This is a genomic window from Eubacterium sp. BIOML-A2 (assembly GCF_009680135.1).
Classification (GTDB): Bacteria; Bacillota; Clostridia; order Lachnospirales; family Lachnospiraceae; genus Faecalicatena; species Faecalicatena contortus_B.
This window is the reverse complement of record NZ_WKZK01000038.1, coordinates 1-45,264: the sequence shown is the minus strand read 5'-3', so window position 1 is coordinate 45,264 and position 45,264 is coordinate 1. Positions and strand designations below refer to the sequence as shown.

Sequence of the window (45,264 nt, the reverse complement as noted above, 5' to 3'; positions counted from 1 at the left end):
TTGGTTGCAAGCCATAAATACTTTATCACAAAGTGGTGTCCTCTTTTCATTTAATCCGAATAAAATTTTACGCTAGCTTTCCATAGTCACTAAAAAGGTTACTGTTCATCCTTATACCCACGGAAAAACTTTGCAAGGCCTTCCAGAGTCTTTAACAGAATCGGAATTTCATTTTCATCCAGGCTCTGAATGACGGCATCTGTCATCTGCGTGTGAAAATCCTTATGGTGGTAAAATGCTTTTCTGCCCTTCTCTGTGAGCCTGATATAGACTACACGCCTGTCGGATTCACTTCTTTCACGTACCACGTATTTTTTGTTCACAAGGCTGTTGACGGACGTCGTAAGAGACCCGGCTGTGATGCCGAGTTTCCTGGCTACCGCGGACATGGTGCTGTCTTCCCCAAGCCCGATGGCCTCTATGATATGCATGTCATTATTGCTGATATCTTTGTACTCATCTGTTATAATTGCCTCTTCCTCTAATTCCCAAATTTCATTAAACAAATGAACCAGTATATCATTGATGGTCTCGTGTGCATTCACAGATGCTGTGCTCCTTTCTCTGTATCGCATATTACTGAGCCGTATTCACTCAAAACAAAGAATCTATAACTTCTTTTACGGTTTCCATGCGGTTCTGCCTGTATGTTTCGGCGCCGCAGAACAATAATGCTTCCTCTGCGTCTCCTCTGGCCGCCCGTATAAGACTGTCCGTGATGCAGTACGGAATCTCCGCGGGATTGCACCTGGCCAGGCATCTGTGGCATGGAGTATGCTCAATCTTCTCCCCTAGCATAACACGTTTCATAAACGGATTCAAGATTGCGCGCCCCGGCATGCCCACAGGGCTTTTCACGATTACAATGTCTTCTTTGGATGCCTTGAGATATGCCTCTTTATAACGGATATCAGCATCACACTCCTGTGTCGTCACAAATCTGGATGCAACCTGAACTCCGTCCGCTCCCAAAGCCATGACGCGCCGTACATCTTCCGCATCAAATATCCCGCCGGCTGCAATGATCGGTATTTCCATATGGTATTCTTCTGCGAAGCCTCGGACTGTCTCTATGATTTTGGTGATCTCCTCTTCATACTTCTCGGGAGAATAAAAGTCCAGTTCCTCTTTCTTAAACCCAAGGTGGCCGCCTGCCTTCGGACCTTCAATTACAACAAGGTCAGCAGTCCTGTGGTATTTTCTGCTCCAGTATTTCAGAATCACTTTAGCAGACTTTTCTGTGGATACTATGGGCGCAATCTTTACGGGGCTTCCCGCAGTCAGAGCCGGCAGTTCTGTGGGCAGGCCTGCACCGGATATGATCAGATCCGCACCGGCTTCCACGGCGGCTGCGACATGCTGCTTATAGTCCCTAAGAGCTACCATGATATTATATCCGATCAGGCCGTCAGGCGAAATAGCCCTTGCCTTTTCCATTTCTTTCCGAATGGACCGCTGATTTGCACCTGACGGGTCCGCGTCAAAGTCCGGCTCCCGAAAGCCGATCTGGGCCGTCGAAATAATGCCCATTCCTCCCTCCTTCGCAACTGTCCCCGCCAGATTTCCCAGGCTGATTCCTACCCCCATACCGCCCTGTATCAGGGGCACCCTGGCCGTCTTTTCGCCAATTTTAAGTGGACTCATATTTACATGACCTCTCTTTTCATTTACATCTTTCTGAATCGTCTGTAGCGTTTTTCGGTCAGCTCATCCCCGGAAAAAGCTGTATACTTTTCCAGGAATTTCTTCATGTGCGGTTCCAGTACGGCGCAGACTTCTTCAAGCTTCTCCTGTGTATAATGTTCCGGCTCCGGTATGACCTGTTCGATGATCTGGAGCCGCAGCAGGTCATCCGCCGTCAGCCGCATGACTTCGGCGGCCTCGCTGGCGCGTTTGCTGTCCTTCCACAAAATGCTGGCAAATCCTTCCGGGGAGAGTATGGAGTATACGGAATTTTCCAGCATCCATACCTCGTCGGCAACTGCCATTGCGAGAGCTCCGCCGCTTCCGCCCTCACCGATTACCACGGACAGAACCGGAATTTTCAGCCCGGACATTTCAAACAGGTTTCTGGCAATTGCCTCTCCCTGCCCGCGTTCTTCGGCCTCCAGGCCGCAGAATGCGCCCGGGGTATCCACAAAGCAGATGACCGGACGGCCGAATTTCTCCGCTTGTTTCATCAGGCGCAGCGCTTTTCTGTAGCCGTCGGGGGACGGCATACCGAAGTTGCGTTCTATGTTTTCCCTGGTGTTTCTTCCTTTTGCCTGTGCGATCACGGTCACCGGGCTGCCCGCAAAATATGCAATCCCGCCTGTGATTGCCTTGTCGTCCTTGTAACACCTGTCTCCGTGTAATTCTATGAAGTGATCGAATAGATTTTCAATGTAATCAGAACCCACCGGACGGTCTTTCCTTCTGGATATCTGAACACGGTCCCAGGCACTGCGCGCTTTCTTGCCCCTGCCGACCTGGATTGTGTGTTCCTTTCTCACCTTCGCCAAGCGCTCTATACAAGCATCACCGCTGTGCAGACGAAGTATCTCCGCCAATTCTGGTTTCATGTTTTCACGCGCAACGATACGGTCTATGAAACCATGTTCCAGTAGAAATTCTGAACGCTGAAATCCTTTGGGCAGCTTTTCCCCGATGGTCTGTTCAATAACACGGGGGCCGGCAAATCCGATCAGTGCGTGGGGTTCTGCCAAAATGATATCACCCAGCATCGCAAAGCTGGCAGTTACACCGCCCGTAGTCGGATCCGTCAAAACAGATATATACAGCTGCCCCGCATCGCTGTGCCGTTTCAGAGCCGCCGATGTCTTAGCCATCTGCATCAGGGATACAATCCCCTCCTGCATTCTTGCGCCGCCGGAACAGGCAAAGATAATAACGGGAAGCTTTTCCTTTGTTGCACGCTCCACTGCACGGGCGATCTTCTCGCCCACTGCCTCACCCATGCTCGCCATGAGAAACCGGCCGTCACATACGCCGACCACGGCCGGCATGCCTTCTATTTTTACCTTCCCCGTAACAATAGCTTCTTCCAGCCTTGTTTTCTCCTGAAGTGCTTTTATCTTCTCCTCATACCCATTAAAGTTCAAAGGATTTTTCGTCGTCATTTCCCTGTCCCACTCTTCGAAGGATCCTTCATCCGCCAGCATCTCTATCCTTCTGTACGCGTGGACGCGGAAGTAGCCGCGGCACTTCGGACAGATATAGAAGCCCTGCTTAACATCCTCCGCAATAATAGCCGCGCCGCATTTATTACATTTTCTGAGAAGCCCCTCCGGGACTTCTGGCCTAGACTCGTTCAGAGAAATATAACTCTTTCTGCTCGTCTTCTTAAACATATTCTGTAACTTCATAAACAGCTCCTTCATGGGGGTCACTTCATAGGGGTCTGACCCCTTTGCGAACCTTTTTCTGACAATTCTGATAATCTTGATATGCCGCTTTACATTTTTTCTATAAATTCGATGTCTATATCACCAGACTCAAAATCTGGATGGTGTAATATTTCGTACTGATAGTCTACGTTTGTGTCGATCCCCTCGATGATGATCTCTCCCAGTGCGCTGCGCATCTTGCGGATCGCCTCTTTTCGGTTTCCTGCGTGTACGATCAGTTTTGCAAGCATGGAATCATAATATGGGGTCACCGTATATCCGCTGTATATGGCAGCGTCTATACGCACGCCTTTCCCTCCCGGGAGGTACATGTCCGTAATCGTTCCTGGTGACGGGCGGAAGTTCTTCTTCGGGTTTTCCGCGTTGATACGGCATTCTATGGCGTGCCCGGTTATTTTGACATCCTCCTGAGCATAGCGCAGCTTTTCGCCGTCTGCAATGCGGATCTGCTCTTTTATTAAATCAATTCCGGTTACCCACTCTGTTACCGGGTGTTCTACCTGGATCCTTGTGTTCATCTCCATAAAATAGAAGCTCCCGCTTTTTTCCAGCAGAAATTCTATTGTACCTGCATTCGTGTAGCCCGCTGCTTTTGCGGCTTTGGCTGCTGCATCCCCCATGTTTCTCCGCATTTCTTCGGTAAGAGCAATGGACGGGGATTCCTCTATCATTTTCTGGTGGTTCCTCTGTACGGAACAGTCGCGTTCACCAAGGTGGATGACGTTTCCATGTTTATCCGCAAGTATCTGGAACTCAATGTGCCGGGGATGCTGGACAAAATGCTCGATATACATGGTGCCGTCCCCAAAGGCCATCTGGGCTTCTTTCTGTGCCGTGTTGAAACTGTTCTCAAAATCTTCCGGGGTTTCCGCCACCCGCATGCCTTTTCCGCCGCCGCCAAGGGCCGCCTTGACTATGACAGGATAGCCAATCTGATCAGCCGCGGCAGCACCTGTTTTTGCATCGTAAATCGGTTCGGTGCTCCCCGGGATCACAGGTACACCGGCTGCTGTCATCGTATTTCTGGCTTCCTGTTTATTTCCCATTTTTTTAATCACTTTAGACTCTGGGCCGATAAATGTTATATTGCACTGCTCGCACAGTTCCGCAAATTTACTGTTTTCAGACAGGAAACCGAACCCCGGATGGATTGCGTCCGCACCGGATACAAGGGTCGCGCTTATGATACTCTCCATACTCAGATAACTCTGCGCAGAAGGAGCCGGACCAATGCAGACCGACTCATCCGCCAGCTGTGTATGCAGGGCTTCCCTGTCGGCTTCAGAATAGACTGCCACTGTCTCGATTCCCATTTCGCGGCAGGCACGGATAATGCGTACTGCAATTTCTCCCCGGTTTGCAATCAATACCTTTTCAATCATAACTTGCACATCTCCTTAATTTCCAACCATGAATGTCAACTCTGCCGTTACTACAACTTTACCATCCACAGAAGCAACTGCCTGGCCTACTCCCACGGGGCCCTTCTGCTTGATAATCGTAGTCTCCAGCTTCAGCTTATCCCCCGGATATACCATACCTTTGAATTTGCATTTCTGAATGCCTCCAAAGAATGCGATTTTACCTCTGTTTTCCTCTACGCTTAATATGGCAACGGCGCCTGCCTGTGCCAATGCCTCCAGCGTCAGAACGCCGGGCATAACCGGATGTTCCGGGAAGTGGCCCTTAAAAAAGTCCTCACGGTATGTCACGCATTTATACCCAACCGCATATTTGCCGGGCTCATAGTCTTCAATATAATCCAAAAGAAGAAATGGATGTCTGTGCGGAATAATCTCCTGGATTTGTTTAATATCTAATCTGTTCACTCTTAACCTTCTTTCTTGAAAAGGGGGTCAGACCCCTCTGCAGAGGGGTCTGACCCCCTTGACCTTGATTGACTATTTTATAACAAACAACGGCTGTCCATATTCTACTGTATCGCCATTTTCTACCAGTACTTCTGCCACGGTTCCTGCATAATCGCTCTCGATGTCATTCATTAACTTCATGGCCTCTACGATTGCCAATACCTGGCCCTCTTTTACACTGTCCCCTATATTTACGAAGGGGGCGGCATCTTCTGACGGTGCCGCATAGAATGTACCGACTAAAGGTGATTTTACTATTTTGCCCTCTGCTGCCGGGGCAGATACTGTTTCCTCTCCGGCCGGATCCGATGCCGCGGCGGCCGCCGGAGCCGGATTTGCCGGGGATGAAGCTGGCTGATTCGGGGCTGCCGGAGCCTGGATTGTTAATACAGGCTCTGGCGCGGCTTCAGCCGGAACCGTTTTTATCGTTTTTTTGAGAGAAAGCTTCACTGCGCCTTCCTCATATTTAAATTCTGTCAGCGTGGATTTTGAAACTGCATCCACTAACTGTAATATCTCGTCTATTTTCATGCTGCCTCCTTTTTGTGCGGCGCACTATGCTTCATACTTCTTAACTAATAAAGTTGCGTTATGTCCCCCAAAACCAAGGGAATTGGTCAGTACATAATTCACGTCTTTTTCTATGGGCGCACCTACTGCATAATTCAGGTCGCATTCCTCATCTGTCTCTGTGGTTCCCACCGTCTGATGGATAAAACCGTCCGTGATGCTTTTTACGCACACGACGAATTCCACACCGCCGGCTGCACCGAGGAGATGTCCTATCATGGATTTTGTAGAGTTGATGACAACGTCTTTTGCCGCATCTCCCAGCGCATATTTGATGGCCCGGGTCTCAAATAAATCGTTGTGGTGGGTGCTGGTCCCGTGGGCATTGATATAATCAATCTTTTCCGGCTCCACGCCCGCCTCTTTCATCGCCAGTTTCATCGCCATGCCGGCTCCTTCGCCGTCTTCCTGCGGCGATGTAATATGGTATGCATCTCCTGTTGAACCATAACCCACCAGCTCCGCATAGATCTCCGCTCCCCTCGCTTTTGCATGCTCCAGCTCTTCGAGTACTACGATTCCCGCACCCTCGCCCAGAACGAATCCGTCCCTCTCTTTGTCGAACGGGATCGACGCCCGTTTGGGGTCTGCAGAGGTGGATAGTGCGGTCAGCCCGGAAAATCCGGCCACTCCGGTAGGGCAGATGCAGCTTTCCGTTCCACCTGCCACCATAATGTCCGCGTCGTCATACTGAATTGCACGAAAAGCGTCTCCGATACAATTTGTTCCTGAAGCACAGGCCGTCACGACATTCGTGCACTTCCCTTTCAGCCCTAGCTGTATCGACACATTTCCGGCCGCCATATTGGATATCATAAGCGGAACCATCAGCGGGTTCACCCTGCTCGGTCCCTTTTCCACAATTTTCGTATAATTCTGCTCCACTGCCTGAAGGCTTCCGATACCGGATCCCACGATTACGCCCGCCCGGTACGCATCTTCTGCCTCCATATCGATTCCCGCATCCACGAACGCCTCTTTTGCCGCCGCAACAGCATACTGGGAAAATGCTTCCATACGCTTAGCCGCCTTAAAATCCATGCGCTCTTTTGCCACGAAATCCTTTACCTCCGCCGCAATCTGTACTTTATACTCAGAAGCGTCAAACCTTGTAATAGGCCCAATGCCCACCTTCCCGCTGCGGATGCCGCTCCAGAATTCCTCTACCGTATTCCCGATCGGAGTCACTGCCCCTAGCCCGGTTACTACTACTCTTCTTTTCATACTGATCTCCTTCTACATCGCCATTCCGCCGTCCACACACAGGACCTGCCCCGTGATATAACCGGCATTTTCAGAAGCCAGAAATGCAACCGCTTCCGCAATATCCTCCGGCTCCCCGAAACTCCCCAGAGGAATCTGCGCTGCAGCCCCCTCCTTTACTTTTTCAGAAAGTTCTGCCGTCATTTCCGTATTAATAAATCCCGGCGCAACCGCATTCACCGTCACGCCTCTGGATGCCAGCTCCCTGGCAGCGGCTTTCGTAAGCCCGATTACCCCTGCTTTTGAGGCGGAGTAATTCGCCTGCCCTGCATTTCCCATCACGCCTGAAACAGAGGATAGATTGATAATCCGGCCGCTTCTCTGCTTCATCATCTGCCTGGAGGCAAAACGAATACAGTGAAACGTACCTTTCAGATTCGTATCCAGCACCGCATCAAAATCATCCTCGGACATTCTCATCAGCAGTCCGTCACGCGTAATCCCTGCATTGTTGACCAGAATGTCAATCTGGCCGAACTTTGCAATGACTTCTTTTATAAACTTCTCACAGGCGCCAAAATCGGATACGTCGCACTGCATCGTCTCTGCCTTCCCGCCAGTCTTCTCTATCTCATCTTTTACTTCGTCTGCACGCCCCGCAGAGCCATTATAATTAATCACAACCACCGCGCCCTGAGAGGCTAGTTTCAGGGCTACAGCCCTTCCAATTCCTCTGGATGCACCAGTAACAACCGCTACTTTTCCTTCTAACATAATTCCTGAACCACCTTATCTACATCTTCCCACGTTCCTACATTATATACCTTTACATCTTTACTGATCTTTCTCATAAATCCAGCCAGCGTCCGGCCCGGCCCGATTTCTACAAACCGGTCAACGCCGTCCGCAATCATCGCCTCCACACTCTGCTGCCAGAGAACGGACGACGCAACCTGCTTTGCCAAAAGAGCCTTTGTCTGGCCAATATCACGAACATACGCTGCCGTTACATTTGTCACATAAGGGATCTGCATCGGATGCAGTTCAACATGCTCCAGCACCTCTGCCAGCTTCTTCCCTGCTTCCTCAAGCATAGGCGAATGGAATGGGCCGCTCACATTCAGCGGAAGCACGCGCTTTGCTCCGGCTTCTTTCAAAACCTCCGCCGCCTGATCCACGCTTTCCTTCCATCCGGTTATCACAATCTGTCCCGGACAATTATAATTTGCAACGCTGACTCCTGTCACACCTCCTAGTACCGCTTCAATATCGGATGCAGATAATCCAAGAACAGCCGCCATAGCGCCTTTTCCATCAGGAACCGCATTCTGCATAAGGATTCCCCGCTTGCGAACCGTGACAATAGCATCCTCTGCCGACATTCCGCCGGTTGCTGCTGCTGCACAGTATTCACCCAGACTTAGTCCCGCCGTCACATCGGGCTTAAGCCCCCGCTCTTCCAGTACCTTTTCCATAGCCAGGCAGACCGTAACCAGCGCCGCCTGGGTATATTCGGTCTGATCCAGCAGGTCATTTTCTTCAAAACACAGCGCTTTCATATCTATATCCAGCAATTCCGATGCCCGATCAATCAGCATCCTTGCCGTTTCACTTTGTTCATAAAAATCTTTCCCCATACCGGCCTTCTGTGCGCCCTGTCCGGGAAATATAAATGCCGTCTTACTCATAAAACCCTTTTCCTCCAATCAGGCCGTCTGTCTCTCTCACCAGCTTTTGAATCAGTTCCGTACAAGACAACTCTTCCTTCACCATGCCCGCAATCTGGCCGGACATTACACTGCCGTTTATCACATCGCCTTCCACAACCGCCTTGCGCAGCCCGCCCAGTGTCAGCAGTTCCAGCTCCTCAAAAGAGGCTCCCTCCTGTTCCTTCTGTAGGTAGGTCTTCGTCATCTGGTTTCGCAGGGCCCGCACCGGATGCCCGGTTGAACGGCCTGTAACCCGGGAATCGATATCCCTTGCCTTAATAATGCATTTTTTATAATTTTCATGAACAACAGATTCTTTCGTAACCACAAAATGAGTCCCCATCTGCACGGCCTGCGCACCCAGCATAAATGCCGCCGCAATTCCTCTGCCGTCCGCGATGCCGCCTGCGGCAATCACCGGGATACTCACCGCATCCGCAACCTGCGGAACTAAAACCATGGTGGTATTCTCACCAATGTGCCCGCCGGCTTCCGTACCTTCCGCTACCAGAGCATCCGCCCCGCAGCGTTCCATTCGTTTAGCAAGTGCAACAGAGGCAACGACCGGAATCACCTTAACCCCCGCCTCTTTCCACATCTTCATATATTTTTCAGGAGAACCGGCGCCTGTTGTAACGACTTTAACGCCTTCCTCCACAATCACTTCTGCCACTTCGTCCGCGTAAGGACTCATCAGCATAATATTTACGCCAAAAGGCTTCGTTGTAATCTTTTTGGCTTCCCTGATCTGTTCCCGTACCCAGTCTGCCGGCGCACTCGCCGCTCCAATCAGCCCAAGTCCGCCAGCTTCTGATACGGCGGCTGCAAGATGATGTTCAGCAACCCATGCCATTCCACCCTGGATAATCGGATATTCAATTCCTAATATTTCGGTTACTTTCGTCTTCATACTAACAACCTTTCTTTCAAGTACTTATTATTTGTGCGCTTCTAAATATTTTACAACGTCTCCGACTGTAGCGATCTGCTCCAGATCCTCAGATGGAATCTCCACATCAAATTCTTCCTCAAATGCCATCACAACTTCAAACAGATCCAGAGAGTCTGCTCCAAGGTCATCCTTGAATGAAGTTGCTTCTGTAATTGTGTTGCTGTCTGCTCCCAATGAATCTGCTACGATTTCTTTTACTTTTTCTAACATAGTTTTAAATTCCTTTCATGCTCTTTTCTTTATATTTATTATTTATTTATGTAATCCGGCCTGGTACATCGTAAAATAATGAACTGAACATTGATATTCAGCCTTATATCCAGCCGGAGATTACCCGTTTCAATTACCTGTTTCTAATTCCTGTTCTATAGAAAATTACCTGATATACCGCCTCTACCATTCCAGAAAGGCCGCTCCCCAGGAAAGCCCTGCCCCGAACCCCGACAGTACCAGCCTATCGCCCTTTTTGAGCGTTCCCTTCCGGTTCAACTCATCTAATAAGATGGGAATGCTGGCCGAGGATGTATTCCCATATTCCTGCATATTCATGGGAAATTTACTGATATCCTGTTTCAGCCTTTTCGCCACAGCCTCTACGATCCTCTGGTTTGCCTGGTGAAGAACAAAATAATCCACCTCATCCGCAGTGCGCCCCGCCCCGGACAAAACCTCCAGAACTGCCTCCGGCACCTTCTTAACTGCGAATTTAAACACGGCCTGGCCGTTCATTTTCATATAAGAGTCCGTGTCCTGTTCATCAGGTAACCGGTCCTTGCGGTGCCTGCTCATACACGTTAGCGCATTTCCTTTCCCCCCGTCAGAATGGGTAACCGGCTGATAAAGGGTGCCTTCTTCAGCTCTGAGCACGGCCGCCCCAGCCCCGTCCCCAAACAAAATACAGGTGCCTCTGTCTTTCCAGTTCACCGTATTCGATAAACTTTCCGCCCCAATCACCATGATCGTCCGGTACATCCCGGAAGCAATATAGGCCTGGGCTGTATTATACGCAAAAAGAAACCCCGTACATGCCGCATTCAAATCAAATCCGGCCGCATTGACAGCCCCCAGTTCCCGCTGCACCTCGCACGCCGTACAGGGAAGCAGAACCTCTGAAGTGAACGTCGATACCAGGATCAAATCCAGCTCCTTTGGATCCACGCCGCTGTCTTCCAGCGCTGCCCGGGACGCCTTCACAGCCATGGAAACAGTCGTGTCATCCTCAATAATATGCCGCCTCACAACACCGGTCCTCTCCCGTATCCATTCATCACTGGTATCGACCAGCCTGGCTAAATCATCGTTATCCAGAAAATGCTCCGGCACATAAGAACCTGTTCCACATATCTTTCCTATCATATTCTATCTCCATGTTTGAATTCGTAATTTTATTTTTATCCAAATACTTTTATCTTAAAATACTTTGATTATCAAAGTATAATAGCAAATAGCTTATTTGTCAAGAGGAATATTTGTAGGATGTAGGGAGAGCCGCCCTCAGAAATTACAATGCCGAACAATCGATTAAAAGATACAGTATTCGAAATTGTTGAAAACCAGCTGGCCTCTGATGTATACCCATTTGTAAAAGCTGCGGAAAGAGGTAAGTACTATAAATCCATTCTGGCAAATGCAGAAAACCCGGGCAGCCGGATCATTAATACTGAGGATGTGGCAGATCTGTTTGGGGTGCTGTGAGGAGGCTTTGCAATTTCACTGCACCTCCTCAAGTATCGGTGCAGGCCAATGAATCTCCTTGTCTTGAACAATGACTACAAACACCTTCTGAATTCAGAAAATTCATCTAAAATGCCTAAAGGTAAAGAATTTTAAAATAGGGGTTTACAAAGTCCGGTAGCTTATGATAGAATATCACTTGTCGAGCGGAAGTGGCGGAATGGCAGACGCGCTAGATTCAGGTTCTAGTGGGAGTTTATCCTGTGAGAGTTCAAGTCTCTTCTTCCGCATTGATTGAGAAGTGAGAAGTCTTAATATATTAAGGCTTCTCTTTTTTATGATATAGGAAATTCCTTTGGAATTTTCTATATCATAAAACTCCTCCGGGAGGATGCACGTATGCCAATGGACCTGCACATACTAATACGTATCTCTGTATGTTCAGCAGCAACTTGACCAAACACTACTACTAAAGGCCCATTGACGATATCTTTTGTTTTAAATATAATGAAACTATAAATTTATTGTAGCCAAAAACAGGTGAAAACAGGACATGAAAAAGGCCCAAAGCATGCATCGGCATAGCTTTGCTGCTCATAACAGAGGCGCTTCTTTCAACTGCCCCTGTTTCATCCCATACTAAGAGGAGGGAAACGATGAAAAAAATTTATGCCTTAGGAGATGTAACATGTTCACACTGCGCACAAGTGATGGAAACTAAAATGAGTGCCATTCCTGGCGTAACATCAGCAATGATTTCTTTTAAATTAAAAAAAGTAACTGTTAATATGGATGATGACAAAGAAGCAGAGGTTGAAAGCCAGGTTCTCAACTTAATAGAGAACCCTGTTTACTGTAAGACTTGTCCTAACAGATAATTCGGGCAGACCAAAGTAATTTCGTACAGTCATATAGAGAATGGCTGCGGACAGCTTACCATTCAATGTCCGCCATTCGTTGCACAGTTTGTTCATGGTTTATCAAGTATCTCCACTTGAATCGTTGTAGTTCTAAAACCAGTACTAGATTCCGGGTGCTCCGGAATCTTCTTGAAACAGCGCTGTATCGCTCAATACTCCTTTTATGGGTTTAAGCGGCACAACGCTGTTTTAAGATTGTTTAAATAATTCTACTACTAAAGGCCCATTGACAGCATTTTTTCTTTTCCATATAATGAAACTATAAGTATATTGTAGCCAAAAGGGTGGAAATAGGACGGAGAAAAAAGACCCCAGAGTGTACGCCGGCATAAGATATTTTCAGCTGCTTCATTGTTGTTCATGGAATCAGGCAATTCTTTCGTATGAGCCGAAAATCACCCAATCTCTAAGAGGAGGGAAAGAAATGAGAAAAGTATATACCTTAGACAACGTAACCTGTACACACTGCTCTCAAGTGACGGAAACACATATCAGCACCTTAACGGGAGTGAATAAAGCCGTAGCTTCATTCAAATTGAAGAAGATTACCGTTGATATGGACGATGACAAAGAAGAAGAGATTGAGCGTCAGATCCAAAAGATTCTTGCCGATCCATTTTACTGTAAGAATTGCCCTAACAGAGAATAACGACATGCAGCAGCGGTGTATCCCTCCATATCCCTTTACCGGGATGGATCGATACACCGCTGTTTTTGTTGATTCACCTCTCCCCCTATAGAGTTGGGAGAATCCTCACTAAACTTATTGAAACCGGCTCATTCTGCCAGCTGGTTATATTTTCCCCGCGGAACATAATGTGTATGCAGCAGATCATGAGCCTTATGTCCATTCGGATCTCCCAGAAATTCTGCATATAGTTTCATCAGATCCGGATTCTCATGGGACTTGCGCAGCACCTTGCGTTCATCCTCGCTGTACAGGGCCCGCGACCTCTTTTCACGATATCCCTCCTCACTGCACCGCGGCTGGCCGCCGCCGTTGATACAGCCGCCGGGACATCCCATCACCTCGATGAAGTGATATGGCGATGCACCATCCGCAACCTCCTGCATAAGTCTGGATGCCCCTGCCAGGCCGCTGGTCACTGCAATCTTCACCGTCACGCCCTGCAGATGCGCGTATTCCGGCAGCGTTTTCCCAATGGTGATCTCCGCCGTCTTCACCTGCTCAAGACCTACAATTGGCGTTACATGCAGTTTTTCAAAAGGCAGTTCTTCCCCGGTTACTACTTCATAAACCGTACGCAGAGCGGCTTCCATTACGCCTCCGGTCACACCGAATATATCAGCCGCGCCGGTCCCCAGCCCCATTGGAGCATCAAATTCTGCATCGGGCAGCTTTACGAAATCGATGCCTGCTTTCTTAATCATTCGCGCCAGTTCCCGTGTAGTCAGCACCGCATCTACGTCGCGTTTTCCTTCCACTTCCATCTCTGGCCGCTGAATCTCGTATTTCTTTGCCGTACAGGGCATAACCGAAACCACGAACATATCCTCGGGCTCTGTGCCCGTTTTCTCTGCATAGTAGGACTTCACTAATGCTCCCATCATGGTATGCGGGCTCTTACAGGTAGAGAGATGTCCCAGTGCCTCCGGGAACTGGTGCTCCACATGCTTGATCCAGCCCGGAGAGCAGCTTGTGATCATCGGAAGCACGGCTTCTTCGCCGGCCAGCGCCGCATTCAGGCGCCCCAGCAGCTCAGTCCCTTCCTCCAGGATCGTCAGATCCGCGGAGAATAAGGTATCGAATACGTCATCAAATCCTATATCGTGAAGGGCTGCGGCGATTTTACCTGTTACCGGAGTTCCACAGGGCAGGCCGAATTCCTCACCCAGAGCCGCACGCACGGCGGGAGCCACCTGAACCACCACCCGCTTCCTGGGATCGGCCAAGGCCTTCCAAACCGGTGTCAGGCCATCTGTCTCCTTGAGTGCTCCGGTGGGACAGACGATGGTGCACTGCCCGCACATCGCACAGGATGTGGAATTAAGCGGCAGCCCCATCGCCGGGCTGACCGTAGTCTCAAATCCCCTGTTCTGCGCCTGAATTGCCCCTACCTTTTGTATTCCCGCGCAGGCAGTCACACAGCGGCGGCACAGAATGCATTTGCTGGTATCACGGGTAATGGACGGGGATATGTCCACATGCCCCTCGGACACTGCGCCTTCAAAACGGCTTTCAGACACGTCCAGCTCATATCCGAGGGCCTGCAGCTCACAGCTCTGGTTACGGCTGCAATTCAGGCAGTCCTGTGAATGATTGGACAAAAGAAGTTCATACAGAACCTTCCTGGCCTCCAGAACCTTTGGAGAATGGGTTCGCACCTTCATGCCCTCTCTGGCCTTTACCATACAGGACGCCTGCAGGTTCTTCATCCCTTCCACTTCCACCACGCAGATACGGCAGGAACCGTACTGGTGGACATCTTTCATATGGCACAGGCTGGGCACGCGGATGCCGGAAGCCTCTGCCGCTTCCATGATGGTGGAGCCTTCCAATACCTCCACCGGCTTTCCATTTATTGTTAAATGTATCATATTAACCTCCTGGTCTCTGTCTTGTTATGGGTTCCCGCTGCTACCGCCTGTCGCAATGCAGACAGCGCAGGGACTCTGCCATAGCGTCCAGCTTGTGATATCCACAGTTTACTTCCCGGAAATTGCCGGTCCGTTCTTCCGGTTTCAGGCATCTGGTCGGGTAACGGTCATGGGGTTCGTTCACTTCCAGTTCGATTTCCGGAATGTCGAACTGCTGCCCCTTGTTCAATTCCCCTGTTCCGCCCAGGTACTGATCGATCTTCACGGCGGCCTGCTTGCCGTCGGCAATGGCCTGGATCACAACATTCTTGCCCCATGGGCTGACATCGCCTCCCGCAAATATGCCTTTCTCTGCAGTCTGTCTGGTATATTTATTGATCTCCAGTTTGCCGGTCTTATCCATCCCCACATTGGTCGTCCTGTAAACCTTGTGGTCCACATCCTGATTTATGGCAGTAACGACACCGTCACAATCGATGGTAAAGTTCGAACCCTGCAGCTGTTTGGTCAGCCTGCGCCCGTCGCTGCCAAATTCCGCTATACGGCGGCGGATCAGATGAACCCCAGTCACTTTGCCTTGTTCACCCACGAATTCCAGCGGGGACGCCAATGATATAATCTCAATGCCCTCTTCCCGTGCCTCTTCTACCTCTTCCCTGCCTGCAGGCATCTCCTGCTCTGTTCTGCGGTAGACTACGGTAACCTGCTCTGAGCCGAGGCGGACGGCGGTTCTCGCAACATCAATCGCCGTACTGCCCCCGCCGATAACAACAAGATGTTTCGGTACGGACAGGTCTTTCTTCAACCCAACGCGTTTCAGGAATCCGACGCCGCTTTCCACGCCTTCCAGTTCCTCGCCCGGGATATCGAGCAGACGGGAAGCCTGGGTCCCTGCCGCAATGTAAACAGCATCAGACTGGCTGCGCATATCATCAAAGCTCAAGTCTGTACCTATGCTGGTGTTCAGATGGATATGGACGCCGCTCTTTTCGATGGCATGGATCTCTTTCTCGAGAACCTGCTTAGGCAGCCGGTACTCGGGGATTCCCCAATATAAAACGCCGCCGGCCACGGATTCTGCTTCGTATATATGTACTTCATGCCCCAGGTTTGCCAGGTAATAGGCACAAGTCAGGCCAGACGGGCCGGCTCCGATGACGGATATTCTCTTTCCGGTAGACGGCAGCGGCTCCACCATCGGGATATTATAATCATCCCGAAGCGCGTAATCCCCGATAAATCTTTTTACAGAACAAATAGCAACAGGCTCATCCACCTGCGCCCTTCGGCAGTGATCCTCACACGGATGGGTGCAGACACGCCCGCACACAGCCGGGAATGGATTATCCTGCCGGATCAGACGGTAGGCATCGTCGGTCCGCCCTGCTGCCAGCAGAGAAAGGTAACCCGGAATATAAACATTTGCCGGACATGCATTTCGGCACGGTGAGGTCTGAAGTTCCGCACAGACACCTGCCGCGCAGTGTTTATCATAAATGTGGGATTCATATTCCCCACGGAAATATTTTAAAGTGGAAAGTACCGGGTTAGGAGCTGTCTGCCCAAGGCCGCACATGGCAGTCTGTTTGATCGTCTCCGCCAGTTCCTCTAAAAGCTCCAGGTCTTCCGGACGGCCATCCCCTTCCGTTATCCCTTCCAGAAGCTCCAGCATGCGGCGGGTGCCGTTACGGCAGGGGAGACATTTGCCGCAGGATTCATCACAGATAAAATCCATGAAATACCGGGCCGTATCTACCATACACGTATCTTCGTTCATGACGACCAGACCGCCGGACCCCATGATCGCCCCAAGCTCCGCCAGGGACTCATAATCCACCGGGGTATTCAAATGCGCCCTGGTGAGACAGCCGCCGGAAGGCCCGCCTGACTGAATGGCCTTGAACTGCTTGCCCCCTATGATACCGCCGCCAATCTTATAGATGATATCCCCCAGAATCGTGCCCATAGGAACTTCAATGATCCCGGCGTTAACGATGTCTCCTGCCAGGGCAAACACCTTCGTTCCGGCGCTCAGATCCGTACCGATTTTTCGATACCAGCTGGAGCCGTTCAGGATAATAGGCGCCACATTAGCCAGCGTCTCCACATTATTGATGATCGTCGGGCTTTCAAACAGGCCCTTTTCAAACGGGAACGGCGGTTTCTGGCTTGGCTCTCCCCTCCTGCCCTCAATAGAGGCCAATAGGGAAGTCTCTTCGCCGCACACAAATGCACCCGCCCCTATGCGGATCTCTACGTCAAAATCAAAACCGCTGCCCATGATGTTTTTGCCCAGAATACCGGCCGCCCTGGCCTGGTCGATGGCATCGCCCAGCCTCTTTACCGCGATGGGATATTCTGCGCGCACATAAATATAGCCTTTTGATGCTCCGATCGCGTATCCACCCAGCATCATACCTTCGATGACGCTGTGGGGATCCCCTTCCAGGAGGCTCCGGTCCATGAATGCCCCGGGATCCCCTTCATCCGCGTTGCAGACCATGAATTTGCGTCCGTCCGGCGACTGGGCCTTCATTCCTGCCTCCCATTTTACGCCGGTTGGGAAGCCCGCGCCTCCGCGCCCTCTCAGGCCGGAGTTTTTCACGACCGCGACCACCTCTTCCCGGCTCATGCCGCTCAATACCTTTGCAAGCGCCCCATACCCATCCCTGGATATATAGGCCGCCAGAGAAGAGAACTCCATCCTTCCGCAGTTTCTCAGGGCAATGCGGACCTGGCCCTCAAAGAAGCCGATATCTTTCATCAACGGTACATGGATCCCCATGTCGTCATCAAAGTATGTATACTCCTCGCATACCTCATCATTCATCAGATGCCTGAACACAATATGATCCACCTTTTCCGGATCCATCTCGGTATAGAATACTCCGTCAGGCTCAACCAGGATCACCGGTCCCAGAGAACAGGTTCCCATACAGCCGGTGACCAGGACCTCTATCTCGTCCTCCAGCTGATAATTGGCCAGCGACTCGTGAAGCGCGTCTTTTACTTCCTGACAGTGGGAGGAGATACAGCCCGCGCCTCCGCACACCAGAACCTGGCGTCTGTACTTTCTCCGCTGCGCCAGGTAATCTCCTTTGATCACGCGGAGATCCATCTGGTCCCTTACCACCAGGGTTTCCCTGGATGTCTCATTTATTACAGCCATAGTTTTACTCCTCCTCATAGTAGCGTTGCAGTATCTGTTCCAGTTTGTCGGGGTTTACTTGTTTGTAGACCTGATCGTCTATGGACATGGCCGGCGCCAGCCCGCAGGAACCGATACAGCGGGCCACTTCAAACGTGAATATCCTGTCCTTTGTGGTCTCCCCAATCTCTACACCCAGAATCTCCCTCAGCCTCTCCACAATCTTTTTACCGCCCCTTACATAGCAGGCCGTGCCGAGACAGACACGTATAGTGTGCTTACCTCTTGGCTGGGTGGCAAAGAAGGAGTAAAATGTAACGACCCCTGACACCTCGGCCAAAGGTATATCCAGGCCGTCCGCTATGACTTCCTGCACCTCCAGCGGCAGATAGCCATAGATTCCCTGTGCCATGTGGAGAACCTGGATCAGGCTCCCTTCCTTCCCTTTGTACTCCGCTGTCAATTCCGCGATCCGCTCCAGCAGAGCTGTCTCACTGTGGGCACAGCCACAGCATCCTTGTGTGTATTCACCCATCAATTAGTGCCTCCTTTTACTTTTTTATTGTGAAAAAACATACAAAGTAAAAGCGGGAACTGCCTGAATGGCAGCTCCCGCTGATTGATTACCTGTATGTTTTTTACATCCTGAATCCTGTTTTCCTGTTTTTTTATGTATATACTGGTCCATATGATATGACTCCTCCCTGTTTCTGGCATTTTCCCCTAAAAATCAGGAACGATAAGCTTGTTATTAATTGTACAAATTCAAGCGAATTGTCTGAAAGTTTTTGTTATGGTACCGATCATATCACAACCAGTTTGTCTCTGTCAAGATGCAATCGCAAAATTCATAGTATGACAAAGAATTGACAGACAACAAAAACTGCTATCCAAAGAGGCACTCCCTATATATATCTGCCCCCATATCCGCCTCCGCCGCAGCACAGCCCGCTGCCACCGCAGCACAGATTACAGAGCAGATTTGCAATACAGAGTTTCATGCACAAATCGCTGCCGCCCGCCCCCGGATATCCATACACGCTCTGCCGCTGCTGATACCAGGAACCGCCGCCCTGCAGGCGCTGCAGCAGCATCTGGTACTGCATATTCTCCGGCTCCAGCCTTACGGCTTCCTTCGCATGTTCCAGTGCAGTGACATTGCTGCCCATCCCCGAATTTGCCGATGCGCTGTAAAAATACCACAGGGCGCTCCTGTCATGGATCCCGTTCAGGACATGGAGCGCCTCTTCATATCGGCCGGCCTGCAGGTAATTGGCCGCCGCCTTCAGGTGTATATCTGTCTCGCTGTTTCCCCCCGAACGCTGTTCCTGCCCGCCGTAGGGGCCATAGCCCCCAAAACCGCCAAAGCCGCCGAAACCTCCATATCCGCCATATCCCCCATAGCTTCCGGTATTCCCATAACCGCCTGTACCTCCGGTATATCCGTGTTCGCGTTCATCCATAATCTGCTGATAGGCCTGCTGTACTTCTTTAAACCTGGTTTCCGCCTCATCACGCATGGGGTTGTTGATATTCGCATCGGGATGGTACTTTCTGCTCAGCGTCCGGTATGCTTTTTTTATCTCTTCATCGGCTGCATCCCTTGACACACCCAACACTTTATACGGATCATTCATCGTCTTCCATTCTCCTCACCATCTCTGTCCCTAACCTTCTAAACGTAACAATTCAGACGGACCTGAACTGTTACGTTTCCTCTCTTTTTTCCGAGAGTTCTCATACCAGAAAAAGAGGCCTGCCGGCAGCACACCGGTCTGCCTCCAGCACCGCTTTTTCTCCTTATCCTGCATCCTCAATCAGCTGTTTTTAATAAAGGTCTGACTGCACTTCGGACAGCGCACCTCGATCTTTCCCTTCCCCTTTGGCACCCTGATCTTCTGTCCGCAGCCAGGGCATTTATAAATATGGTGCGTTTTTCTCTGCTTCCATATAGCTTTCTGATTCCGGAAAAAGCCGCGTATCTTACTCGTCTTTGCCAGAAATGCCTGATTCTCTGCATACCGTTTTGTCACATTCTTTGAAAACATCCGGAAATAGCAGTAGATAATCAGGACCCAGCCCAGTGCATATAAGATAAGACGGACTCTGTCTCCTCCGATTACAGAAGAGATTAACACCACCGCCAGACCCACTATAAGCAGGAACTTCGAAAATGTATCGACTCCGTATCTTCCCTGCATGAAACGTATCAGTTTTTCTTTCATGTTTTACCATCCTCACTTTTATTCCTGCGGCAGCAAGCGGAAATCAGGACTGCCTGTTTCCGGCGTCTTCCCCTGGGCCGTCCCGCTTCCCTCTGTGCTGCTGAATTGATGCCCCGCAGCCATCTGCAGGGTAATGAACTACATGTGAAATATTCTCCTCTGTTTTCTCTGAATTGTCAAGAAATGTCTTATAAAATAAATATAAAATTTACTTGCAAAGGCAACAGTTCAGACCTGCCTGAACTGCTGCGTGCAAAGTGGGCAGGCCCACTTTGTCCCTGCCCATTACTTTTCATTTAAGATATTTTTGCAGATCTCATCTGAGATCAGGTATACAATCCTGGAATCATTCAGCATGACATAGCGGTTTCCCTCACCATCTTCTTTTCCAATATAAAGCGTAAGCGTCTGTTCCTCATCGTCCTGCGTATAGACGGCCTTCACAGTGATTCCTGACGCTTCATCCAGGCCAAATCCGGCCAGGTCTTCCTCCTCCACGGAATAATCCGCGGCCTTGCTCAGGGTGACAGCTCCCAGTCCGCCGGCAGCCGTTGCAATGGCTTCTGTATCGTCATTATTTTCCGAATCATAGGTGGTCTCGCTGCCATCTCTTGTTACGACAACTTTCTTCAGATTGCCGCTTCCAATATTGGGATAGGTATCCAGCTGCGCCATGTCCTCCAGTGAATACTGCAGGTCAGATATGGAAGTGCCGCTCACCGTGTACACCTTTCCCGTATCCCCCACAGTGGCATAATAGTTATCTCCCACAGCATTTCCGTAATAAACAGCGGTCTCTTTTCCGTCTTTTCCGGTCAGCACAACCGTGTATACCGGATCTTTTAACCCATAGTCCTCCAGCGAATCCCCGTCTTTCAGCTCCCGCTCTGCCTTCAGTCTGGCAAAATCAGAGGCCATTTGTTCCGGGTAGCTCTGTGCCAGCGGGAAATCCCGGTCATCGGCATTGTACCACGTACCGTCCTCCTTTACAAAATGAAATTCTCCGCTGCCTGCATCATACTGAATGCTTGTAATTTCGTCTATATCAGTCACGTATACCGTTTCCGCTTCTGTTTTTGCTTCCTTCTTTTCTTCCTGCTTCTTATTCCACCTTTGCATCCCAAGATAGGCAATCAAAAGAACCAGCAGAAGGCAGAGCAGCAAAAGGAAGGATTTCTTCTTTTTTTTCTCCATCTTCATCCGCCCTCCTATGCTTTTCTTCTCTTAAACCATACTGCAAATCCACCGATCAGAATCAGCAGCGGGATACCGAATATTACGAGCAGGCTGAATAGTCCTGCATGCTGCACGGTATTATATTCCGTGGCAAGGCTCTTTGGTTCAATTGAGATATTCTGTACGCCGTCAAAATTGCTGCTTACGGCATTCATAAATAACGTCGTATTCTCAAGCTGCGTGAAGGTATCTGTGATCTGGGAATCGATCAGGCTTCCCGCCGTGATTACGGTCAATCGGCTTTCTTTCGCGCTCTCCTTAGCAGTGTCTGATGTGTCTTTGCTTTGCGTATCGTCCTCTGCTGCTTCAGTAGCTTCGTCTTTATTCTCATCCTTGGTGTCGGCACTGATCTGCTCTGTGGCAACCGCCCCCAGTGTATACGTGCCCTGCGTCTGGCTGTCTTCCGTGACCGCATAGGCGCTGTCCGTCGTTGTCATAAAAGAGCTGGAACTAATGGTATCTCTCTCGGCATCTACCAGGTTCAGGCCCCGGGTATTGGTGACAAGCACCATCTGCGAAGACATGCCTTTCGCCAGATCTCCTGACAATGTAAGCGTCGGGAATATATAGTAATAATTGCCCTGGTAACATCTCTGGGGATCGGCAATATACCCATCGGCTTCTTCCATGCCGTATTCCTTCATGATGGAGGCAATATTCGGAAGCGCTGAAGTGCTGGTATCTCCCAGGAGAATCATCACTTTCCCGCCTGACGAAAGGAATTGCTGCATTGCTGCTTTTTCATCGTCTGTCAAATCCGTGGCCGGCGCGTACATAAGCAGAAGATCGCAGTCTTCGGGTATGGATGCCTGCATCACCAGATTCAGTTCTTCAATCTTGTAATTATTTTTGTCCATTAACTCTGTAATTGAGTTTGATAATGTGGCCTCACCGTGCCCCGTTGTTCTGTATATTTTTTTATTTACATCACTGGTCACGTAATTCACCGCACTGGTCAGCTGGCCTTCGCCGTCGAATTCGGATTCCGATACACTGCCCGTATAATAATAGGAGGAGGTATCCATGACCACAATATCGTCAAATGAAACAGTTGTGCTCTTGCCCGTATCCGCACATTCTACCACGATCGTATTCGCGCTGGTCTCGTACTCCGTTAACGCAGACGGATGGAGTACGGGGTCAATCCACTCCACAGAAATATATTTGGACAAAGCTGCATATTTGCTTAAAAATGTTTTAATCCGGTCGTCCGCCTTGTCTTTCTCTGCCAAAACCGTAAACCTTATTTTATGGTTCAGATCCTTCAGGAGCTCCCGGCTGGTATCCGTGATCTCGTAGATCTTTGTGCTGCTGACATCGATATTCCTGTATTTCTCGGGGATCTGTCCGAATATCATATTGGCTACTATTACGATTGCGACCACGATCACGGTAATCCCCACGCTGTAGGTTCCGTTTTTTGTTCCCGCTGTATGAAATAAATTTTTTATTTTCTGCAATTTCCGGCCCTCCTAACTCCAGCGTCTTTTCTGAATTGCCTGTACTGTCAGGAAAATAAACACTACAATTACAGACAAATACAGAACTATGCCGCTGATATCTACTATGCTGTTCGACGTGATATCCGTAAAAACATTTGCAAGCGCAAGGTTTCCAAGGAACTTCGTCAGAATGTTCTCGAACAGGCTGGATTTTACAATATACGTGACTACACAGGCCGCAATCCCAATGAGTTCAATCCCTCCGCTGATAAACCAGTTGCCCGTCATCTGCTGAATATAGGCAGCTACAATGGTCAGAAGTATGATAATCCCCACAGCGCCGCTGATAGCTGAACTTGGAAGGAAAGACAGGATGCCGTCCCACAGATACAGAACGAGCAGAACCCCGAATGTGGTGATAAAGGCAATGATCTGGCTCTCTGTCAGTGAGGACAAAAACATCCCGATCGCAATATATACGCATCCGAGAAGGAAAAATACCACAATAGATATATAATCCACCTTCAGATATGCGGTTCCCTGCATTTTAATAATCAAAGGGAATAAACACAAGATCAGGTTCGGCACTGCCAGCACGGAAACCATCGCAAGGTATTTTCCCATCACAACCTGGCGCAGGCTAACCGGCGCGGTCAAAAGCAGCTGGTCTGTCTTGTTTCTCCGCTCCTCCGAAAAGCTTTTCATTGTGATCAGCGGTATCCCTACAAGAAAAACAATCAGTACGCCGGAAAGCGTGTAGGAGAAGTAGGGGTATCCCGCATTCAGGTTGTAAGCCATAAAATAAATTCCCGCAAATGCTACAAGGAACGCTATAAAGACACATCCAATCATGGACTGAAAATAGGACTTCAGTTCTCTCTTATAAATCGCCAGCATCTGTCCCCGCCTCCTCTCTCTTTGCAGACAGCAGTTTCGAGCCTGTTTCCCCCTGTGTCAGTTCCAGGAAGATCTCCTCCAGACTTGCACGGTTCGTATTCAGCATAAGAAGAGGACAGCCTGCCCCGGCAAATGCAAAGAATACCTGTTCCCGGATATCTTTGTTGTCTTTTACTTCCAATACTGCATATGTTGTCCCGTCCGCTCTCTTTTCTGTTTTCATGCCGGTGATATCCCTGATCGGATTCAATATGTCACGCAGATTCGAAGGTTCTGTTTTCGCCAGGATCTCGACGGACTCCGCTTCATCCATCAAATGCTCCAGATTATCCGGCGTATCGCTGGCAACAAGCCTGCCCTTCGAAATGATCATAATGTAGTCGCATACCTCTCTGACCTCGGCCAGTATATGCGAACTCAGGATAACCGTATGATCCTTCGCCAGTTTCCGGATCAGCTCCCTGATCTCAATAATCTGTTTCGGATCCAGCCCCACGGTGGGCTCATCAAGTATAATAATGTCCGGAAATCCCAGCATGGCCTGGGCCAGCCCAACTCTCTGCCGGTATCCTTTTGACAGGTTGCGGATCAGCCGGCCTCTGACATCCATCAATTTTGCAAGCTTGATTACCTCTTCCACTGAGGATTCCCGTTTGTCTTTGGCGATTCCCTTCAGCTCCGCTGCAAAATCCAGATACTCCTGCACCGTCATTTCCATGTACAGCGGCGGGAGCTCCGGAAGATACCCTATGTGCTTCTTCGCTTCTTCCGGTTCCTTTAGAATGTCGTGTCCGTTAATCATCACCTCGCCTTCCGTTGCTCCAAGGTACCCGGTCATGATATTCATGGTCGTCGATTTTCCTGCTCCGTTGGGGCCCAAAAAGCCATAGATCTTCCCTTTTTCAATCTTGAAATTCAGGTGGTCTATGGCCAGATGGTTTCCGTATTTTTTTACTAAGTTTTTTACCTCAATCAATTCCTTACCTCCCTGGTCTGATAATTTGCGCCGGCTTTGGAGTGCGGCTGATGATTTATGTCCCCAGATGGCTGATCCGCTTACCGCGGATGCAAACCGGTCAGGAGCGTCCGACAAATCATCAAGCATACTCTGGATAAGACGGCCTATATGAAACAGCTGTGTGCTCCACATAAAGATAAAATTAACAGAAGGTTGTGACGGATTTGTGTTTGAAATGTGGAATTTTTGAGGTAAATTCTTACAATAGGCGTTGCTGTTCAGACCGTGCTGTGCACGCCCGCAGGGTGTGCACAGTAACCAATAGGCAAAGCAATTGCCACTCCTGTCAGATCAAGAGCGCTAACTATTTGTAATTTCAATATTGTTAAATAATGCATTTGTTTCGCTCACACACAGCCCCAAAGCACCTCCAGTATACTCATTTAGCTTTTCCTTAAACAATTCTACTCCGTCAATGTATACTTTAAGGTTCCCTCCTTTCATTTCGACACAAATGAGGTAAGTCCGCTCCGTATTAATTATAACCGCCGCCTTACCAATTTGGATTTTATCATAAAACAAGATCATCTCTTTCTTTTCAGCATCAAACACCACCCTGTATCCTATACCCATTTCATTTATTCCGAATGCCAGGCCGGCGCTTTTTCCACTCTGATAGGATGTAATCTTCAGCCTTGATTGCACCCGAAACTCATGGGATTTTTCTGTTGTTGCCACTAGTCCATCTGCAGCACAACAGCCTTCAAAGCCTTGTACTGTGTTCATCCACTTCCCATCAAAAACGTTTTCGAACAAGTCGGATTCGCTTTTCTTGTCCGGCCAGACAGAAGACAGATTGTAACAACGGCCGCTAACCAGCCTCAGCGGAGAATTGCCAGCCGCTAACCTCACCCGCAGCCTGGGATCTCCCCCAAAGAACAAGTTTGTCATAACTACCGAACCGTCCCCGGCGAACAGCTCTATCTGCGATGAATCAACCAATATATGTAATTTTAGTATCTCATCCTCAAGCTTGAACGGGGCTTTGAATCTGCCCCTGAAATGCTCTATGTGATACTGATTACAATTCGTCCGGTCAAAGATGATCTTTTCCTCTCTGCGATCATAAACAATTTTAATGAGATCCCTGCCGCTATCCCCAATCATGAGTTCCATTACAGCATGACTGCCTTTAAATGCAAGCTCACAAATGATCTCAAACTGATTCCCCTCAACAGGCAATTCCAATGTACTGTCAGGAAATATGTCACAAGGTGTAATCTCATGCCTTTGATTCCTTAATTGCCGGATTTCTTCTGCGGGCCTCTGAATGATACGGATTTCATCCTGCTTTTTTACTAATCTTAACTCTCTGACCGAGGAAAACTGCCCCTTAAAAAGAGACGTGGGTAATTCATCCCGGTAAAGCCAATTATCGGCCCAGCCAATCATTAATCTCCGGCCGTCATCCGGCAGAATGTCGTTCCAGGTTACCCCTGCATAAAAGTCTTTGCCATAATCCAGCCAGGATATTTTTTCCGGCGGACCATCATTTATAAAACTTTTTCCGTCAAACTCCCCTATAAAATACTGCATTCCCGTTCCCCCCGCAGGTGCCCCGCTATTTACACTGACCAGTAAAACCCATTTATTTTCGTCCGGGCAATTTTCGATTGGCATCCGGAACAAATCCGGACATTCCCATACTCCCTGATGCGATCCTTCCCCTGAACCAAACTCGCCTGTAAACTCCCATTCAATCAGATTGGCAGAGCGATAAAACTCAACATGGTCTCCACATGCTACTACCATAATCCAGGCATTTTTTTCTTCAAACCAAAACACCTTCGGATCACGGAAATCCTTTTTCCCCTTCGATGTTAACACCGGATTTTGCTCATACTTTATCCATGTCCGTCCCCGGTCTCTGCTATATGCCAATCCCTGGCTTTGTTGTGAATCTACATGCTCATTATAAGTAAATAATGCAGCAATCACCTTTTCTTTTCCATACTGCAGCCCACTCGTATTTTTCCAGTCAACAACAGCACTTCCTGACCATATCTGGCCAATCGGATCCGGAGCCAATGCGGCAGGAAGATGCATCCAATGCACAAGATCGCGGCTCACGGCATGCCCCCAATGAATATGATTGTTGATATTATACTGATGCATTAAATGATACTCCCCCTCATAATAAAACAGACCATTGGGGTCATTGATAACATGCGATTCAGCCGAATAGTGAAAACCCGGACGGTACAGATCTTTAAAATATTTTTTTCTTTTTAACATAACTTATTCATCCTTTTTTTAACACTTGTTTTTTTATCCCTTGACTCCGCCGGAGCTCAAGCCCTTCACAAATTGATTCTGGAACAGCACAAAAATGATAACTACCGGCGCCAGCCCTATCATTGCCCCGGCTGCCAGCAGATTATAATCGGCTCCATATGTCTGAAAAAAAGTAGAAATCGCTAATGGAATTGTATGGTAATTTTGATTTTGCAGGAAGAACACTGACTGCCCGTAATTGTTCCATATACCAACTCCCTGCATTATAACAACCGTAGCTGTGATTGGCTTTAACAATGGAAATGTCACTTTCCAAAATGCCGCAAATCTGGAACACCCGTCAATAATTGCTGCTTCCTCAATGGATTCACTCATAGAGCTGATAAACCCCTCATATAAAAATACCGAAAACGGCAGGCTTTGACATGCCAAGAGCAAAATCATTGCCCAATGTGTATTAATCCCATTAATCCTTTTCATAATGGAGTATAGCGGAACTGTATTAATGATTCCCGGAACCATCATACTGAGGATCATTACATTAAATATGATACGGTTAATCTTACTTTTACTTCTTGCCGCCGCATACCCTCCGCTGGCCGCGCAGAAAATTAAAACAACGACTGCCCCGCCGGTAATAATGAACGAATTCCGCATGGCCCGGCCCATATTGGCAGCCTTCCATGCATTGGCAAAGTTCTCAAAATTGAGTGCCCACGGAAACCACTCTTCTGCAAAGCTGCTGCCGGCGCCGCTTAAACTCAGATAAAACATGATATAAAATGGAATCAGAAATACGATAATAATCGCTGCTATCCCCAAACCAGATGACAATTTTTTAATTACTTTCACAGGTAACCTCCCTTACATTTCTACCTCTTTTCCTTTCATCCACCTCAATGAGATGGCAACGGGAATGACTATAATAAAGAACATGATGATGGACACTGCTGTGGCATAACCGGCAAAACCGTTAAACGACTGTTTGTATATAAAGATGCTGAGCGATTCCGTCGCGTATCCCGGCCCGCCCATCGTGATTGCCATAATAATATCAAATACCGCCATGGAACCAATTATATTTGTAAATATGTTAATCCGGGCTGACGGATACAACATTGGCCACGTTATATTTTTAAACATCTGCAGGGATCCTGCACCGTCTATTTTGGCGGATTCATACAATTCTCCGGGGATTGACTGAAGGCCCGCCAAATAAATGATCATCGGCCCGCCTACAAACTGCCAAACATTCACAATGATAATCAGCCAAATGGCTTTATCCGGATCGCCCATCCACCCAAATGAATAGTCAATTCCTAACTGCTGCAAAGTTTGATCCAAAACTCCGGTTCTTGGTGACAAAATCAGCGTCCAGAGATACCCCATAATTAAGGGGCTGATTATGGACGGCATATAAACTGCGGTACGTGCCAGAACTTTCCCTTTGATCTTTGAGTCAAGTAATATTGCGAAAAGCAATCCCAGAACATTCAGCAGCAAAGGACTGATCAAGCCGAACAGCAGGGTGACTCCGATCGCATTCATGGCCCGTTCATCCGAAAAAAATCTGATGAAATTGCTAAGTCCGATGAAATTCCGTTCTTCAGAAAATCCATTCCAATCCGTCATACTCACACCTACCCCCTGAATCAGCGGCAGGACAAAAAACAGCGCAAAAAGCAGTGTGGCAGGCAAAAACATAAATTTATGCATATTGGATGATATCTTACTTTTAAATATTTCCATATATATACTCCTTAACTTCATGGTATCCTGAAAAGAAGCTGCGCATGAAAAAATTCATTCCGCAGCTCCTTTCCCCCTATAATCACACTATTGTGCATCAAATGCAGTTTTCCAGGCCTTTTCATATGCGGCAGCAAATTCTTCCGGAGTATATTGTCCGGCAAAAAATTCCTGCAGCATGACTCCCGACGCATCTCCGCCAAATCCGGCCGGTTCTTTAGCAGGCCCCAGAGATGCAGCACTCTTGGATACCTCGACAGCGCTCTCAACAATCGGCCCAAGATCGGCGGACACATCCTCAAAAGCCGATGGCGCATTTCTTGTCTCTGTATAAGAAACTTGATTCTCCACGCTGAATAACCATGTTAAGAATTCCTTTGCCGCTTCCTGATTCGGTGAGTCAGCCATGATATAATACGTACTGTCAGGGCTCTGGTTAATCGCCGGTTTCACATCGGCGCTGACAGCCGGCATTGCACTAACGCGAAGATCATTTACTGCCTCCGGATTAATATCTATAATACCGCCAAGTGCAAACAGTCCCTGAAAGATAACTGCTGCCTCTCCCTTCGCAATCGCATTCATTGCGTCATCGTAAGTTGCCGTAAGTACGTTGTCATTAATCAGACCCTCTTCCTGTAAGGTTCCCAGCCAATCCATATATTTTTCTAAAGCGCCGTCTTTTTCAGAATACTTTAAAACACTTAAATCGCCTTCCAATGCTGCTTTCCCATATTCTAAATCGCCGATTTTTTGGCGTTCCACCGCCTCTGGTATGCATCCGAACAACATTCCGATTGTCCAGGCCTCTTTCCCTGAAAAATACAACGGATCCATATCCGGCCTGGCTTTCTTGACCGCCCTGAGATTATCCGTGAACTCATCCAATGTATTTGCAGGAGTTAACTTCAATTCGTCAAAAATCTTTTGATTATAGATAGCCGCAGTAATCATTGTGTTTGATGGTATATAATAATTTTTGCCGCTTTTCGTGTCTTTAGAAAGCTCTTTGATCGAAGGATCAATTCTGTCCCACCACTCACTATCAGACAAATCAAGAAACTTACCCGCATCTATCATTTGCTGCGTTGACATTGTAGTAATATCGGGAATATCATCGGCTGCAATCTTCGTCTGGAGTGCTGCCGTCCCCTCCTTTTGGAACTCATGTTCAACTTTAATGGTGTCACTTTGCTGGTTAAAGCGGTCAACTGCTTCATTGTACCAATCTACCATTTCTACATTTCCGTTAAAAAACTTTACCGTCACCTTCTCGCCGGAATCCCCGCCCGAATTGGCTTTATCAACGTCACTGTTTTTCCCGCAGCCACTGACCATCCCACAGGCTAATACAATGGCTAACACACCTGCTAAAACTTTTCTCTTCATCCTGATCCTCCTTAATATGAAAATTTCTCTTTTTTGTATACGTTAAGTATAAGCGTCAGCCGTCTTAAGAGAAATACTCAAAATCTACGATTACGGTTCGTTTTTTTCCTATTTCTATTATGTCATGAATTTTTATGGTATATTAGATACAGCTCAAAGACATGCCCGCTGATTCTAATAAATACGATCTTTCACGACATACAGGAGAGGTGATCATTTGAAAAAACTGATAAAATTATTTACAATCCGGTTGCGCAGTATCCGTTTTACTCTGACCGTAGTCGTTGCTGTTTTGATTTTAATTTCCGTATTCTTATCATCGATGCTATCATATGCACGATATGCTAAAGACTCTGAGCGCCAATCGTCTGTTCAAACACAGCAAACACTCGAACAGCTTGCGTATAATATAAACAATTATCTGGATGAACTTTTCAGGCTGACGACATATCTCTATTATGATAACACAGTCATAAATGAATTCGAGAAGAGCAGCGGCAATGAGGTCGAGCGCTTACAAAAAAGGCGTATCATCGAGAACTATCTGGACCAGATTATGATTATGCCGCGCAAAGATGTTTTAAACGTATTTGTAATAACAGATGAGATCTATTATAGCGGCAGAATGCCCAAAAGTATTGATCATAGTATTGATTACTCCGGCTATGACTGGTATAAAGACGCGCTGCAAAACAAAAAGTCTGCTTTTATTCCCCCTCATTTAGAGCAGATTGTATCCTATCCCAAAAATACTGTTTTTTCCATAGTGAAACCACTAAAGAGTATACAAAATATTGATAAAGTAATTGGTGTTATTAAAGTTGATGCCAGTTACAGCGGTATCTCTGAAATTGCTGAAAAGGTAAAGATGGGAAACGATGGGGGCGTGTTTATCATCGATAGCCAAAAAAATCTTATTTACAGCAGCATAAAAACAGAGAAAATCGACCTGCTTTCAGATACAGCCTTAATTGCTGATAACAGCTGGACACAAAAAATAGATGGAACCGAATATTTAATGAACACTGCCAATGTTAAAAACTCTGACTGGACGATTGTATCTGTAAATTCCTTAGAAGAACTTACCGCTAACGCCAGGCAGACCCGGGACTTTACGCTATTGCTGGCAACAATAAGTTCCCTCTCAGCCATTATCGTGCTGCTTATTTTTGCCAACAGATTTCTGCAGCCTTTACTGGAAATAGTCCAGCTGATGAAGGAAGTACGTAAGGGAAATTTTCAGGTGCACTTTTTAAGTAAACGCCAGGATGAAATCGGATATTTGGGAGATTCTTTTAATTCCATGGTACAGACGATCAATGAAAACATTCAGCGAAACACTCAGCTGGCAACCCAGGTATATGAAGCAAATGCACTTCACACACAGGCTCAGCTAAATGCCCTGCAAAGCCAGATTAAGCCGCATTTTTTATACAATACCCTGAACATGATCAGTATGCAGATCCAATTGGGCAAATCAGAACAGGCCGTGGATAACATCGATAAACTGCATCAGCTGCTGAGGGGCATGGCAAAATGGAACCGGGAAGTGACATTAGCGAACGAATACTCTGTGCTTGATTGCTATTTAGGGATCCAGCGCAGCCGATTTGAAGAAAGGCTGGAGTATGAACTGTCCCTCGAAAAAGAGCTTTACTACCAATATATTCTGGCTTTTATACTACAGCCAATTGTCGAAAATGCTATCATACACGGTTTAGAAAAGCAGCGGGCCAAAACCAGGATTACCGTGAACGGATTTACGGAAGGCCAATTCACTTTTTTCATTGTTGCCGATACCGGTAAAGGTATGACAGCCGAACAGCTGACAGCACTTAAAGAGAAACTTGATCAGGCTGCCAGCCGGCCGCAAAGCTACTCTGCCCCCGGAACAGACGGCCATATCGGACTGGAAAATGTAAGCAATCGTATTAAGCTGCACTATGGAAGTCAATACGGGATCCATATAAACAGCGAGCCCGATGCTGGCACCAGGGTTACGGTAAAACTGCCGCTTTTAAAAAAGGAGGCTCAGGAAAATGTATAATATCTTATTAGTAGACGATGAGAAACTTACACTGGATTTTCTTTCTGTTTCAATTCCCAGGCAAGATGCTGACTGGAATATTTCACAGACATGTTATGACGGTATTTCTGCTTTAGACTGGTTAGCAAAGAATGATGCAGATCTTATTATAACTGATATTAAGATGCCCGAAATGGACGGGCTGACATTATGTCAGGAAATATTAAAAAACAGGCCCCGCCAGAAAATCATAATCCTTTCTGGTTATGACGAATTCCAGTTTGCCCAAAAAGCCATCAAATTTGGTGTAAAAGACTATTTATTAAAACCCATTTCTCTGCCGAATTTAAAAGAAACGCTAAATACCATAAAAGCCGCACTGTCTGCAGAACAGGCCGAAGAGTATATCTATCACAGCTTACTGGAACTGAACGAAGAAGGGAAGATACAAATTGTATCACGCTTTATCCAGGCGATTATCAATAACTCTTATGTCGAGACCCAATCCCTGCACCCGATGATACACCGGATGAAAATAAACCTTCTGGACGGCGCCGGAATCATTTTGCTCATAAGTATAGATGAAGATATCTTACTCTCTAACGAAATTCCGGCAAGTGACATTCCTTTATACAAATATATCCTGTATCGATTGACACTTGAGCTGGCAGAAGAACATCCGGCAAATATATGGATCAGCCTGGATCACAACGAAGATGTGGTGGTGCTTCTGTCAGGGGAAACATATCAATCGGCGTCTCTTCTGGCGAAAGACTTTTTACAGGAAGTCCGGAAAAATAAATTTCCAAATATGGAATTGTCGCTTTCAGCAGGCCAAAGCTCTGCATTCGAGGATATTTTGATGGTAAATGACGCTTACCAGGAGGCGGCGGCTGCATTAAACTGCCGGATATTCAGCCGCTCCAGCCAGATTTATATTTATGAAGAAACAGAGGACATCCTCATATCACGAATCCACAAAATAAACTATTACGTAAAAGCGCTCCATTCGGCAATTGTCAAAGATCAGACCGCTGACCAGCCGCTGATTATTGATTCCATAATCGCATTACTTCCTGATGATGCCCTGCAGAATAGAATTGCCGTCAGCCTCTACTTGATAAAATCTTTAAAGGCCATCCAGAACCTGTGGAACCCGGATGATATTATGTATATTTTATCCTCAATACCGCACATATCCACTGAGCCGGAGATTTCAACACGTAAATATCTGATAAAGGTTATCGGCCTGCTTTCAGACCGGAAGTATGCAGATATAACTTTTGATACCGACGCGAACCCGGAAGCTAATATAGTCAGTAAAGCGCAACAATATATACACATGCACTATGCTGAGCCGGTCAGTCTTGCATGGATTGCCGAAGAAATCGGCGTTTCACCCAACTATCTCAGCACACTGTTCCATAATGAGATGGGGGAATCTTATATTAAATATCTGACTGGCATACGCATGAAAAATGCGGTCAACTATATGAAAAATAATCCTAATATGAAAATTTATGAGATTGCCGAAAAAGTTGGATATGTGAATGTAAAGCATTTTTCTTATGTCTTTAAGCAATATTACTCGGTCTCTCCCGGCGAGTACCAGCAAAAAAGAGGCTGGGAGAATGAAACCAACTGAGGTGGGAAGGATACTCTCCTTCCCACCTCTTCTATCACTGTTCTAATTGAACAATAACCTCATATGGCTGTAGTTTCAAAATCTGATGCTGCCTGTAATTTGATAATAAGATTCCTGACTCCTGTTTGAATAATTCACATCCGACGGTTTGGTCAGAAAAGTTTGCCATTACAGTCATGACTGTATTGTCAAGTTTTCTTTTATACGCCCATATATACTCGGATATTGGATTCAGCAATTCATATTTACCATAGACAATGACCTTATAATTCTTGCGCAGTTTGATTAATGTTTTATAATAACTCAGGATTGAATCGGGGTCATTTCGCTGTTTCTCCACATTGATATCCTGATAATCAGGATTCACTTTCATCCATGGCGCTGCCTTTGAAAATCCCGCATAGCTGCTGTTATTCCATTGCATCGGTGTTCTTGCATTATCACGTCCCAGATTAAATACACATCTAAGAAATTGATCCTCTGTCATAATTTTTTGTTCTTCAACCAGATCACGGTATGCATTTTTAGCCTCAATATCTTTATAGTCTGCAAATGATTCAAATCTGGGATTTGTCATCCCAATTTCCTGCCCCTGGTATATATAGGGCGTCCCCTGTAACATATACAGGCAGGTTGCCAGCATCTTCGCCGATTTTTCCCAGTACAACGGCGTTGATACATCCCCGAATCTAGATACAGAACGGGGCTGGTCATGGTTCTCAAAGTATAAACTGTTCCAGCCCTTGTCAGACAAGCCGTCCTGCCACTTACTCAAAACCTCTATCAAGTCTTTCAGACGATATCTGTTCTCCGTATATTTTCCAAACTGCCCGTAATCGATTGAAACATGCTCAAATTGAAACACCATATTTAGCTCAGTGCCATCGCAATTCGCGAATTTTGCTGCATCATCCACAGATGCATTCGGTGTTTCTCCAACTGTCATAATGTCGTATTTTGACAGCACTTTCTCATTCATTTCCTTCAGATATTCATGAACACGCGGGCCATTCTCGCAATATGGCGTCAAGTCACCAAAATCTCCGTATGCCCCGGTTACTTCTCCATCCGGAAAAGACGGATTTTTAGAAATCAGGCTGATGACATCCATCCGGAATCCATCTACCCCCTTATCCAGCCACCATGTCATCATTGAGTAAACCTCTTCCCGCAATAAAGGATTATCCCAATTTAAATCCGGCTGCTTTTTAGAGAATATATGCAGATAATACATATCCGTATTATCCTCATATTCCCACGCAGAATTATAAAACCAGCTTCCCCAGTTATTTGGAGCTCCTCCGTTCCTCCCCCTCTTCCAGATATAATAATCGTGATACTTGCTATCCGGCAAAGATCTGCTTTTGGTAAACCATTCGTGTTCATCCGAGGTATGATTTACGACCAAGTCCATCACGATCCGCAGGTTCCGCTTATGCGCCTCAATTAATAAGTGATCAAAATCTTCCATCGTCCCAAACTCTTTCATAATAGCATGATAGTCGCTAATGTCATAACCATTATCCGCATTGGGAGATTGATAAACCGGTGAAAGCCAGATTACATCTATACCCAGTTCTTTCAGATAATCCAGCTTCTGAATAATACCATTGATATCACCAACACCATCATTGTTGCTGTCATAAAAGCTCCTTGGGTAAATCTGATATACTACCGCCTCTTTCCACCATTGTTCTCTCATAAAACACCTCACATTTCCAATTTTAACATTGTTTTGCAGCTTGTCCGCACACCCGCCCGCAGGGCATGGATTCCGGTGTACACTTGGGGTTAAGCTGTAACGGTTCAGACAAGCCTGTACTGTTACTATAAGTTTCTTAGCTAAGGATATTTCAAGAGTTTAAACTTGTTTCTATGGCCTGTCAACAGGTTACGGACATAACCTGCTTAGTATACAAAAAGGAAAGGGATAATATATGTAATATGCACATATATTATCCCTTATCCTTCACCGAATTTCTAATAACCAACCGAACCGGCAGCAGAAGATTATGAGTCCCGGTCTCCTTTTCATTAAGTAAATCCAACAGCATCTCGAATGTTTTTTTAGCTTTTCTCGTTATATCCTGATTTATAGTTGTCAGTTTGGGGTGGGAAATACTTGAATACTGATTGTCATCATACCCCGCAATCCCAATATCATCGGGAGCTTTAACCCCCTTCCTGCCTAAATAATTAATACCTTCAACGGCTAAAATATCTGCAAGGAAAAACAGTGCTGTTCTTTTATTCTTATCAGCAAATTCAGCCAGCTCCTCCAACTGTTTCTGCCTCTTTTCGTATACGTCGCTGGCTATAATCATCGGATATGCCTTTAAACGAGAACCTTCTGCCTTTTTTATTGCCTCTTCATACCCCTGCCACCTGGTATAATCGACGCCCACATTACGGTTACCTATCACTAAAATATCTGAATATCCAAGATCCAATAAATATTTAGTCATCAGGTATCCACCCTGTTTGTCCTGTGTTCCGACATTATAAAAATTATCATCTAATATATTATATAAATCTACAGCAACTATAGGTCTCTTTATTAACGCTGCCAGCTTATTATACTCTGTGTGCGTGAAAGTAATTGCCACAAGACCGGCAATGTTCCAGGTCATCACCATCTGATAGATCTCTTCGATACTTTCCGAAGCATACAGCATCATATAGTATCCGGCTTTTCTTATCTCTCTCTCCAGTACGCCAACAAGCTGCCCGTAAAAAGGGTCCGACAAAAATGTATTCTCATAGGATTTACATGTGTGGATTACCACACCGATAATAAGAGGCTTCCCATTTATAAGCGCATTTTTATCCATTCTTTTTACATACTTTGTTTCCTTCAGCACTTTCTCAATTCGTTCGATATTTTTTTTAGAAACTTTTTTTGTCTTTCCATTAATAACATTTGATACGGTTGCAGTACTCACACCCAGCATATCCGCAATTTCTTTAATCGTAGCCATAAGAACCGCTCCTAACATTATTTATGAATAAAATATACCATATCCCCATATTTTAAACAACTCTGCTATAGCCGTGACCAGCTCGGGAGTTTGACAGATAGTTAATTATTATTCTATTTATTAGTTTGCAATTATATAATCACAGGCGCTTTGAATAAATAATAGGAATACTCAAATAATAATTTGTCACCCACTTATGGTATAATTGATGGGTAATGGGAAAATGCATTCCGCTTTTGGATGTTAATTTTTATTTTTGCGTCTGATTGATATGATCAGGACACTTGCTAATATTACCAGTAAGATTGTAGGAACGAAGTATGAATATTTGCCCTGATTGGGTTGGTTTTTGGACTGTTTGGTGGTATCGGGGGGCAGGTCTTCGTTCTCGGGAGCAGACTGTTCGGATTGGTCTGCCGGCTTTGGCTGTTGAGCTTCTCCCTTTACGGCTTCGCCATCTACGGACTGAGTATTTATATCCGTAACGGGCTGGATTTCATCGTAGACCATTGCTGCGATAAGCTGCTGCCCTTCCTGGCTGGGGTGGAGGCCGTCGCCCTGGACGAAGGCTACGATATTGGAGTTGAAAAGGTCTACGACCTGGTAGTCGAATTCTTCTGCTCTTTTTTCGATGATACTGTTCATATTCTGGATGATGTCTTCTACAACCTTATTCATGGTTCCGGGAAGCTGCATATTATAAATGGGGTTGTAGATATTGGTTACGATAATTTGAGCCGTGTCTTTTTTCTGCTGGGTTATAGTCTGCATGGCAGTGGCCCACTCTGCCTCAAAACCTCCATAGTCCCAGCTGCTTAAGGCATCTATGATCTTGAGGATCAGTAACGGATTTTTTTTGACCGCTTCCTGAAGTTCATTCAAAGCCTGAGGTGCACTCCTGAATTTGGTGTCGGAATTCAGGATTTCCTGGGCTTCTTTTTTAAATTCGTTCATAAGGTCGTTGGACCCCATTGTTACAAATATAAGATCCGATTTGTTCAGATTTCTTTTTACCGTATCCCTGGACAGAACCTTTTCATTGAGGCCCTGTGTGTCCAGGCCGTTTTTCGCGTAATTCTGATAGTCAAAATATATCGCATTTTCATCGGCAATCTGCTCGGTCACAATACGGCCGTAGCAGTCTATTTGATTGACTTTATCTGAAGAATACCCCTTTGCGATGCTGTCCCCAAGAACCGTACAGGTTATAATTTCCTCCCATGCCCTAACGGGCAGTGCCTGCTGCAGGCTGAGGATTACGGCCAGCAGCAGGGCTGATGCTGTTTTCAGGTATTTCTTCATCTGTCCCACTTCCATTTCTGTTTATTCTAATACCCACCTGGTACTGCTTCCCTGCTCTGTCTTTGTCACTGCAAGTTTCCATTCGATCTGTTCTTTTAATTCATTTACATGGGATATGATTCCCACGATTCCTTTTTCACCTGCCAGCTCCTGCAGAATCTGGATCGCCCGCTCTCTTGCCGCGTCATCCAGGGAACCGAAGCCTTCATCCACAAACATCGTCTCCAGACTGATTGCGCCTGCCGTGTTCTGTATGATGTCTGACAGTCCCAGCGCCATGGAGAGGGATGCCATGAAAGATTCGCCTCCGGACAGTGTCTTCACATCCCGGACGGAATCGTTGACAAGGTGGTAGACATCCAGATCCAGCCCGGCCTGCCCCTGGCTGCTCAGGTCTTTGATTTCCCGGCACTGCAGGATAAATTCGTTGGAGGTCATCTTGCTGAGCCGCCGGTTGGCGGCATGGATGATCTGCTTGAAATATTTTCTCTGCACATAGGTTTCAAAATCCAGCTTAATACTGCCGTTCAGGGTTCCATTGGCCGTACGGCTCAAGTTGTTGACCATCTCGTACTGCATTGTCAGACCTGCTTTTGTTTCAAAATACTGTTTCAGCTTTGCCCTGGCCTCTTTGTTTTTCTGGTTCTGGCTGTGCAGCTGAAGCCACCTGTCTTTCTGCGCTTTCTGTGAGATGAGCACCTCTTCCAGCTTTTCTTTTTCTTCCTCCAGGTCTGCAGGCTGCTTTCCCTCGCTCTGCTGGCAGAGCATTTCATACCTTGTTTTTACTTCCAGGCACTCTTTTTCATACTGGCTGAGTGCTTCGGCTTTCGCTTTGCGTCCTTCTGTCCATTCCAATGCACTGCTGTATTCTTCACGGGACGCAAATTTCTGTGCTTTTAACTCTTCCTGAAAATATTCTTCCTCTTCTTTCTGCTTCGTATTCAATTCCTGGAGCTGTTTTTCCTGGCTCTCCAGAAGTCCGCTTCTGCGCTTCATTTCTTCCATCAATTCCCGGAAATCTTTTCCCTTTTTCTGGAAATTTTTCTTCATTTCTTTTAAATCATCTTCCAGCTGTTTCAAATGTGCTCTTGCTTCATCCTCTAAAAGGGAACCTCCTGCCATGATATCTTCCGCCGCTTCCTCCAACAGTTTTCTTTCGGAGTCCAGGCGGCTTTTGGATGCCTGAAACTGTTCCTGGCAGGCGGTACGCTCCTGCTCTTTTTGATCCCGCCTTTCCTTGGCCTGCTGCACTTCTTCCTGCCCCGGAGCGCCCTTTAGTATCTCCGCCCTGTGGGGGTGTTCTGTAGAACCGCATACAGGACACGGCTGGCCTTCCTTTAGTTCCTTTGCCAGAATACCGGCCTGTTCCTCAAAAAACTGCTGGTACTTTTTCTCGTAATCCGCAGAGGCCGCCCGGCACTCCTTGAGCACACGTTCCATTTTCTTTAACTGTTTGTGATACTGTTCTTCCAGTTTCCTGATATTCGCATATCTGGGCAGAATATCTTTCAGACGGAGAATCTGTTTTTGAAAAACGGGTTCCTTTTCCTGCAGCTCTTCCTCCAGCTGCTGCAGTTCCTTTTCCTTCTCTGCCGAAACTGCCGTCTGCTCCTCCATCCAGCTTTTTGTCTGCCCCACTGTTTCTTGCAGACGCTTTGCTTCCAGGCTGGTCCGTTTATACTGTTCTTCTTTAACAAGAACTTTTTCGGCCCGCTCACCGTCTTTGATCTGACGGCTGATCTCTTTCATGCCGCTCTTTTTTTCCTCCAGCTCCTGCAGCCTCTTTTGAACCTGCTCTTTCGACCGAAACAGAATGTTGACCTCTTCCTGGCCGCGGATCGCGGCATTGAGATTCTCGGCCTGCTTCTGCAGCTGTGTATGTTCTTTCTCGGCCTCTGTCTCCATGGACTTCCCCTGCCTGCAGATTTCCTTTAATACGTCCATGACCTCCTCTGCCGGAGGAATTTTCAGCGCCGAAAGCCGCTCCCACTTAGCAGACTCAGCGCTTTTGGCATAAGTCTCCACACGCTCCATCTCACGCAGGCAGTCTTTTGTATTGTCCTCCATGCGGATATAGAGCTGTTTTGCCTCCTCCTTTAATTCTTCCTGTACCTGCCAGTACAGCCTGGTCTGAAAGATTCTGGAGAAAATCTTCTTGCGTTCTTTGGACTCTGCATGGAGCAGTCTCAGGAAATCTCCCTGAGCAATCATTGCGATCTGGGTGAACTGGTTCACATCCAGACCGATGATTTCCTCGATTTTATTATCAATGTCCTTCTTCTTTCCCTGTACCTCTCTGCCGTCTGGCATGAACAGGCTTACCTTGGCCGTCTCTTTTACAAGACGGGGCGAGCCGTCCGCCATCCGGCGCTTTCCGATCCGCAGATATTCGGGGTTTCTTCTGACCGTATATTCTTTTCCTCTGTAGGAAAATGTATACTCTACGAAAGTATCCGTCTCTTCTGATGCATACTGGCTGCGCATCATATTGCCATCGCGCCTTCCTCCGCTGGTTTTATCGTAAAGCGCGTACGTGATGGCATCAAAAATCGTGGTCTTTCCTGCACCGGTGTCTCCGGTGATAAGAAAAAGGCCATGCTGTATTTTTGTAAAATCTATTTCTTCCACATCTGCATAAGAACCAAATGCAGACATTATCAACCTTACCGGCCTCATCTTATTCCCCCTTCACCTTCTCAAATACCTGTTCCAGAAATCCCCTCTCTTCCTGAGACAGCTCCCGGCCCTGGATTTCCTCATAAAACTCCCCAAATACAGACAGCGGATCGGTCAATTCCACCTCATCGTCGAACTCCTCCAGACGCTTCCTGGTGCGGGCATTATCCATCCGGATCTCGAGAATGTGGGGATATACTTTTTCCAGCTGTTCCTTTGGCCTGTACGGATCCACCTCATCCGTCAGCGTAATGCTGATATAGTCCTCACAGCTCCCGTTCTCCGCCTGCCCCATGATCTGCTTCATCTCTCCGCGGACCGTACGCACATCCCTGAGCGGATGCAGCGGCAGAAGCTCTACGTGCACCTCTTCCCCCTTTTTGCCGAGTTCCACCACATGAAGCGACTTCGTATCTCCTGCCTCACTGACGGAATACTTCAGAAGGGTCCCGCAGTAACGGATAAAGGGCTCTCCGGCCTGCTGTGCCCGGTGCAGGTGTCCGAGAGCCACATAATCAAACTGCAGGAGGGGCGCGATGTCAACATTGTCAATCCCGCCCACGGAAAACAGCTCCGAATCGCAGGTCTGCGGCGTTTTCCCGTTTCCCGTATAGAACTGGTGGGACAACAAAACATTGCGCTTCTCCCGGTCCGGTGCTTCCCGTTCCAAGATACGCGCGACCGCTTCGCTGTAAGTCTCCGGAATCTCTTCCTCAAAAACACCGCGGACATACCCCGGCTTTAAAAATGGGAGCAGATAAAAGTCCACATCCCCGTATTCGTCACAGAGTGTTACTTTCTTTAAATATTCATCCTTTTCCCTGGGCGCTTCACCTGCAATATATATATTCTGTCTGCCCAGAATTCGGCTGGCGTAGTCCAGCCGCTGGGCCGAATCATGGTTCCCGCTGATCAGAATAACCGCCGGTTTTTCGTCCACGTCAGCCAGTTCCGTCAGAAAATCGTCAAACAGAGAGACCGCCTCCGCCGACGGGACGGACTTGTCATAGATATCTCCGGCTATGACTATTGCATCAGGTTTCAACTCCTTCACCCTGCTGACCACCTCGTTTAATATATGTCTCTGGTCCTCCAGAAGGCTGTAGTGGTGCAATTGTTTGCCAATATGCAGATCAGATAAATGAAAAAAACGCATATGAGTCCCCTTTCTACAGCTTCAGGCCCCGGTATCGATCCAGGCATGCATATATCTCCTGTTTTCTCGGCGCTGCAAGGCACGCCACACTGGAGCCGCTTTCACACAAACTACCCAGTCCGTCTTTTTTTATCTTATTCTCCAACTCCTCCACAACCTTCTGCAGAGTCTTTCTTCCGTCTAAAAAATGTTTTTCCGCATATTTTACACAATACCCCAGAGCAGACACCTGCTCACTGTCAACGAGCTGCTCCACATAGCGCAGGTCTATGGTTTCCCGGTTAATCTGCACAGCCTCCCGGCCCATCGTCTTCATCTTTACCCTGTCATTCCCGCGAAATGCCGGATTTCCTCCCGGGCATCGTGTGAACACGGGTGCTGCTGCTTTTTCATCCGGCCCGCTGAGCATTGGAAAACTTTCGGCCTCTCTTTTCGCAAGAGCGGTGATATCTTTCGGCACATATCTGTCCATCTGGATAATGCAGTCCGCAATATGGAAATATGCCCCGGAACTTCCTGCCACGATGGCAGTTGATATTCCATACTCATCATACAATTCCCTGATCCGTTCGATAAATGGCGTGATGGGTTCCATATCTCTGTGTATCACGCGCTGCATCAGCTCATCCCGTATCATAAAATTCGTTGCGCTTGTGTCTTCATCGATCAGCAGCAGTTTTGCCCCCGCCTCCATGCTCTCTATCACATTCGCTGCCTGGGATGTACTTCCGCTGGCATCCTCCGTATAGAATCCTCGTGTTTCCTTTTTATTGGGAAGGTCATTTATAAACATGGAAATATCTGTTTTCTTAATGCTGCGTCCATCCTCTGCGCGGATCTTCATTGCGGTGGCGTCTGTAATCACATACTCCCTGCCATCCCCCGCAATATGGTTATAAACACCCAGTTCCAGTGCTTTCAGGAGCGTGGACTTTCCGTGGTATCCCCCGCCCACAATCAGTGTGATTCCTCTGCGGATTCCCATTCCCGTTATTTTTCCTCTGTGAGGCAGTTCCAGCGTCACTTTCAGTTCCTCCGGGGAAGCAAAGGCAACCGCCCCTTTCATTGGCCGGGAAGAAATTCCGGATTCTCTGGGCAGAATAGCTCCGTCCGCCACAAAAGCAGCCAGTCCCAGAGCAGGCAGCTGCTCCCGGATATACTGCTGGTCGTCCGCGAGAAATGCTGTCTGTTCTATTCTTTTTTTATCGCTTTTCTTATAATACAGAGAGTTTTCCACACACTCGGGCAAAAAATCAAACAATATCTTCATTAATTCCCTGGCATTGATGGTTCTTCCGTTTGCAGGAAAACCGGCCTCAAGCCTTAGTACCAGATCCCCGGTACGAACATCAATACTGCATGCCGTACGTTCCAGTATCTCCTGTCCGCATCTGCTGACAGAGATCAGGCCGCTCTTGCCCGAACCTTTGGCTTTGAATGCATACTTTTCAACACCGCGTCCGAACTGGCGTGTCAGATAATCCTGCAGAGCAATCCGGCGGTGCTCCGTCTCAAACAGCTCTTTTGGAAACCCTGCCGCCGCACCTTTTATATGAATACTTAATTTTGAAGGGGAGGCAAATGGATCTCCCTGTACATGATCGATGGAAAGCTGATACCCGGGGAACTGATATACACCCTTCGTATCTTTGTAGGCAGGATAACTCTTGTGGTCAATCCTGTTGAGTAAATTTTTTAGTTCTGTTGATGTCTGCATCTTAATGCACTCCTTTTCTATTTTTTGTTCCGGCAGCACTCTCCGGTGTGCCCTATTCTTTTATATCCATCACTGTCCCCATGAAGACAGGAAGTTTCGCTTCACTATCAATCAGCATATAAATAAACGGCCGGTTCAAGTATACGGTTTTGTGCTCTGCGGAATCGATCATCGCAGCTTCCGTCATCAGCTCCACAGCTGTGGCTGCTCCCGCCTTCGTCCCTTGTTCATCCACCGCAATATAAGTTTTGTGCAGTACACGGTTTATATAAATATTCCCATCCGTCGATGTTCCCAACCCGCTGAAATCTGCCATTCCGGGATCAAATGCATTCGTCATCCCCATATCTTTCAGAATCTCACTCATCTCTGTATCGTACTCATTTTCAAATTTGGGGATCGCCGCATCCACCGGCACGCTCTGCGAGTTGTTCAAAAGTCTCATCAACTTTTCACCCGTTAAGGAGGAAATATATTCGCTCACGCTTATCCCCTCTTTCGGAAGCAGGCCTGCAAACGCATATTTTCCGTCCTTATAATACTTAATCAGACCGGTTGTATTCTCATCTTCCAGATATTCGTTCTCTTCCGAATACATCAGCTCTGCAATTTGCTCACTTCCGTTTTCCGTTGTAAAAACATCCGCCATGACTTCATTTTCCTTATATATGTTCTCCCATTCGGCATCAAACGCAATCGCATTGATCAGATACATGATCGCTTCATCCGGAATCTCATCCAGTATATCTTCTATCATACCGTCCGTTTTATCGCTGACCCAATTGTTGATGTCCTTGAGCGTGGAATTATCAAAAGGCGCCTGGTAAAGCTCCGCGTCATACCAGTCTGCGTTTGCCTGCAGAAAATCCGGATTCACGGTCAGACTCTCATCCTCTTTAAACCAGATTGAATTGGCAAGATCCAGCTTGTACTTATTGCCGGAAGCCAATGCCTCTTTATAAGCATAGAGGTATGGATTCAGTTCTTCTACGCTCAGCCCCAGCACATCCTCCATCTGTGTGAGGGTCTCCCCTTCTGCCCCATTCGCGGTCATAGCAAGAGCATAGAGCACAGAAACAGGCGATATCAGCACCTCAGAGTTTTCTTGCCGGCTGGCCTCAAACAGGCGCACCGCAAAATCTGCGGCGGCAACAGTATCCTCGTCACGAAGTACGGCTTCTTTGCTGACATCATTGGCCTTTACACCTTTCATTAAATCTGATGCCTGTACCTTTTTGCCGCAGCCGGATAAAAGAAATGCGCCTGTAAGTACTACTGCAATACAGAATGAAAACATGCGCTTTTTCATAAGGGATCTCCTTTCCTTATTGTATTGAACATGATTGTCAATTGACAGGGGCCGATTTACGCATATTGTATCATTTACAAAGACAATTGTAAAACACATGGGGGCGACTTTTTCAAGAAAATCGGGATTTAGCGACGAGCTTTAGCCTCGGCGCGGATGGGGACGCTCCATAAAGGGATAGCCGAAAACCTCCCGGAGAACATCCATGTCCTTTCAAAAACGCGGCCGCGGACCTAAGAAATTCTAGGCGG

Annotated in this window: 38 protein-coding genes and 1 tRNA gene; 6 read left to right on the top strand and 33 right to left on the bottom strand. The window is 47.4% G+C overall.

From position 1 onward, the window contains the following. Positions 1-98 precede the first annotated feature (98 nt). The 12 genes from GKG43_RS13915 to GKG43_RS13860 form a co-directional block, all read right to left on the bottom strand. On the bottom strand, positions 99-545 hold the full coding sequence (locus GKG43_RS13915) for a MarR family transcriptional regulator (RefSeq protein WP_050641838.1): 447 nt from the start codon (positions 543-545) through the stop codon (positions 99-101). Positions 546-594: 49 nt separating this feature from the next. Further along, positions 595-1,644: a nitronate monooxygenase family protein gene (locus GKG43_RS13910; RefSeq protein ID WP_050641839.1), complete on the bottom strand. Its 1,050-nt coding sequence runs from the start codon at positions 1,642-1,644 to the stop codon at positions 595-597. A gap of 23 nt (positions 1,645-1,667) precedes the next feature. Further along, positions 1,668-3,350, bottom strand: a complete 1,683-nt coding sequence (locus GKG43_RS13905) for an acetyl-CoA carboxylase carboxyltransferase subunit alpha (RefSeq protein WP_347562051.1) — start codon at positions 3,348-3,350, stop codon at positions 1,668-1,670. A 104-nt stretch (positions 3,351-3,454) separates the two neighbouring features. Then, positions 3,455-4,789, bottom strand: coding sequence for an acetyl-CoA carboxylase biotin carboxylase subunit (locus GKG43_RS13900; RefSeq protein WP_129879215.1), 1,335 nt, complete (start codon positions 4,787-4,789; stop codon positions 3,455-3,457). Positions 4,790-4,804: 15 nt separating this feature from the next. Continuing rightward, complete coding sequence (gene fabZ / locus GKG43_RS13895) at positions 4,805-5,236, bottom strand: 3-hydroxyacyl-ACP dehydratase FabZ (RefSeq protein WP_050641841.1); 432 nt, start codon at positions 5,234-5,236, stop codon at positions 4,805-4,807. A gap of 72 nt (positions 5,237-5,308) precedes the next feature. Next, positions 5,309-5,809: an acetyl-CoA carboxylase biotin carboxyl carrier protein gene (gene accB, locus GKG43_RS13890; RefSeq protein WP_129879214.1), complete on the bottom strand. Its 501-nt coding sequence runs from the start codon at positions 5,807-5,809 to the stop codon at positions 5,309-5,311. Between the two features lie 24 nt (positions 5,810-5,833). Continuing rightward, on the bottom strand, positions 5,834-7,072 hold the full coding sequence (fabF, locus tag GKG43_RS13885) for a beta-ketoacyl-ACP synthase II (protein WP_050641843.1): 1,239 nt from the start codon (positions 7,070-7,072) through the stop codon (positions 5,834-5,836). Positions 7,073-7,084: 12 nt separating this feature from the next. Beyond that, positions 7,085-7,825, bottom strand: a complete 741-nt coding sequence (gene fabG / locus GKG43_RS13880) for a 3-oxoacyl-[acyl-carrier-protein] reductase (protein WP_050641844.1) — start codon at positions 7,823-7,825, stop codon at positions 7,085-7,087. Beyond that, complete coding sequence (gene fabD / locus GKG43_RS13875) at positions 7,819-8,739, bottom strand: ACP S-malonyltransferase (protein WP_050641845.1); 921 nt, start codon at positions 8,737-8,739, stop codon at positions 7,819-7,821. Before fabD ends, fabG begins: the two co-directional genes overlap by 7 nt. Beyond that, the gene (gene fabK, locus GKG43_RS13870; RefSeq protein WP_050641846.1) at positions 8,732-9,670 is read right to left on the bottom strand and encodes an enoyl-[acyl-carrier-protein] reductase FabK; all 939 of its coding nucleotides are present in this window, start codon (positions 9,668-9,670) and stop codon (positions 8,732-8,734) included. The genes fabD and fabK overlap by 8 nt, the downstream gene beginning before the upstream one ends. A 27-nt stretch (positions 9,671-9,697) precedes the next feature. Next, a complete protein-coding gene (locus GKG43_RS13865; protein ID WP_050641847.1) occupies positions 9,698-9,922 on the bottom strand; it encodes an acyl carrier protein in 225 nt (74 codons plus the stop codon). Between the two features lie 183 nt (positions 9,923-10,105). Continuing rightward, the gene (locus GKG43_RS13860; protein WP_129879213.1) at positions 10,106-11,068 is read right to left on the bottom strand and encodes a beta-ketoacyl-ACP synthase III; all 963 of its coding nucleotides are present in this window, start codon (positions 11,066-11,068) and stop codon (positions 10,106-10,108) included. A gap of 150 nt (positions 11,069-11,218) precedes the next feature. Here GKG43_RS13860 and GKG43_RS13855 point away from each other — a divergent pair, with 150 nt between their 5' ends. The 4 genes from GKG43_RS13855 to GKG43_RS13840 all read left to right on the top strand — a co-directional run bounded on the left by GKG43_RS13855 (position 11,219) and on the right by GKG43_RS13840 (position 12,955). Then, positions 11,219-11,407 carry a hypothetical protein gene (locus GKG43_RS13855; RefSeq protein WP_129879212.1) on the top strand — a complete coding sequence of 63 codons (189 nt, stop codon included), beginning with the start codon at positions 11,219-11,221 and terminating at the stop codon, positions 11,405-11,407. 185 nt (positions 11,408-11,592) lie between these two features. Next, positions 11,593-11,676 (top strand) — tRNA-Leu (locus GKG43_RS13850). 366 nt (positions 11,677-12,042) lie between these two features. Continuing rightward, positions 12,043-12,264: a cation transporter gene (locus GKG43_RS13845; RefSeq protein WP_025654625.1), complete on the top strand. Its 222-nt coding sequence runs from the start codon at positions 12,043-12,045 to the stop codon at positions 12,262-12,264. A 466-nt stretch (positions 12,265-12,730) separates the two neighbouring features. Beyond that, positions 12,731-12,955 carry a heavy-metal-associated domain-containing protein gene (locus tag GKG43_RS13840; RefSeq protein WP_025654624.1) on the top strand — a complete coding sequence of 75 codons (225 nt, stop codon included), beginning with the start codon at positions 12,731-12,733 and terminating at the stop codon, positions 12,953-12,955. A gap of 128 nt (positions 12,956-13,083) precedes the next feature. Here the strand turns inward: GKG43_RS13840 and GKG43_RS13835 are convergent, their stop codons facing one another. From GKG43_RS13835 to GKG43_RS13775, 14 genes are all read right to left on the bottom strand, one after another. Next, positions 13,084-14,865 (bottom strand): NADH-dependent [FeFe] hydrogenase, group A6, encoded by a 1,782-nt coding sequence (locus GKG43_RS13835; protein ID WP_050641850.1) that lies wholly within the window; start codon positions 14,863-14,865, stop codon positions 13,084-13,086. Positions 14,866-14,905: 40 nt separating this feature from the next. After that, complete coding sequence (locus GKG43_RS13830) at positions 14,906-18,034, bottom strand: NADH-ubiquinone oxidoreductase-F iron-sulfur binding region domain-containing protein (protein ID WP_083486971.1); 3,129 nt, start codon at positions 18,032-18,034, stop codon at positions 14,906-14,908. A 4-nt stretch (positions 18,035-18,038) separates the two neighbouring features. Beyond that, complete coding sequence (locus tag GKG43_RS13825) at positions 18,039-18,548, bottom strand: NAD(P)H-dependent oxidoreductase subunit E (RefSeq protein WP_129879211.1); 510 nt, start codon at positions 18,546-18,548, stop codon at positions 18,039-18,041. Between the two features lie 24 nt (positions 18,549-18,572). Then, the gene (locus tag GKG43_RS23600; RefSeq protein ID WP_279230115.1) at positions 18,573-18,701 is read right to left on the bottom strand and encodes a hypothetical protein; all 129 of its coding nucleotides are present in this window, start codon (positions 18,699-18,701) and stop codon (positions 18,573-18,575) included. 217 nt (positions 18,702-18,918) lie between these two features. Next, the gene (locus tag GKG43_RS13820) at positions 18,919-19,650 is read right to left on the bottom strand and encodes a J domain-containing protein (RefSeq protein WP_055149860.1); all 732 of its coding nucleotides are present in this window, start codon (positions 19,648-19,650) and stop codon (positions 18,919-18,921) included. A 180-nt stretch (positions 19,651-19,830) separates the two neighbouring features. Further along, positions 19,831-20,238 (bottom strand): hypothetical protein, encoded by a 408-nt coding sequence (locus GKG43_RS13815; protein WP_050641853.1) that lies wholly within the window; start codon positions 20,236-20,238, stop codon positions 19,831-19,833. A 285-nt stretch (positions 20,239-20,523) separates the two neighbouring features. Beyond that, the gene (locus GKG43_RS13810) at positions 20,524-21,432 is read right to left on the bottom strand and encodes a DUF4340 domain-containing protein (RefSeq protein ID WP_129879210.1); all 909 of its coding nucleotides are present in this window, start codon (positions 21,430-21,432) and stop codon (positions 20,524-20,526) included. Between the two features lie 14 nt (positions 21,433-21,446). Beyond that, positions 21,447-22,934, bottom strand: coding sequence for a GldG family protein (locus GKG43_RS13805; RefSeq protein WP_129879209.1), 1,488 nt, complete (start codon positions 22,932-22,934; stop codon positions 21,447-21,449). 12 nt (positions 22,935-22,946) lie between these two features. Further along, positions 22,947-23,813, bottom strand: coding sequence for an ABC transporter permease subunit (locus GKG43_RS13800; RefSeq protein WP_129879208.1), 867 nt, complete (start codon positions 23,811-23,813; stop codon positions 22,947-22,949). Further along, positions 23,797-24,789, bottom strand: coding sequence for an ABC transporter ATP-binding protein (locus GKG43_RS13795; RefSeq protein ID WP_129879207.1), 993 nt, complete (start codon positions 24,787-24,789; stop codon positions 23,797-23,799). The genes GKG43_RS13800 and GKG43_RS13795 overlap by 17 nt, the downstream gene beginning before the upstream one ends. Before the next feature lie 342 nt (positions 24,790-25,131). Next, complete coding sequence (locus tag GKG43_RS13790) at positions 25,132-27,066, bottom strand: glycoside hydrolase family 32 protein (RefSeq protein WP_129879206.1); 1,935 nt, start codon at positions 27,064-27,066, stop codon at positions 25,132-25,134. A gap of 33 nt (positions 27,067-27,099) precedes the next feature. Continuing rightward, positions 27,100-27,918 carry a carbohydrate ABC transporter permease gene (locus GKG43_RS13785; protein WP_243125856.1) on the bottom strand — a complete coding sequence of 273 codons (819 nt, stop codon included), beginning with the start codon at positions 27,916-27,918 and terminating at the stop codon, positions 27,100-27,102. A gap of 12 nt (positions 27,919-27,930) precedes the next feature. Further along, positions 27,931-28,815, bottom strand: coding sequence for a sugar ABC transporter permease (locus GKG43_RS13780; protein WP_050641858.1), 885 nt, complete (start codon positions 28,813-28,815; stop codon positions 27,931-27,933). Between the two features lie 87 nt (positions 28,816-28,902). Further along, on the bottom strand, positions 28,903-30,204 hold the full coding sequence (locus GKG43_RS13775) for an extracellular solute-binding protein (RefSeq protein WP_129879205.1): 1,302 nt from the start codon (positions 30,202-30,204) through the stop codon (positions 28,903-28,905). A gap of 217 nt (positions 30,205-30,421) precedes the next feature. Here GKG43_RS13775 and GKG43_RS13770 point away from each other — a divergent pair, with 217 nt between their 5' ends. Together GKG43_RS13770 and GKG43_RS13765 are read left to right on the top strand one after the other, a co-directional pair. Then, the gene (locus GKG43_RS13770) at positions 30,422-32,251 is read left to right on the top strand and encodes a sensor histidine kinase (protein WP_129879204.1); all 1,830 of its coding nucleotides are present in this window, start codon (positions 30,422-30,424) and stop codon (positions 32,249-32,251) included. Beyond that, on the top strand, positions 32,244-33,875 hold the full coding sequence (locus GKG43_RS13765; protein ID WP_129879203.1) for a response regulator: 1,632 nt from the start codon (positions 32,244-32,246) through the stop codon (positions 33,873-33,875). The genes GKG43_RS13770 and GKG43_RS13765 overlap by 8 nt, the downstream gene beginning before the upstream one ends. Positions 33,876-33,909: 34 nt before the next feature. Here the strand turns inward: GKG43_RS13765 and GKG43_RS13760 are convergent, their stop codons facing one another. The 7 genes from GKG43_RS13760 to GKG43_RS13730 form a co-directional block, all read right to left on the bottom strand. Beyond that, complete coding sequence (locus tag GKG43_RS13760; protein ID WP_055149836.1) at positions 33,910-35,577, bottom strand: alpha-glucosidase; 1,668 nt, start codon at positions 35,575-35,577, stop codon at positions 33,910-33,912. A gap of 253 nt (positions 35,578-35,830) precedes the next feature. Beyond that, positions 35,831-36,853, bottom strand: a complete 1,023-nt coding sequence (locus GKG43_RS13755) for a LacI family DNA-binding transcriptional regulator (RefSeq protein WP_050641863.1) — start codon at positions 36,851-36,853, stop codon at positions 35,831-35,833. Positions 36,854-37,096: 243 nt separating this feature from the next. Next, on the bottom strand, positions 37,097-38,155 hold the full coding sequence (locus GKG43_RS13750) for an SGNH/GDSL hydrolase family protein (RefSeq protein ID WP_055150089.1): 1,059 nt from the start codon (positions 38,153-38,155) through the stop codon (positions 37,097-37,099). A gap of 21 nt (positions 38,156-38,176) precedes the next feature. Next, the gene (locus tag GKG43_RS13745) at positions 38,177-40,831 is read right to left on the bottom strand and encodes an SMC family ATPase (RefSeq protein WP_129879202.1); all 2,655 of its coding nucleotides are present in this window, start codon (positions 40,829-40,831) and stop codon (positions 38,177-38,179) included. Position 40,832: 1 nt separating this feature from the next. Further along, on the bottom strand, positions 40,833-41,987 hold the full coding sequence (locus tag GKG43_RS13740) for an exonuclease SbcCD subunit D (protein WP_055149830.1): 1,155 nt from the start codon (positions 41,985-41,987) through the stop codon (positions 40,833-40,835). Between the two features lie 13 nt (positions 41,988-42,000). After that, positions 42,001-43,704, bottom strand: coding sequence for an ABC-ATPase domain-containing protein (locus tag GKG43_RS13735; protein WP_129879201.1), 1,704 nt, complete (start codon positions 43,702-43,704; stop codon positions 42,001-42,003). 52 nt (positions 43,705-43,756) lie between these two features. Then, complete coding sequence (locus tag GKG43_RS13730) at positions 43,757-45,013, bottom strand: serpin family protein (RefSeq protein WP_129879200.1); 1,257 nt, start codon at positions 45,011-45,013, stop codon at positions 43,757-43,759. Positions 45,014-45,264 lie beyond the last annotated feature (251 nt).

Coding starts and splice junctions, on each gene's coding strand:
- GKG43_RS13755 (WP_050641863.1), bottom strand. CDS start 36,853: ATGGCTACGATTAAAGAAATTGCGGATATGCTGGGTGTGAGTACTGCA.
- GKG43_RS13730 (WP_129879200.1), bottom strand. CDS start 45,013: ATGAAAAAGCGCATGTTTTCATTCTGTATTGCAGTAGTACTTACAGGC.
- GKG43_RS13820 (WP_055149860.1), bottom strand. CDS start 19,650: ATGAATGATCCGTATAAAGTGTTGGGTGTGTCAAGGGATGCAGCCGAT.
- GKG43_RS13855 (WP_129879212.1), top strand. CDS start 11,219: ATGCCGAACAATCGATTAAAAGATACAGTATTCGAAATTGTTGAAAAC.
- fabD (WP_050641845.1), bottom strand. CDS start 8,739: ATGAGTAAGACGGCATTTATATTTCCCGGACAGGGCGCACAGAAGGCC.
- GKG43_RS23600 (WP_279230115.1), bottom strand. CDS start 18,701: ATGGACCAGTATATACATAAAAAAACAGGAAAACAGGATTCAGGATGT.
- GKG43_RS13830 (WP_083486971.1), bottom strand. CDS start 18,034: ATGGCTGTAATAAATGAGACATCCAGGGAAACCCTGGTGGTAAGGGAC.
- GKG43_RS13735 (WP_129879201.1), bottom strand. CDS start 43,704: ATGCAGACATCAACAGAACTAAAAAATTTACTCAACAGGATTGACCAC.
- GKG43_RS13800 (WP_129879208.1), bottom strand. CDS start 23,813: ATGCTGGCGATTTATAAGAGAGAACTGAAGTCCTATTTTCAGTCCATG.
- GKG43_RS13825 (WP_129879211.1), bottom strand. CDS start 18,548: ATGGGTGAATACACACAAGGATGCTGTGGCTGTGCCCACAGTGAGACA.
- accB (WP_129879214.1), bottom strand. CDS start 5,809: ATGAAAATAGACGAGATATTACAGTTAGTGGATGCAGTTTCAAAATCC.
- GKG43_RS13765 (WP_129879203.1), top strand. CDS start 32,244: ATGTATAATATCTTATTAGTAGACGATGAGAAACTTACACTGGATTTT.
- fabK (WP_050641846.1), bottom strand. CDS start 9,670: ATGAAGACGAAAGTAACCGAAATATTAGGAATTGAATATCCGATTATC.
- GKG43_RS13810 (WP_129879210.1), bottom strand. CDS start 21,432: ATGGAGAAAAAAAAGAAGAAATCCTTCCTTTTGCTGCTCTGCCTTCTG.
- GKG43_RS13900 (WP_129879215.1), bottom strand. CDS start 4,789: ATGATTGAAAAGGTATTGATTGCAAACCGGGGAGAAATTGCAGTACGC.
- GKG43_RS13860 (WP_129879213.1), bottom strand. CDS start 11,068: ATGATAGGAAAGATATGTGGAACAGGTTCTTATGTGCCGGAGCATTTT.
- GKG43_RS13910 (WP_050641839.1), bottom strand. CDS start 1,644: ATGAGTCCACTTAAAATTGGCGAAAAGACGGCCAGGGTGCCCCTGATA.
- fabF (WP_050641843.1), bottom strand. CDS start 7,072: ATGAAAAGAAGAGTAGTAGTAACCGGGCTAGGGGCAGTGACTCCGATC.
- GKG43_RS13790 (WP_129879206.1), bottom strand. CDS start 27,066: ATGTTAAAAAGAAAAAAATATTTTAAAGATCTGTACCGTCCGGGTTTT.
- GKG43_RS13745 (WP_129879202.1), bottom strand. CDS start 40,831: ATGAGGCCGGTAAGGTTGATAATGTCTGCATTTGGTTCTTATGCAGAT.
- GKG43_RS13865 (WP_050641847.1), bottom strand. CDS start 9,922: ATGTTAGAAAAAGTAAAAGAAATCGTAGCAGATTCATTGGGAGCAGAC.
- GKG43_RS13760 (WP_055149836.1), bottom strand. CDS start 35,577: ATGAGAGAACAATGGTGGAAAGAGGCGGTAGTATATCAGATTTACCCA.
- GKG43_RS13815 (WP_050641853.1), bottom strand. CDS start 20,238: ATGAAAGAAAAACTGATACGTTTCATGCAGGGAAGATACGGAGTCGAT.
- GKG43_RS13845 (WP_025654625.1), top strand. CDS start 12,043: ATGAAAAAAATTTATGCCTTAGGAGATGTAACATGTTCACACTGCGCA.
- GKG43_RS13750 (WP_055150089.1), bottom strand. CDS start 38,155: ATGAAGAAATACCTGAAAACAGCATCAGCCCTGCTGCTGGCCGTAATC.
- GKG43_RS13905 (WP_347562051.1), bottom strand. CDS start 3,350: ATGTTTAAGAAGACGAGCAGAAAGAGTTATATTTCTCTGAACGAGTCT.
- GKG43_RS13740 (WP_055149830.1), bottom strand. CDS start 41,987: ATGCGTTTTTTTCATTTATCTGATCTGCATATTGGCAAACAATTGCAC.
- GKG43_RS13835 (WP_050641850.1), bottom strand. CDS start 14,865: ATGATACATTTAACAATAAATGGAAAGCCGGTGGAGGTATTGGAAGGC.
- GKG43_RS13840 (WP_025654624.1), top strand. CDS start 12,731: ATGAGAAAAGTATATACCTTAGACAACGTAACCTGTACACACTGCTCT.
- fabG (WP_050641844.1), bottom strand. CDS start 7,825: ATGTTAGAAGGAAAAGTAGCGGTTGTTACTGGTGCATCCAGAGGAATT.
- GKG43_RS13775 (WP_129879205.1), bottom strand. CDS start 30,204: ATGAAGAGAAAAGTTTTAGCAGGTGTGTTAGCCATTGTATTAGCCTGT.
- GKG43_RS13780 (WP_050641858.1), bottom strand. CDS start 28,815: ATGGAAATATTTAAAAGTAAGATATCATCCAATATGCATAAATTTATG.